The following is a 56763-nucleotide window of genomic DNA, read 5'->3' on the forward strand; positions in this document are numbered from 1 at the left end:
GGCGAAGCAGCTTTCCTCCCAAATGAGCCCGAGGGTAGGTTCGGGCACGGGGTTACTCGCTGGGATCACCTTGAGTAGGGGTACGGTCGGACCTATCTGCTGGCATTATATATGCTTTGTGTATCTTCTTGGTATAGATACACTCTTTTGGGCAATTCATTCAGTTTTGTCAACAAGAACGAGAATCAACTAACGGCTTGTTTTGTTACTTGTTGACAATCGAAAAAGAAAGCCGTCGACCGACTGATTTCGCAGCGTGTTATTCGGGCGATTCGAAGTCAGCTGGCAGAATCTCGACTTCGTGCCCGTCAGGGTCCTTCGTGAAGGCGAACATGTCGTCGCAGGACTCGGGGTCGCGGTAGTCTTCTGCTTCGCGTTCCATCAGGACTTCCCAGTAGTCGTGCAGGTCGTCGGCACGGACAGCGAGGTGGCCCCACGCGTCACCCATGTCGTAGGTTCGGCCGTCGTAGTTGTAGGTGAGTTCGACTGCCATCGCTTCTTCGGCGGCCCCTTCGGGCTTCATGAAGTAGTTCGCGAAGGTGTCGGACTCCCAGCGGCCCGTGTGCTCGTATTCGAACTTCCGCGTCCAGAAGCCGAGCGCCTCGTCGGCGTCCTCGACACGAATCATCGTGTGGTCGAGGCTCCACTTGGCACCGTGGTCGCGCTTGACGATTTCGACCTCGTGGCCATCTGGGTCCTTGACGAACGCGTAGCGGCCACCACAGGACTCGGGGTCGCGGTAGTCTTCGACGCCCTCGTCCATGAGCTGTTGGTACGATTCTTCGAGTTCGTCTTCGGGGACACGAACCGCGATGTGGCCCCACGCGTCACCCATCTCGTAGGAGTGGTCACCGTGGTTGTAGGTGAGTTCGAGCACGGCGCCGTCTTCGTGGAGGTCTTCCGGGCCGAGATAGACGTTGGTGAACGTGTCGGCCTCCCAGCGACCTTTCTCTTCGTAGTCGAGGTGAGTCGTGTACCAGTCGATCGACTCGTCGAGGTCTTCGACACGGATCATCACGTGGTCGAGGGTTCCAGACATAGACGTGAGATGTGTCGCACTGGCGAAAAACGTACCGGACGCGGAACCCCCCGTCGGTAGTTGGCACACGGCGTCTCTGTGGCGCTCGTGTCGTTACGTGCCGCATAAGTACTCGCCACCGTTACGACACAGTCGTGCCCTCGGTCCCCAATCCCATCCGCCTCCTCATCGTCGGAATCGGGCTTGCACTCTCCCGCGTCGGCCTCGTCGACCGTGAGCGTGCGGTCCGCACCGCCGACCTCGCGTGGCCACGCATCGTCACCGGCATCGCCCGAATGTCGAAGAACGCGGTGGACGTGGCGATGGTCGGCATCGCCTCGGGAACCGTTGCAATCACTGGTGTCGGATTCGCCGGGCCCTTTTGGGGACTGGCCTTCGCACTCGGCGGCGGAATCGCAGGTGGGACCATCGCACTCGTCTCACAACGGTTCGGTGCAGATGCACTCGAACAGTTAGGACTGGCAGTCCGGTCGAGTGCGCTCCTCACTGTCGTCGCAACACTCCCGGTCACGGCAGTCTTCTGGGCGTTCCCGACCGAACTCATCTCTCTGCTCAGCAACAACGCCGAGGCCATCGAACTCGGTGCCGACTACCTCCGAATCGTCGGTCTCGGTGTTCCTTTCGCCGGGCTGAACCTCATCGGAAGTCGAGTCCTCGTCGGGTCCGACGACGCGTACACCGCGATGGTCTTGCGTGCGAGCGGTGCCATCGTGAACATCGTCATCAACGCGGTACTCATCTTCGGCCTCGGAATGGGCGTCGAAGGAGCAGCACTCGGAACCGTCCTCTCGAACGTCGTCGTGACCAGTGCGTTCGTGATTGGGCTGTCACGCGGAGCACTTCCCGGCGTCGGCGCGTTCCCGGTCACAATCGACCCGTTTGGACCGTTCCTCGACTTCGCGACACTCAGTGACCTCGTCGAGATCGGGCTCCCCGTGATGGGCCGGAATCTCGTCTGGACCGTCGCAGAGTTCCCGATGCTCGCCATCCTCGACAGTTTCGGCCCCGACGTGGTCGCCGCGTTCGTCATCGCACGGCGTATCTGGGGACTGATGAACACGCCCGGATGGGGGTTCGGACTCGCCTCGTCGAGTCTCGTCGGCCAAGCACTCGGGAAGAACGACGAGACACTGGCAGAGGCGTACGGACACGAAGTCATCCGATTCGCCGTCGCGACCTACCTCGTGTCCGCCGTCCTCGTCGCCCTGTTCGCCCGTCCAATCGTCCTCGGATTCGTCAACAACCCGTCCGACCCAGCGGTTCCGATTGCAGTCGACCTCGTGTACGTCGCCTGTATCGCCGTCATCCTCCAAGGCGTCTCCGGCGGGGCAGCAGGACCGCTCGATGCCAGTGGCGACACGGGATGGACGTTCGGGAGCCAATTCGTCGGGATGTTCCTCGGGTCGATTCCGCTCGCGTACATCGGGTCGGTCACGTCGCTCGGCCTCGTCGGACTCTACCTCGCGTTCGTGGCCGAGACGTCGATTCCGGCGACGCTAAACTACTATCGGTTCCGTACGGGGCCGTGGAAAGCGGTGAGTCGAAGCTATCGTCCAGAGGCGACCGCAGACGACTGACGACGCGGTTTCGACGGTGACAACGCTGTTTCAGCGGTCTACGTCGCGCGGTGTGACCAGTAGAGATAGCCCGCGACTGCCCAGAGGAGAATCGTTCCCAGTGGCCACGCGGTACGGCCGGGTTGGACCGAGAACCCACGCGCGACTTCGAGTTGTGTCACACCGGCGAGAACGAGACCTGCCGCCGTTATTCGGACGTCCTCCCGTCCGAAGAGATACCCAGAGAGGGAACTCCCGAGTGCGACAACGTAACACGCGACGCCGACGGGCCACACGAGGATGTAGTCTGGGAGCCCCATCGTAAAGCGGAAGAAGAAGTCGGTGATGGTCGTGAGACTCCCCGAAGAGGGAGAGACGAGACCCCACGCGAAGAGAAACGTCGTGGACCCGGTGGTGAACGTCTGTACAGACCACGGAACGACACCGACAGCGAGGACGAGGAGTAGTCTCGCACGTTCCGGAGTCAGTCCACGAGCGTCGGGACGAATCCGGTGGTCAGACGTCACCGCTGTGCGATGATGCGGAGGACGTCTTCGTCTTTCAGTTCGTGGTCGCGGCCGACCTGTTGTTCGTCGTGTTTCGCACTCGGTCCGGAGACGCGAGCGAATCGGAACCGTTCGTCGAGTTTCGCACCGAGTTCGTGGATGGCGTCGTCGACGGTGTCACCCTCACGGAGGATGAGCGGTTCTTCGTAGTCGACGCCGCGCCCGGGCTTGTCCATGTAGATTCGGATGAGTCCGAGTGCGTCCCACATCTCCTCTTTCAGGGCATCGAGTCCCTTCTCCGCCTCGGCGCTGATGAACGTCACTTCGTCGGGGTCGAGGCCGACTTCGCGGAGGTCCGCCTCGACAGTCGGGAGATAGTCCTGGTCGATGAGGTCCGCCTTGTTGGCGGCGACGATAGACGGCAAGTAGACGCGGTTTTTCATGATGCCGTCGATGAGTTCGTCGATCGTCGTCTCACCCCGAAGCGTGACTTCGGCGTTGACGAACCCGTGTTCACGGAGGATTCCCTTTATGGTCTCCTCGTCGAGGTCGACGTTGTCGCTCTTCGTGACGTTGATGCCACCTTTCCCTTTCTTCGTGATAGAGAGACTCGGCGGCGACGTATCCAAGCGAATCTTGTTGGCGTACAGTTCCTCTTGGAGTCGCTCGTATCGGTCGATTTCGAACACCGAGAGCATGAAGACGACGAGGTCGGCCGTGCGGACGACAGAGAGCACCTCTTTGCCGCCACCACGACCTCCCGCAGCACCTTCGATGAGGCCAGGAACGTCGAGTATCTGGATGTTTGCACCCTTGTACTTCAGCATCCCCGGGTTGACGTTGAGCGTCGTGAACTCGTACTCGCCAGTCTCGCTCTCCGCGTTGGTGAGGGCGTTGATGAGCGTCGACTTTCCGACGCTGGGGAATCCAACCAGTGCGACGGTCGCGTCGCCCGTCTTCTCGACGGCGTATCCTTGACCGCCACCAGCCGAACTCTGGTTCTCGAGTTTCTCTTTCAGTTCCGCGAGTTTCGCCTTCAGTCGACCGATGTGCGCCTCTGTCGACTTGTTGTAGGGCGTATTAGATATCTCCTCGCGGATATCTTCGATGTCCTCCTCCAGTCCCATTGTCCAAACTTCCGCTGCGTCCGTCGAAAAACCCTTTCCTTCGAACTCGAAGAGTCGTGGGGGTGCTACTCGTCAGTGAACACATGGATTCTGTACAGGCGTCTCGTGGTTTCTGTGACCGACACCAGTGGTTAACCGTCGAAGGTAGACTGAACCTTCTTCGAACGGTGACAATTTCATTCACGTACGCGTATACGCGGGCGAACAGACTTCGTCACGATTATACACGGACAATTCAACACCCACAAACAACGACCGATGCCGAGCCCTGGGACGCTCCGTGATAGCACCCAAATCGTGCTTCAGTACGACCTTCTGGACGACGTTCGGGAGGAAATCGAAGCAGAATTCGTCGTCTCGTTCCACGAACACACGCCCGAGACGTGCCGAATCATCGGTAGTCCAGTAGAGATTCGGGCACTCAGCGATTATCTCGCACGGCAAGGTATCTCGCTTCCCTAACTCACGTCTCAGTGCTCACCCCTCAGTACCCACCCTCGTTCCGAAGGGCTTGTTACCACACAGTCTAACAGGCGGGTATGGACGAAGCGCCGGGACTCTCCGACCAGTACCGCACGGCCAGTCCGTGGCCAGTGTTCATTGCGCTCGGAATTCCCATCTCCGAACTTGGTCTCCTGTTCGACCTGTTTCCGCTCTCCGTCGGCGGCCTAGTTTTGTTCGGCGGGAGTATCGCAGGGATACTCCGTGAGTCGGGATACGTGAAATCCACCATGAAGTCGCTCGTCGTTCTCTCTGCCATCATGTTCGCCTTCGGTGGTTGGCTCGTGTTCACCGATGTGGCCCTCGCTACACGCGGATACGCAGTCATCGTCGCCGGATTCCTCCTCCTCGTCGGCGGCGGCGTCTTCGAACTGTTCGTCCGCGACCAGCGGCCAACGATATAGATTTCTGACGCTAACGGTCGTTTTTCGACGGACGTCGTTGGGATTTCTCGTGAGAACTGCACAGAGAGCACCGCCGCCGGGGCGAACGAGAAACCAACAATCTATTTGAACGGCGTCCCCGAGTGTCTCGATATGGCAAGCAAGACCTTCGACAAGGATACCATCCTCGACCTGACGGTCAACATGGTACCGTTGGTCATCATCCTGTTCTTCGTGGTGGGCTTCGCTCTCGTCAACCCCTTCGGATTCGACTCGCTCACGACGGGGCTTCAGTACGGCATCATGGTTGGGTCGTTCATCCTGCTCGCGGCCCTCACGTACCTCTCGGGGAAGGCTATCGCTGGCTCCGAACACACCAGCACCGTCTACCCCCCAGGACAGGCGACTGTCCCGGGCGTGAAACCACTCCACGAAGAACACGCAGAAGCCGAGGCAGAACTCGAAGAACCGAACGACGGTGACGCAGTAGAAGCGGCCGAAGGAACCGCTTAAAACCCCCCGAATCGCAGGGCGTTCCCGAATCTTTCATTACCCTGCACTCCTCACCCACTTCCATGGAGGTTAACGGACAGCTAGCACTGACGGTGTTGATGGGGATCTTCCTCATCGCCGTCGCCGCGTGGCTCGCGCGGGTCGAAGATTGGCGGTCGTACACCCCACTCGCGGGCGGTGGGGCCGTCGGAAGCACAGAGCAGTACGTCTCGGAGGAGAAACCGTCCGGGGTTATTCGCTGGTTGACGACTGTCGACCACAAGGACATTGGGATACTTTACGGCGCGTATGGCCTCGTCGCCTTCGCCGTGGGTGGCCTGATGGTCGTCGTGATGCGCCTCGAACTGGCCGACCCTGCGAGTACACTGATTTCGAACACGTTCTACAACTCGTTGCTCACCAGCCACGGGATTACCATGCTCTTCCTGTTCGGGACGCCCATCATCGCGGCGTTCTCGAACTACTTTATCCCGCTCCTCATCGGCGCGGACGACATGGCGTTCCCCCGAATCAACGCGATTGCGTTCTGGCTTCTGCCACCCGCAGCGCTGCTTATCTGGGCCGGGTTCTTCCCCATTCCGGACGTCATTCCGGCGCAGACGGCGTGGACGATGTACACCCCGCTCTCGGCCGGTGTCGGGTCGGGTAACCAGGCGAACGCTGGTGTCGACCTGATGCTCCTCGGCCTGCACCTCTCTGGTGTCTCGGCCACGATGGGTGCCATCAACTTCATCGCGACCATCTTCACCGAACGCAACGAGAAGGTCTCCTGGGCGAACCTCGACATCTTCTCGTGGACCATCCTCACCCAGTCGGGCCTCATCCTGTTCGCGTTCCCGCTCCTCGGCAGCGCCATCCTGATGCTGCTCCTCGACCGGAACTTCGGCACGATGTTCTTCGGTCTCGAAGGCGGCGCGATTCTCTGGCAGCACCTGTTTTGGTTCTTCGGCCACCCCGAAGTGTACATTCTCGTGCTCCCCCCGATGGGTATCGTGAGCCTCGTGCTCCCCCGCTTCGCGGGTCGTCGCCTCTTCGGGTTCAAGTTCGTCGTCTACTCCACGCTCGCGATTGGCGTGCTCTCGTTCGGTGTCTGGGCGCACCACATGTTCGCGACGGGTATCGACCCCCGTCTCCGCGCCTCGTTCATGGCCGTCTCGCTCGCGATTGCGATTCCGAGTGCAGTCAAGACGTTCAACTGGATTACGACGATGTGGAACGGAAAGATTCGACTCACGACGCCGATGCTCTTCTGTATCGGCTTCGTGTCGAACTTCATCATCGGCGGCGTGACGGGTGTCTTCCTCGCGTCGATTCCGGTGGACCTCGTGCTCCACGACACGTACTACGTCGTCGGTCACTTCCACTACATCGTCATGGGTGCCATCGCCTTCGCTGGCTTCGCTGGCCTCTACTACTGGTTCCCCATCTACACCGGCCGGATGTACCAGGTCACGCTCGGTAAGTGGCACTTCTGGCTGTCGATGGTTGGGACCAACCTGACGTTCTTCGTCATGGTCCTGCTCGGCTACGGTGGCATGCCTCGTCGCTACGCGACGTACCTGCCACAGTTCGCGACGCTCCACCAGATTGCGACCGTCGGCGCACTCATCCTGTTCGTCGGTCAGGTCATCTTCGTCTGGAACTTCGTCCAGTCGTGGCTCGAAGGGCGCAAGGTCGAAGACGGTGACCCGTGGAACCTCGCCGAAGACAACCTCGTCACGGCAGAGTGGCACTGGTTCGACCGCAAGCTTCAGACGGCCGTCGCGGACGGCGGCGAAGAAGACGCGGAACTCGCAACGGATGGGGGTGAGCGAATCAACGATTCGCGATCCTCGTCGGATGTCTCATCCGACGGCGGCGAGCCGGTCAACGAGACCGACGCTTCCGCCGACGAGTAATCAGGAACACAGTCTTTCTTTTTTAATCGCTGCAGTCGAGAGCGGACGCGCTCGACGCTGTGAACGCCGGACCCCCCGAAGACAGTGCTGTTGCTCAGTATCGGTCGTACCGAGAGAAGCGACACGAGTCCGTCGCGGATGTGAGAGGTGAGCCTAGCGCTCGCTCGCCGTGGACGACGACTGTTACGAAGAACAGACGCAGTTTAGACGACGAGGAGGATACCCACCACGAACATCAGTATCGCGACGGCCCCGAGGATGATTCCGAGGATATCCGTATCCGACATATCGAACCGTTGCGACTGTGCGGCAAAAGGTTAATCGGTGCGACGCGTGGGAACGAAAACTGCTATCCGGACGCGACGCAGACGGTGAACTGTGAGTTCGAACGTCCGCGGTCAACGCTTCGTCCTCGGGTTGTACGCCGCCCTCGTCACTGTCGCAGGAGTCGCAGGATTCCTCACGGGAACGTTCGTCTCGGGACTCTCGCCACCCCGATTCCTGTTTCTGATTCCGTTCCCAGCGACACCCCTCGGCTTCGCGGCGTACGGAGCGTTGACGATCGCGCTCGTCCTCGGCGTGCCACTCGTTCTCGTCGTCTTCGTCTCGGCACGAATCGACGACGATGCGGCGAGAGGTCAGTAGGAAAAATCAACGAACGTTCGACACAAATACTAAGGCGAGGCACCGGGACGTGGTAGTATGTATCACGTGGTAATCGGTATCGACGACGATGCAGACCACGCGCTCGCGTGTGTCGAAGAAGTGGCGAATCTTCCGGGCGACAACTCGGAGAAAGAAGTCACGCTCATCCACAGTTTCACAGACAATCCGAGTGGTGCGTCCGCGACGCAGATTCACTCGGTACGCGAGGCGAGTGAGTTCCTCGAAGAACACGGTATCGAATACGACGTCAACGAGTCGTCGGGCGACCCAGCGGAGGTCATCATCGAGTTCGCAGAGGAAGAAGACGCAGACCTCATCGTCACCGCTGGACGCAAGCGCTCACCCGCTGGGAAGGCGCTCTTCGGGAGTGTCACACAAACGGTGATTCTGAACTCCAACCGGCCCGTCATGGTGACGGGCACGACGAAGCGCTCGTAAAACTAGTAGACGCGGTCGAAGACGTTCGACAGTTCGACGGGCGACCGACGTCCGGACTCGTGTTCTTTCAGATCACCATCACGGAACCAGAGGAACGACGGCGCAGCGTCGACGCCGAAGGCGCGACAGAAGTCGCCGGTCGCCTCGCCATCGACACCCGCGACTGCGACACCCTCGGGCACCTGTTCGAGGATATCCCCGAGGTCTTCTTTCATCACATCACACGGCGTGCAGTTCCGCCGCCACACCGTGATGACGGCATCCGGGTTGGCTGCGAGGAACGACTCGTAGGAGTCGTCGTCCAGTTCGGTGAGTTCCGCTGGAACCGGTGACGAGGGCGTGATTTCGACGAGGAGATTCGCCATGAGGACGAGCATGTCCTGCCCCACCGGCACGTCGAGGAACGACTGTGCCGCGAGGTACGCGACGACGTCTGCCCTGCCCACGTCGTGTTCGGCGAGTTGTGCTTCGACGTCGTCTGGGTCGAGGCCGAACAGTTCGACGACGGTGTTGTTGAACTCCTCCTCGGAGACCGCACCGTAGATATCGTGGTAGATTGCCAGCGTCTTTTCGAACTCGTCGCTCGTCGTGAGCGTCCCGTCAGGTGCTTCGTCGACCGCACCGGCGGCGATGAGCGTGTCGAGCGCTGACTCGGGAGTGCTGTGTGTTGCTGCCATCGTTAGACACCGAGGTAGCGTTCGCGAGTCTCTTTGTCGTCGCGGAGTTCGTCTGCGGTACCGTCGAAGACGATTTGCCCCTGGTCGATGACGTACGCCCGGTCGGCGAGTTTGATCGCTGCCGCAGCGTTCTGTTCGACGAGGAGGATAGTCGTCCCCGCATCGCTGATGCGTTCGACCGCATCTTCGACGTCCTCGATGATTTTGGGTGCGAGCCCCTCGTACGGTTCGTCGAGGAGGAGCAGGTCGGTGTTCTGCTTCAGTGCGCGTGCGATGGCGAGCATCTGCTGTTCGCCACCGGAGAGCGTCCCTGCTCGCTGGTCTTTCCGTTCGTCCAGTCGCGGGAACTGGTCGTACACTTCCTCGGTCGACATCCCTTTGTGACCGAACGAGAGCGACCGACCCCACGTGTTGGATTTGTTGTTTACGACCTCTGCGAGGTGGAGGTTCTCCGCCACCGAGAGGTTCGGGAAGATACGGCGCTCTTCTGGGACGAGTGAGATGCCCTTCACAGAGACGTCCTCTGCCGGGACGCCGGTGATGTCTTCGCCCTTGAACCGGATGTGACCCTCTCGAACGTCCGGCGGCGTTGCACCGGAGATACAGCGGAGTGTCGTAGTCTTGCCGGCACCGTTGCGGCCGAGGAGTGCACAGATTTCGCCTTCCTCGACGTCCAGCGAGAGGCCACGGATGATGTGGCTCTCACCGTAGTAGGCATTTATCGCGTCGATTTCGAGCAGGCTCATATCTCGACACCTCCGAGGTAGGCCTCTTGAACGGCTTCGTTACCCCGAATCTCGTCGGGGGTCCCTTCGGCGATGATACCACCGCGACTGAGGACGACGATGCGGTCAGAGATGCTGAAGACGATTTCCATGTCGTGTTCGACGAGGACGAACGTGAGTCCGAGGTCACGCTTGACTTGCTCGATGAGTTCGACCGTCGACTTCGTCTCCTCGGGAGACATACCGGCGGTCGGTTCGTCCATGAGGAGCAAGTCAGGTTCACTGGCGAGTGCGATACCGATCTCCAGACGACGCTTGTCACCGTACGGAAGGTCCGTCGCGACGGTGTTCGCGCGGTCGAGCAACCCAACCGAGTCGAGAGTGTTTCGGGCGACGTCGTGGACGTCAGTGAGGGAGTCTCGGTGCTTCAAGAACTCGAAGCCGAAGGCACCGCGTTCGGCCGCGAGTGCGGCAATCTCAGCGTTTTCCCGGACCGTGAGGTCGGGGAAGATAGACGCGGTCTGGAACGATTTCGAGATACCGCGTTGGACCACTTCGTGTGGTTCGAGATTGACGATCGATTCGCCCTTGAACCGGATATCTCCGCTCGTCGGGTCGAGTCGACGCGTGATGAGGTTGATGAGTGTCGACTTCCCGGCGCCGTTCGGGCCGATGATAGAGACTCGCTCGTCCTTTTCGACGGTCAGGTTCACGTCGTCGGTGGCGACGAGACCACCGAACTCTTTGACGAGGTTCTCAGTTTCGAGGAGTGCCATCAGCGGTCACCTCCCATGCGGTCGGAGACGAACGTACGGACACGTCCGATGATACCCCACAGACCGTCTGGGACGACCCAGACGACTGCGACGAACACGATGCCGAGGAGGAGATGCCAGTAGTAACCAAAGTCTTGGATGAGTACGATGTCGGTGAATGGGATCGTCAGAACCTGGATGGTGCTGACGATGTTCTCGATGTAGAGGTACAATCCGACCCCGAGGACAGGACCGAACATCGACCCTGCGCCGCCGAGGACAGTCATCACGACGATGTCTCCGGACTCCGTCCAGAACAACGATTGGAGCGGAACGTAGGCGCCGTGGATGGTGAAGAGGCTTCCCGCGAGACCGGCGAAGGCACCGGAGATGATGAACGCCATGAGTTTGTACCGCCAGACGTTGAGTCCGACGAACTCGGCGCGCTGTTCGTTCTCACGGATGGCGCGGAACACCATGCCGTACGGCGAGTTGAGGATGCGGTACGCGACTGCCACAGCACCGACGAAGAACAGGCCCACGAAGGCGTAGAGCCACGTTCCGAGGAGCATCCCACCGATAGAGGGGATGTCCGCTTCGAGGTGGATGACACCGAAGAGGTTGCCAACGTCGACGCCGGTGAGTCCGTTTTCACCGTTGGTCAGGAACGCGAGTGGCGAGGCCGCCATGAAGTACATCATCTGTGCGAACGCGAGCGTCAGGATGGAGAAGTAGATTCCACCGCGACGAAGCGAGAGGAACCCAAGTCCCCACGCGAGGAGCACCGCGAAGAGCGTCCCCGACAGGACCATCACGATTGGGTCGCCGCTGACGTTCTTCGCAACGATACCTGCGGCGTAGGCCGCACCACCCCAGAAGGCGGCGTGACCGAACGAGAGCAAGCCAGTGTATCCGAGGAGCAAGTCGAATCCGATGGCGAAGATGCCCCAGATGAGGATGAGCGTGGCGAGACTCTGGTAGCCCTGGAGGAAACCGGAGACGAAGGGCGCACGAGCGAAGAGCCACGGGAAGATTGCGACGATGATGGCCGTGAGGCCGACGACAGTTCCTTCCCTGCCGCGAAGTTGTTCCCAGCGGCCAAACAGGTCGCCACCGATGAGCGTCTCGTTCGCGCTTGGGTTGGCGTCTTTCTCGCTCATGGTGCCACCTCCTCGTCACCGAGGAGACCCTGTGGCCGAGTCAGAAGCACGATTGCTGCAATCGCGTACAGACCGACCTGCGACCACGCAGGTGCGAGCGACACGAGTGCGGCCGTCGTGAGTCCGAAGACGATGCCACCGACGACTGCACCGGCGATACTCCCGACACCACCGATGACGACGGTGAGGAACGCCGGAACGAGGATGTTCGTCCCGATCGTCGGGTTGACGACGTTCAGCGGGCCGCCGACCACGCCCGCGACACCGGCGAGTGCCGCACCGATACCGAAGACGACGATGTACGGACGGGTAATCTTGATTCCGAGCAGCCGGACCATCTCCGCGTCGCGAGTCCCTGCGCGGACCACCAGACCGAAGTCGGTGTACTCGACGAGCAGGTAGACGAGCGCGACGAGGACGGCCGTGATTCCGATGACCCAGAGACGCCACTGCGGGAAGTTCCCGACGATTGGGAGGGCGACGGGTCCGGAGACAGGAATGCCTGCGAACGACCCGAACGAAAGGATTCGTTCTGGCTGATCGAACGGCAGACTGTTACTCCCGAACAGGATGCGGAACAGCTCCTGAACGACGATGGCGAGACCGAACGTCACGAGAATCTGGTCGGTGTCTGGCCGGTCGTAGAACGGACGAGCGACGAATCGCTCCATGAGCAGACCGACGACGAATACCAGAAGCGGGACCAACAGCAACGCTGCGAAGAAGCCCCAGTCTAAGCCGATGGACGAAAGGCCCCATTCGTACAGTTTCCCGTTCGACAGTGGGACGTTCAACGCGACGAACAGTCCGGCGTACGTGCCGATGAGATACAGCGCGCCGTGGGCGAAGTTGACGAACTTGAGCGTTCCCAAGATGATGGAAAGACCAACTGCCAACAAGACGTAGATGGCCCCCTGCTGAAGCCCGTTGAGCAGGATGACGAAGATGTCGGAGAGGATGCTCATGACCGACCACCGTCCCGTCTGCGATTTGAGTTAGATTCTAGCATGGGTATGTTACTCTTACTCATTTACGTGTGCGTGGTTGTCTGCGATTAACTTTCATTAATATAACGGTGTTGGCAGGGGGCCTTACTCGTAGGAGCCGAGTTCACACTCGGCGGCCGGGCCTGCGTCACATGCGTATCCGAGGTCGTCGCGACTGGTGATGTTGACAATCTCGTAGTACTTCCCGGCCTCCTGTTCGGAGCCTGGGAGTCCCTTCACGACGGGCACGTCGCGCTGAGCCTGGTGGTCACAGCCACGCATGGTCTCTGCGCCCATCCCGATGTTGTCGTATTCGTAGTCTTCCAGTTGCTTGATGACCTCTGGTGGGTAGAACGTCCCTGCACGCTCGACTGCGGCGGCGTACTGGAGCGTCTGTGCGTACGCGACCTGTGCCGGGCCGGACGGAATGCGGTCGTACTCGCTCTGGAACGCATCAGTGAACTCTTTCGACGGGGTGTTGTCGATTTGAGAGTCCCACGCGAGCGTTCCGTAGACGCCTTCGATTGCGCCGCCGGCGGCTTCGGCCATCGGACGGTTGTACAGCGGAACGATAATCTCCATGTCCTCGTTGATACCCGCGTCGACGGCCTGTTGGATGGAGTTCGCACCGTCGAGGCCGTAGTGGTTGAGGATGAGTACGTCCGCACCGGAGCTCTGTGCTTCGGAGAGGTACGTGGAGTAGTCCGTCGTCCCGAGCGGCGTCGCGACAGATTCGACTTGCTCCCAGCCCGCAACATCAGTCATGAACTGTTCCATCGACGCCTGTTGGGTCTGGCCCCAACTGTAGTCGGCGTAGAGCTGGTAGAAGCTCAGCCCTTCTCCGTAGGCCTCTTTCACGACCGGCGCCAGCGCCTGCCCGGTCATGTACGCGTTGAACATCTCACGGAAGGAGTAGCGGACGCAGTCCTTCCCGGTCGTGTCGTTCGAGTGCGTCAGACAGGCCATGAACATGACTTTCTCGTTCTGACACAGTCCTTGCACTGCGATTGCCACCGCAGAGGACGACCCACCGGAGATCATAATCGCGTTGTCACGCTGAATCATCCCCGACGCAGACTGTCGTGCCTGGTCTGCGTCCGTCGCGGTGTCGCCGTCGACGTGGTCGATCTCGTAGCCGAGGACGCCGTCGCCAGAGAGGTCGTCGAACTGCGTGTCCACCCAGCCGCCGCCCTCGTTCAGGTGCTTCACCGCAAGCTCGTACGCTCGCAGTTCGTCTTCACCCTCAGACGCGTATGGTCCCGACTGTGGAACGTTGAACCCGAATACTGCCGTGTTCCCTTCGATTGGGTAGTTCCCCAGTGCAGGATAGTCTTCGTCGCTGCCGCCGCCACCGCCGCCACCGCCGCCACCGCCGCCAGTACAACCAGCCAGCCCAGCCAAACCGGCTGCACCAGTTGCCTTCAGCACATCTCGTCGATTGAGTGGCTTGGTATCCCGTGCCATAGACCAAACGACCGGATAGATGGTTAATAATTGTTATGTATATATACCCTTTAATTTGTATTAGTTATCGACCTAGTTGGCCGAATATATTAATATGATATTCTTAAACATACGTTAGATGTTTGTCATAGGAGGGCAGTAGGGCTGAGGTTTGTCCTTCCTAACGTCCTTCGAGAGTCCACAGTCAACAGACGTGGTGGTGCCAATGGGTTGTTCGGATAGGTGACAGTGGGCCAGCTCACTCCGTCGTAGAGTCCGCAACGTGACTAGTTTCGAACCGATGAATGCGACGGTTTAGCGCCCGTCAAATCAATTCTGTTGACTGTCTTTTGCCGACGACTGTTGGTGGTCTAGTACTGTCAGTATAATAGATATATCTCACATAATTTTAGTGATTCAACTCGATTTCCTGAATTCGACGGCCGCATAACATTCTGATACCCGTGAATCTCAGATATATAACTAATCCCGCGAGTAGCGACTCTGTAAACGCCACTTCGGTGGTAGATAGCCATGAAAAAAGATACATTTTCGACCTCACGTCGCTCCGTCCTGAGACTCGGTGCTATGTCGGCACTGGGTATCGGGGTTGGCATTCCAGCGGTCTCTGGGAGTGCGCTAGCCCACGACTGTCCCAGAACACCCGGGTTCTGGGCGAACCATCCAGACCACCCGAACTGGCATACAGACAGTGCAAAAAAGGCCAGTGAAAAGTACGGTGTGACGCACGAGAACCTCCTGGCCCCCTCCAAAGGCGACAAGAAATTGATAATGGCCAAACACCTGATGGCCACGATTCTGAACTTCCAGGGCCGGGAAGACGATTACCAAGACGACGGCTGTGTCGATGCGGAAATCACGATGGACGGCCAGTACGACGGCTGGACCGTTCGGACGGTGAAGCAGGAAGCACAGCAGTGGTACAAGTACGCCAGCGATGGCCAGAAGAAGTGGGTCATCCAAATCAACGGCAACGAACTCGACGGCGAGGCGCTCAAGGACGTCCTCGATTACTGGAACAACGACCCAGCAAAGTTAGGCCTGTACGGTTGCGACTGCAAGTAGGACCTCCCCACTCGTTGCTCCACCATATTCTTCACACGTTTTTCTGATTCAGTTCGCTTCGACCACGAGAGAAAACCAACACCACCCGGAGAAATCCGCGGCCAGAGAACTATCCTTCTCCGACCATCCGGCCTTCGTCTTCCCACTCGCGCTCGCGGAGTTCGTACTTCTGAATCTTCCCGGTCGCCGTCTTCGGCAGTTCGGCGACGAACTCGATCTCTTTGGGAAGTTTGTACGTCGCGATTCGTTCTCGACAGAACTCGATGATGGCGTCTTCTGTCACACCCGGTGTGTCGGGGTCGCCACTGGTCGGGACGATGAACGCCTTCGGCGACTCACCCCACTCCTCGGATGGAACCGGGATGACTGCCACGTCGGCCACCTTGTCGTGGTCGAACAGCGTGTCCTCCAGTTCGATGCTGGAGATGTTCTCGCCACCGGAGATGATGATGTCCTTCTTGCGGTCCTGGATGCTGATGAAGCCATTTTCGTCCACGACGGCGAGGTCACCCATGTGGTAGTACCCCCCCAGTCGGTCGGAGAACGCTTCTGCTGTCTCTTCGGGTTTGTTCCAGTATTTGTCCATCACCTGATTGCCGGCGACGACGATCTCGCCGATGGACTGGTTGTCTCGGGGAACGTCGTTCCCGTCTTCGTCGACGACGCGCACGTCGGTGCCGAGATAGCCGATTCCCTGTTTCTTCTTGACGCTGAATCGGTCGCCGTCGCCCTCCAAGAAGCGTTCCGCGTCAGAGGTGGTGATGAGCGGCCCTGTCTCGGTCGCTCCGTAGACGTGCATGAGGTGCCATCCGAACTCGTCTTCGACGGTCCGAATCGTCGCTTCCGGCGGGGCCGCCCCCGCCGTCGCCGCGCGAACTGGGTTCGAGCCAGTGGTCTCGACACCGCCCTCGTCACGGTAGTGTTTCATCAAGATGTTCAGCACGGTCGGCGCGGCACAGAGGTACGACACGTTCTCGTCACGGATGGCGTCCAACACGGCCTCGGCCTCCACGCCCCGTGTGCAGATATGCTTCGCCCCGTGCCCGGTGATGGCGTAGATGTGTCCCCATCCGTTGACGTGGAACATCGGGAGCGTCCACAGGTAGACGTCGCTGTCCGAGATGTGCTGATGCATCGAGATGAGGTAGGCGTGAATCGTCTCCGCCCTGTGTGTCCGGCAGACACCTTTCGGGTCGCCCGTCGTCCCCGAGGTGTAGTTGATGGTGATGAGCTCGTCTTCGGCCATCTCCGGTCTGTCGTACTCGGTCGATTCGGCGATGATGTCGTCGAAGTCGAGCCAGTCGCCGTCGACCTCGTCGGGAGCGTTCGTGACGAAAATCTCCGTCGGAATGTCGTCTCGTATCGCCTCTATCTTCTCTGCGAACGCGTAGTCCGCGTAGATGGCTTTCACCTCGGCGTCGTTGAGCATGTACTCGAAGTCTGCCGGCACGAGGCGGTAGTTCAACGGCATGTGGACACCGCCGAGTTGCATCGTCCCGTAGGCCGCTTCGAGGTGGTAGTGCGTGTTCGGGTCGAGAACCGCGACCCGGTCGCCCTTCTCGACGCCTCGTGACTGTAACGCCGAACTGAACCCGTCTACCCGTTCGCCGAGTTCCGCATAGGAGAACCGTTCACCTGTCGTCGCGACGACCGCCTCCTCGTCTGCGTAGTACCTTCGCGCACGGTCGAGGAACTCGGTCACCAGGAGTGGTTTGTCCATACAGGCTGTCCTTCAGTAACGTTAGAGATAAATGTGCGGGGTGGTGACACGCACCGCGACACCGGAGCTGTCGGTCAGATTTCAACTGTATTCGGGAGGCACGTGAAACGACAGTTCGTCCACGTCGACCCGTCGCTATCCGCGTGAGTGAAAGAAAAACGAAGCCTGAGACGAGGCGAGTTTACTCGACTTGGACCTTTCGCTGAATCTCTTCGACGATTTCGGGGTTCCGAAGCGTCGTCGTGTCGCCGAGTTCTTCTTCGCCGTTCGCAATCTCTTCGAGGAGGCGGCGCATAATCTTGCCCGAGCGCGTCTTCGGCAGTTCCGGCGTGAAGACGACTGCTTCCGGCCGTGCGATGGGGCCGATCGCGTCTTCGACACCCTTGACGATGCGCTTGCGCATCTCGTCGTCTTCTGCTTGACCTTCCTCGGTGATGACGTAGGCGTACACGGCCTCGCCTTTCACCTCGTGGTTGCCGCCGACGACCGCCGCTTCGGCGACGCCCGTGACGCCGACGATTGCGGATTCGATTTCCATCGTTCCGAGGCGGTGACCAGAGACGTTGATGACGTCGTCGACCCGGCCGAGGATGGTGATGTAGTCGTCCGCGTCGATTTTCGCGCCGTCTTCGGGGAAGTACACCCAGTCTTCGGGGTCGTCGCTGTCGACGTCAGAGTACTCTCGCCAGTACTCTTCGATGAAGCGCTCGTCGTTCTTGTAGAGCGTCCGGAGCATGCCCGGCCACGGCTTGTTGACCGTGAGATAGCCCGCTCGACCTGCGTCGACCTGTTCTCCAGTCGTATCGACGATTTTCGCGTCGATACCTGGAAGCGGCGGGCCGGCAGAGCCGGGTTTCATCTTCTTGATTCCCGGGAGTGTCGTAATCATCATGCCGCCCGTCTCGGTCTGCCACCACGTGTCGACCACCGGGCACTCCTCGTAGCCGATGTGTTTGTAGTACCACTTCCACGCGCGCGGGTTGATTGGCTCGCCGACCGTGCCGAGGAGACGAAGACTCGACAGGTCGTGTTTCTCGGGGTGTTGGCTGCCCCACTTCATGAACGCTCGAATCGCCGTCGGTGCCGTGTAGAAGATGTCGACCGCGTACTTCTCGATGATGTCCCACAGACGGTCGCGGTTCGGGAAGTCCGGCGTCCCCTCGTACATGACCGTCGTCGTCCCGAGTGCCAGTGGGCCGTAGACGATGTAGGAGTGACCGGTAATCCAGCCGATGTCGGCCGAACACCAGTAGGTGTCTTCCTTCTCGATGTCGAGCACCGCGTGTGAGGTCCACGTCGCGTACGCGAGGTAGCCACCGGTGGTGTGTTTGACACCCTTCGGTTGTCCCGTCGTTCCCGACGTGTACATCAAAAAGAGCATGTCTTCGGCGTCGCGCTGGACGGGGTCGACGCGCTCGCCTGCGTGCTCGGCCAGCAACTCGTCCCAGTCGTACTGGTTGCCCTTGAGGTCGTGGCCGAAGCCGTCGTCACCCAGTCGGTCGACGACTACCGTCGCGTCGACACCGTGGTTCACGCCGTCGAGGCCTTCGTTAGCTTTGGCGAGGTGGTCGAGTGCGTCGCCACGGCGGTAGTAACCGTCACACGTGACGAGGAATCGGGAGTCTGCAGCGTTCATGCGCGTCGCGAGCGCGTCCGCAGAGAAGCCGCCGAAGACGACCGAGTGTGGTGCCCCGATACGGGCACACGCCAGCATGGCGATGGGGAGTTCGGGAACCATCGGCATGTAGAGCGTGACGATGTCGTCTTCTTCGACGCCGAGGTCTCTGAGCGCTGCTGCGAATTCGTTGACCTCTCGGTACAGGTCCTGATACGTATAGGTTCGTGTCTCTCCGTGTTCACCCTCCCACTTGATGGCGACGCGGTTCTTGTCGCCATTTTCGACGTGGCGGTCGACACAGTTGTACGAGACGTTCAGTTTCCCACCGGTGAACCACTTGTAGAACGGTGGGTTCGAATCGTCGAGCACCTCGTCGTAGTCGTCGTCCCAGTCCAGCATTTCGGCGGCCTGCTCCCAGCAGCCCGGCCAGTTCTCTTCGAACTCGTCGTAGACGGCTGGGTCAGAGACGTTCGCCTGTGCGACGAACTCCTCGGAGGGTTCGAACTCCTCCTGTTCAACCAGCCGTGCCTCGAGTTCACCGTCTCCGTCACCGTCTACCATAGTACGTGCTAACCAATAGAATCATCCATGATAAATCTATGTAGTTTTGCGACGGGGACGGCCGGTTTTGCCACTCAGAAAGGCTGCGGTATCGGGCGATTTTTGCGAATCTCCGACGGTGGGTCTGGCGGGTCTGAAAAGCCGAAAAAGTGAGTGAATTGGTGTTCGCAGAGAGTCTGCCGAGTTCCGAGATGGACGACAGAGAGGGGCGTCCACTCGGTGGCTTACATCACGCCGATGGTCTCGCGGTAGGTGCCGTACTCCTCGGCGAACACGTCCATAATCTCGCCCATCGTGACGTACGCTTTGACTGCGTCGACGAGCACCGGCATGACGTTCTCACCGTTTTTGACGGTCTCACGGAGTTCGTCGAGTGCCGCCTCGACTGCGTCGTCGTCGCGTTCGTCCTTGACCGAGTCGAGCCGTTCGAGCTGGCGGTCCTGCACCGCATCTTCGACGTGCAGGAGATCCAGGCGGGTGTCGTCGTCGGTGGCGTACTTGTTGACGCCGACGACGATTTCCTCGCCGTCTTCGACGCGCGATTGGTACTCGTAGGAAGCCTCGCCAATCTCCTTGTGGTAGTAGCCTTCGTCGATGCCGGCGAGCACACCGTCGCGGACGGAGCCATCGCCCATCTCGCGAATCTCTTCGATGTAGGCCATCGTCTCGGCTTCGATTTCGTCGGTGAGTTTCTCGATGAAGAAGCTGCCGCCGAGCGGGTCGATGACGTCGGCCGCACCCGACTCTTCGGCGATAATCTGCTGCGTTCGGAGGGCGACGGTGACTGCCTCTTCAGATGGGAGTGCCAGTGCTTCGTCGAAACTGTTCGTGTGGAGCGACTGCGTTCCACCGAGGACGCCCGCGAGCGCTTGAATCGTGACGCGGACGATGTTGTTGAGCGGTTGCTGGGCCGTCAGCGACTGCCCCGCAGTCTGCGTGTGGAACTTCAGTTGCTTCGAGCGCTCGTCTTCGGCATCGTACCACTCGGACATCACGTCGTGGTAGATGCGGCGGGCGGCACGGAACTTCGCCACCTCCTCGAAGATGGAGTTGTGCGAGTTGAAGAAGAAGGAGAGCTGAGGGGCGAACTCGTCCACGTCGAGGCCGCGGTCCATCGCGTCTTCGACGTAGGCGAACCCGTCTGCGAGGGTGAACGCGAGTTCCTGAATCGCCGTCGACCCCGCCTCGCGGATGTGGTAGCCCGAGACCGAGATGGGGCGGATTCGCGGCGTCTCCTCGGCGGCGAACTCGACGGTGTCGGTGACGAGTTTCAGCGAGGGTTCCGGCGGGATGACCCACTCTTTCTGTGCGATGAACTCTTTGAGCATGTCGTTCTGGAAGGTGCCGCCAATCTGGTCGCGGGGGACGCCACGGTTGTCCGCGAGCGCGACGTACATCGCGAAGACGACGGGGGCAGAGGGGTTGATGGTGAACGACGTGGTGACCTCGCCGATGTCGATGCCGTCGAAGAGAATCTCCATGTCGCGCAGGGTGTCGACGGCGACGCCTTCTTTCCCGACTTCTCCATCAGACAGCGGGTCGTCAGAGTCCTTGCCCATGAGCGACGGCATGTCGAACGCCGTCGACAGACCAGTCTGGCCGTTCTCGATGAGGTAGTGGAAGCGCTCGTTCGTCTCCTGTGCAGTCCCGAATCCAGCGAACTGGCGCATCGTCCACGTCCGACCGCGGAACATCGTCGGGTAGACCCCGCGCGTGTACGGTGCTTCGCCGGGGAACCCAAGGTCCTCCTCGTAGCCGAGTTCGGCGACGTCCTCGGGCGTGTAGATATCGTCGACTTCGTGGTTCGAGACGGTGGCAAACCGGTCTTTTCGTTCGCCACCCTTCTCGAGGAAGGGGTCACGGGTCTCAGACTCCCACTCGTCGCGCGCCTCGCGGATAGACGCTAAGTCCTCGTCGTCGTACATGCTCGGAAATCAGTATGGACGATGATTAATGATTCGGGTCACCTCGGATTGGTGAACGGTTCGAGTGAGAGACGGCCCACTGTCGTGAACCGTTCGACGAACAGACCATCGTACATATCACCTCTCGCGGACGTAGGCCCGCACATGTGTAGCGTGGAGAACGACACAGGCCTTGCATCGGGGGACAGTCGCCTGCGACCCACCAGTGGCCACGAGGCCAACGGGCGCTGACAGACGATGGCACTCGTAACCCCGACAGCGGCCAAGTGGGTCGCCGGTGTGGTGACCGTCGTGCTCGTCCTCGCAAGTGTCTCGTTCGTCATTCCTGCTTCGGGTGCAGTCTCACCCGTCCCCTTCGACGACACGGTCAAGACCGGCGGGACGGCCGTCGACAGTCGACTGTCGGAAGTCGAAGGTTTCGAGGTTCCTATCGCGCAGGTCCACTTCTCGCAGTACCGGTACGTCATCGGCTACTACGACGTGACGACCGCTGCGGCCGACGTGTCGTCTGCCGAGAGCGCGCGCCAGTTCGGCGACCCACTCGCGGTGTTCGTCTCCGACTACGCCAGCGTGACGCCACTCGTCGACGACGACGGATACCTCAGAACCAAACACAACCGCACCACCGGTTGGGTCGAGGCATCGGATGCGTCGTTCGTCGTCGACTCCGGTGCCCGTGTTCCCACTGGGCCAATCGTCGTGCCGTTTTCAGACCCGAGTGCGGCGACATCGTTCGCCGACGAGTACGGCGGCGACGTCGTCGACTGGCAGACGCTCCGCGAGCGCTCGGAGAGTCCACTCTCGACGCGACTCGACGCCTTCGACGCTTCTGTTTCCGACCACCAGAACTGGGTGAACCAGACCACTGCTGCGAGTGATTCACTCTTCGACCGGCCCGTCTCGACTGTCGTCGGCGAGGACGCGCCGACCATCGAGGCGGCCGTCGAATCCGCACCCGCGAACACGACCGTCTACGTTCCGGCGGGCACCTACTCGGTCGATACGATCTCCCTGAATCGCTCGATTACCCTCGTCGGCGACGGCCCCGACACCCGACTCGTCGGCGATGGCAACGGGACTGTCGTTCACGTCCGGGCTGACCGGGCGGCCGTCGGGTCGCTCGCTATCTCGGGTGTCGGCGACGTGGGAACGCGTCGCGTCCGGGCGACCAACGAATCCGTCGACTGGGACACTCGCGTCCAACTCGCCTACGGCCGCGGTGACGCCGGTATCGTCCTCGACGGCGCGAACGAATCCACCGTTCGTGATGTCACCATCGACACACCGTCGAGTGGTGTCATCGTCCGCGAGAGCGCCGACAGCGTGCTCGCAAACATGACCGTACAGGGCGCAGAAACGGCCTCAGAGGGGTTCATGGGTGTCGTCCTCATCGGTGAACGCTCGGTGGTCGAGAACTCGACGTTCCTCGACGGCCGCGACGGCGTCTACACCCATCGGGCCGACGGGAGCGTCGTCAGGAACAACCACATGGAAGACGGTCGCTACGGCGTCCACCAGATGTACACCTCGAACATGCTCGTCGCCGACAACGTCGTCCGCGAGAACAGAGTCGGGGTAATCATCATGACACGCCCCGTCGGGAACCTCGTGGTCGGAAACGACGTCCGCGACTCTGATTTCGGATTCATCCCCGCCGGGAGCGACACCTACGTCGCGGACAACGTCTTCGCCGACAACGAGTACGGCATGGACGTGAGCGGCGACCGGCAAGTGTACACGCGAAACGTCGTCGTCGGCAACGACGTGGGCGTCCGTGGGAGTTCGACGTTCCCGACGAACGTCGTCGTCGGCAACGACATCGTCGACAACGACGTGCAGGTCGAATCGACTCTCGGCCCCATGCGGACGTGGACACGAGAGGGAGACGGAAACTACTGGGGCGACCTTCCGCTCGAAGATACCGATGGGGACGGCGTGTACGACCGGGCGTTCCAACCATCCGGCCCGGTCGACGCCGAGCTCGGGAGAGACTCGGCAGCACTCACCCTCTCGCGGTCACCCATGATGGACGCACTTCGCCGCGCCCGAGACGACGTCGCCGGCCTCCGTGGGTCGGGTGTAGTCGACGCAGCACCGCGAACGAACCCAGTCCAACCAGACGTGGTTGCCGGGCTAAACACGACGGAGCGAGCAGATGTCTGAAGGAGACACCGAGGTACGAGAGACGAGCGTCGAATCGGGTGACGAACACCGTGGCCACGCAATCGAGGCGATTGGCCTCTCCCACGCGTACGGAGACATCCACGTTCTCGAAGACGTGTCGCTGTCGGTCGCGCCGGGCGAAATCGTCGCACTCGTCGGGCCGAACGGGTCAGGGAAGTCCACGCTCCTCCGGTTCCTCGCGAAGGTTCGCGCGCCCGACGACGGGACGATTCGGGTCGGCACCAACGGACACACTCGCGTGGGGTACTTGCCGCAACAACCGGGCTTCCGAACAGGGTTCACCGCCGTCGATACGCTCCGGTTCTACGCGCAGTTCGTCGACGACAACGTGGACGTGCACGATATCCTCGACCGCGTCGGACTCGCCCACGCGGCAAACCGGCGAGTCGAAGCACTCTCCGGTGGGATGACTCGCCTCCTCGGCCTCGGTCGAGCACTCATCGGCGACCCGGCCGTCCTCATCCTCGACGAACCCGCGAGCGGCCTCGACCCGGGAATGGTCGAGCGACTCTTCGGTATCGTCTCTGACCTCGCCACCGACGGGACGGCAATCATCCTCTCGTCGCACAACCTCGGCCCAGTCGAGCGAACCGCAGACCGTGTCCTCGTCCTCGACAACGGGACGTTCGTCGCCGATGGCGCACCACGAGATATACTCGAGTCAACCGGTGCAACGGACCTCCAGACAGCGTTCGGTGAACTCGTCACGACCGACGAGGTGGACGGCCGATGAGAGACGCCGATGCGCTCTTTTCTATCGCGGCACGCGAACTCCGAACTGTCGTCCGAACGCCTGCCGTCCTCGCCCTCTCGGTCGTGTTCGGACTCACGGTCGTCGCCGTCGCGGCCGCAGGGTCAGGGTCGCGCGGTGGATACGTCCCACTCGTCCTCGATTTGACCCCGTTCGTCGAAGCGCTCGTCCCACTCCTCGCCTTCGCACTCTGTTACCGCGCAGTGCTCTCGGACCGACAGACCGGCGAGTTAGACGTCCTCCGAACGTTCGACGTCTCTCGTCCCGCCTACGTCGGCGGCGTGTATCTCGGGCGAAGTCTCGCACTCGTCGCCGTCGTCTTCGGGTCGCTTCTCGTCGCGGCCGCGACCGTGCCGGTGTTGTCACCGCCCAAGCCGACCTTCCTCGCGGTGAATGCGGCGGCCGATTCACCCGTCGCGTTCCTTCGGTTTACTGTCCTCGCAGTGGTCTTCGCGCTGGCGACAGCGGCTGTCGCACTCGCAATCTCAGCTGCCGCGCGCACCACCAGACAGGCACTCGCCTTCGCCGTCGGATTGCTCGTCGTCTTCATCGTCGGCGTCGACGCCGCAGCAGTCGCTGGACTCGCCTCGGGAACCATCGGAATCGACGCTGTCCCGTTCGTCCTCGCAGCGAGTCCGAACGGTGCGTTCCGGTCGCTCGTCTTCGGTGTCGCCGTCGAGTCAGGAAGCGGGACCACGCCGCTCGTGGCACTCCTTGGACTCGGTGGGTGGGTCGTTGGGGCACTCGCCGTCGCCGTCGTGACGGCGTGGCGCCCCGTCGAGTGAGAACGAAGAGACCGGTTCGGCTACCTATCCGAAGTTTTCGACTTTTGCGGCGTCCGCGTCGCCGCCCGCTGCCTCGATCGCCTCGACGGCGGCGTCGACGAAGTCGGCGAATCCGTAGACGAACACCTGCTCGGCTTCGCTTCCGGTGAGTGCTGCTGCCACAGCGTCGGAGAGGTCAGCATCGTCGTCGGTGACGACGACGCTCGCGCCATCGTTTCCGAGGGCGTCGAGTCGGTCTTCATGCGCGGGCGCGTCATCAAGGTATACGACAGCGGCCTCGTTTCCGTCGGCGACGGCCGCCTCGGCGATACCGACTGCGGGGCCGATGCCCGGGCCGCCGGCGAGGACGACGACGCGGTCTTCGCCGTCGTAGTAGCTCTGTCCGAACGGACCGGAGAGGTCGATGGTATCGCCCGCGCTGAGCGATTCGAGGTGTCGGCTGAACGGACCTCCTTCCTCGGGGTCGATACCGACGGTGACTTCGAACGTGTCGGTCACGCCGGGCGAAGAGAGCGTGTAGAAGCGGGCGTACGACTCGCCGTCGACGTCCGCAGAGAGTTTGACGAACTGGCCGGGGTTGGCCTCGAACTCTGCTGGCGTCTCGAACTCGATGGCGACCGTTCCGGGCCCAACGTCGTGGGCCGCGGCGACGGTGACGGTTGCGTCCATGGACTCGCTTCGGTGTAGGCTCACAAGGGCCTTGCCTTCCGTACCGCGTCACCGCACACTGACACGTGAAGATGCGGAGATGATTGCCGCGAGAAGGCCAAATTCAGGATAATTGGACAATTGTCCACCGTGCGGCGAGAGAGTACAGAATCGATACGGATAGCCCGTCGAAAAACACACTCTCGGCGTCTGGAACACCGGTTTCCATATATCGACTCCACTGATGTATTACACAAATTTTCAGAAGGCTTTTGACCCGGCTATGGGTAGATTTCACTCAGCATGCCTGCGGACTTCAATTGGGCCATCGGCGGCGAGGCTGGCGATGGTATCGACTCCACGGGGAAGATTTTCGCTCAGGCACTCTCCCGGGCTGGACGTCACGTGTTCACCTCTAAGGATTTCGCATCGCGAATCCGTGGTGGCTACACGGCGTACAAGGTTCGGACTGCCATCGACCCCGTACAGAGCGTCGTCGACAGACTCGACGTGCTCATCGCACTTACACAACGAACAATCGACGAGAACCTCGACGAACTCCACGAGGGCTCCGTCATCATCTACGACGGTGACCGCTCGACTATGGCTGACGTCGAGATTCCGGAGGGGATGATTGGGCTGGACGTTCCCCTCAAAGCACTCGCCGAGGAAGCGGGTGGCGCCATCATGCGCAACGTCGTCGCACTGGGTGCGGCGTGCGCCGTCGCCGACTTCCCCATCGAGAACCTCGACAGCGCACTCAAGAAGCGCTTCGGCGGGAAGGGCGAGGCCATCGTCGAGAACAACAAGAAAGCAGCTCGCGCCGGACTCGAATACGTTCACGAAGAGTTCGACTACGAGTTCGACTACGACCTCGAAACGACGGACAACGACTACGTCCTCATCAACGGCGACCAGGCAATCGGTATGGGTGCCATCGCCGCTGGCTGTCGCTTCTACGCCGGCTACCCCATCACTCCCGCGACCGACGTGATGGAGTACCTGACCGGCCGAATCGAGCGCTACGGTGGCCACGTCGTGCAGGCGGAAGACGAACTCGCCGCCATCAACCTCGCACTCGGTGCGGCACGCGCCGGTGCACGCTCGATGACGGCGACCTCCGGTCCGGGTATCGACCTGATGGCCGAGACGTTCGGTCTCGTCGCCACCTCGGAGACGCCACTCGTCATCGTCGACGTCATGCGCTCCGGTCCCTCGACGGGGATGCCGACGAAGCAAGAACAGGGCGACCTGAACATGATGCTCTACGGCGGCCACGGCGAGATTCCGCGGTTCGTCGTCGCTCCGACCAGTATCTCTGAGTGTTTCTGGAAGACGGTCGAAGCGTTCAACATGGCCGAGAAGTACCAGGTTCCGGTCTACGTCGCGGCCGACCTCGCGATGGCCGTCACGGAACAGACCTTCGCACCGGAAGTCTTCGACATGGACAAAGTCGAAATCGACCGCGGCAAGGTCGTCGACGAAGACTCCATCGACGAATGGCTCGACGAGAAGGGCCGGTTCCAACCGCACGCCCTCACCGACGACGGCATCAGTCCGCGCGCGTTCCCCGGAACGGAACAGGGTGCCCACATGTCGACGGGTCTCGAACACGACGAACTCGGTCGCCGGACCGAAGACAGAGAGATGCGTGTCGAGCAGGTCGACAAGCGCGAACGCAAGGTCGAGACGGCGAAATCGTCCGAAGACCTCTCGCCGCGTGAGTTCGGTGACGCCGACTCCGACACCCTCATCCTCTCGTGGGGTTCGAACGAGGGTGCGCTCGTCGAAGCACTCGACTTCCTCGAAGAGGATGGCATCGACGTTCGCTTCCTGTCCGTGCCGTACATGTTCCCGCGTCCCGACCTGACCGAGGACATCGAGGCGGCCGACGAAGTCATCGTCGTCGAATGTAACGCGACGGGACAGTTCGCGAACGTCGTCGAACACGACACACTGACCCGCGTCAAGCGCATAAACAAGTACGACGGCGTCCGCTTCAAGGCGGACGAACTCGCAGAGCAGATTAAGGCAACCCTCGACGCAGAGGAGGTTTCAGCATGAGCTCAGACGTCCGCTTCACCGACTTCAAATCAGACAAGCAACCGACCTGGTGTCCCGGCTGTGGGGACTTCGGGACGATGAACGGCATCATGAAGGCGCTGGCCAACTCCGGCACCGACCCCGACAACACGTTCGTGGTCGCCGGTATCGGCTGTTCCGGCAAGATTGGAACGTACATGCACTCGTACGCCATCCACGGCGTCCACGGGCGCTCGCTTCCCGTCGCCGCCGGCGTCAAACTGGCCAACCCCAACCTGACCGTCGTCGCCGCCGGTGGTGACGGTGACGGGTACTCGATTGGTGCAGGCCACTTCATCCACGCTGTCCGCCGCAACGTCGACATGGCGTACACCGTCATGGACAACCGCATCTACGGCCTGACGAAGGGGCAGGCGTCGCCGACCTCGCGTGAGGACTTCGAGACGTCCACGACGCCCGACGGCCCACAACAGCCGCCGGTCAATCCGCACGCACTCGCACTGGCCGCCGGTGGGACGTTCATCGCGCAGTCGTTCGCGACCGACCACAAGCGCCACGCCGAAATCGTGCAGGCAGCCATCGAACACGACGGCTTCGGCTTCGTGAACGTGTTCAGTCCGTGTGTCACGTTCAACGACGTGGACACCTACGACTACTTCCGCGACAACCTCGTGGACCTCGCAGACACCGACCACGACCCGACCGACTACGACGCGGCCAAAGAGAAGATTCTCGACTCCTCGAAGGAGTACGAGGGAATCATCTACCAAGACGAGAGCTCCGTCTCCTACGAAGAGAAGTTCGGCGTCACGGAGAACATGTCCGACATCCCATCGGGCGCACCCGACGACGCGATGGACCTCGTTCGCGAGTTCTACTAACTCGCCGGCGACCCACTTACGCTCCCGTTTTTTCGACCGTTCCCGGATGTTCGACAGCGCCTGCTAACGCTGCAATCGCGTCTGACTCGTCGACCTCCGCGCCGTGGACCGCGAGAACGACGATGACGTCTCCTTCGTGTTCGACCGTCGCGAGATGGACTCGAACCTCGGCGCTGCCACCGTCGTAGGCGACCGACTCCCCGTCGACGGTGGTCTCACCGGGTTCGACCACAACCGTGCCAGCGTAGGTGACGAGTTCCGTCTCTTCACCGAGTATCGTCACGGGTCGCGCTTCGATTTCTCGAAGCCCGTTGACTTCTGGAACGTTTCCGAGTGCCTGTGCATCCGAGAGCAGTTCGAGTCCAGCCCCGACGAGTTCGCGATTGCCGAGGTTCGCCAGCGGGTTCGCCGACTGACCGGCGACTTCTCTGTTCGGCGAAGAGAGAACGAGCAGTCCAGTGATGTCGGCGATGTCGTCGTCAGCGGTCGTCTTCGAGTAGCCGGACGCCCACATCTCGACGCCCACTGTTCTCGACGCCGGGCCAACACCGACGTTGTACGAGAGTGGAATCACGGTGCTGTTTCCGTGGACGTAGCCGTGTGTCTCGTACGCCGACGACGGAATCGTCGCGGGTTCGGCAGAGATGGTAGTCGTCCCACCGAGGCACCCGGCGAGGATGACGACGAACGCGAGCGCGAAGGCTGGACGGAGTAGTCGCATGACGCCCCTAGAGGCGCTCTATCGACAAGACAGTCTCGCTTGCCCTACAATCGAGTCACGAGACATGTCTCTCACCACGAGGAAGTCTCACGGGGTGACGCCGATGTTGCCCGTGTCTTCTCACTCGACGACTTCGACGCAGAGTCGGTACGTCGTCCCGCAATCGAGACACCGAGCGTCGTCCGCTTCGATGAGTTCGGTCACGAGCACCTCTCCGAACTCGCAGTTCGGACACTCGTAGACGAGCGAGTCACCCGCGATTCGATGGGCGAAGGCGTTCGTGTTCTCTTCGGTCAGTTGGTCTGATGTGGACGACATGTCGGTTCACCGCTAGTGGGGTGCTATCACACAGCACATAAAGCTGTGCGTCGCATCCACCGGGCCAGAACACTCACGTCTCGATAGATGCGGAAATTCACCCCCCTTCCGGAACGCCTTTTCAACTCGCAGCCTTCGACTCGGCTATGTCAGAGCTGCCCGCTGCAGACGACGCGCCGACAGCGAACGGAATGCCGATGCTCGGCCTCGGAACCTGGGAGAACACGAACCCCGACGAGTGTGAAAACGCCGTCAAGACGGCGCTGGAGATGGGCTACCGCCACATCGACACGGCACAGATTTACGGGAACGAAGCAGAGGTCGGTGCCGGTATCGCCGCCGCCGACGTCGACCGAGAGGACATCTTCCTCGCGACCAAGGTGTGGATCAACGAACTCTCGCACGACGACGTCATCGAGAGCACCGAAGAGAGCCTCGAAAAGCTCGGCGTCGACTACGTCGACCTGCTGTACGTCCACTGGCCGGCCCGCGAGTACGACGCCGAAGAGTCGCTCGCCGCGTTCGACGAACTCGTCGAGCGGGGGCTGACGAAGCGTGTGGGTATCTCCAACTTCGAACCCGAACAGGTCCGCAACGCCGTCGAACTCTCCGACTCGGGTATCTTCGCGAACCAAATCGAACTCCACCCGCTCCTCCAGCAGGACGAACTCCGTGAGGTGTGCGCCGAGGAAGGCGTCGAAATCGTCGCGTACTCCCCACTCGCTCGCGGGAAAGTGTTCGACGTGGACGTGCTCTCGGACATCGCCGAGAAACACGACGTGAGCGAGCCACAGGTGTCGCTCGCGTGGCTCCGTGAGAAGGGCGTCACGGCCATCCCGAAGGCGACGAGCGAAGCACACATCCGCGACAACTGGGAGTCGCTCGACCTCGAACTCGACGACGAAGATATCGAGGCAATCGACGCCATCGAGTCAGTCGACCGTCGCGTCGACCCCGACTTCGCACCCTGGTAAGCGACCGACACACCGCTTTTTTCCCGTTTCCCGAGTCGAAGCCACAACCAATTTGTTGCGTCAGTCCCGACGAAATTGTATGGAGTTCGACCTCCCCAAGACAGTCGCACTGCTCGTCGGTCTGGTCGCAGTTGGAACCGCGGCGCTCGTCGGGATGGGTGTCATGGCGACGAGTACCGTGTTGATGATGGTGACGCCTGCGATGCTCGTCTTCGGTGCAGTCTGTCTCGCAATCGGTGTCAAACACGGCGAGTACCGCGCGCTCGACTGACGCTAACTCTTGTTTTTCGCCCCGGTCTCGGTCACGTCGTCGAGCGTCTCGTCTGAGACGGTCGCCGAGATACGGACACCGACGAGACTGATGACGATGCCCGCGACGATGAACACGACCAGTCGTTGCACCGGCGTCAGTTCGAGTTGGCCGAACAGGACGAGGTGTGGGAGTTCGCCCTGTCGTTCGAGGAGAAACCCTGCGAACCCTCTGAGGACCAACCCGATCGCGATGACGCCGAACGGGAGGTTCAGGTACGACGTCGAGACGACTTCGTTACCGATGAGTTCGTCCAAGAGACGCCCGGCACTGGCGGTGAGTGCGGCGAGTGCCAACCACGGAACGCTGTGGTAGATGAACAGGAGCGACGGGACCAACAGTTCCTCACCACTGTTCGCGGGTGACCGAACCGCGAGCGCGCCGAGGAACAGGCCGACGATTGCGAGGCCCGCCGCGACGGCGTAGGTGACGATGGACACCTGTCCAGAGTAGAGCGCGTCGCGAACCTGGTCGGGCGCGTTCGCGAGGAACTCGTCGATGGCGAGACCCTTGTAGAGGAGGACTGCCCCGAGGAGCGCGGCGAGTCCCGCCAGCGCGACTGCGGGTGTGAACTGGACGAGGAGCAGCGGTAACAGGAGCAAGGCGACACCGACTGGGACCAGAATCGTCGACCGAAGCTCTTCGTCGGCGAGGAACTGCTTGAGGAGATAGTACGTCGACTCGATGTCGTGGGCCTGTCGGACGACCACCCGGTCGACTGCGTCGACGCGGAGGCGACTCTCGACGACCGGGACGAGTCGCTCGTCTTCTGCACTGTCGATGACGACCACTGCGGAGTCGACGTCGAACCTCGCGACCAACTCGTCGAGTTGGAGCGCGACTGCTCTGTCTGCGCCGACTGCGTTCTCACTCGTCCCGGAGATGACGGCGACTTCCGCGTCTTCGCGTTCGTCGCGGAGTTCTCGGGTGACGCGTAACGCTTCGAGGAGGCAGTTGACGCTCGAATCCTCGGGGTCTGCGAGACCGACGTCGGTGACGAGCGAACGAATCGCTTCCCAACCGACGACGGGTGTCGAGAGCCCTGACTTGCGGCCGATGTCGTTCGCCCGGTCGACACAGAGGACGAGCGTGGTCACGTGAAAAATGAATGCAGTCGTGGGCTAAAAAGCCTCCCAGTGGTCAGAACCGAAACGAAAAGCCATCGTCGACGTCGAACGACGAGGCGACACCCGCGCCAAAGGCGTACGCGACGCCTTCAGCACTGCCCCGGAGACGCTCTGCGAGGCCGACGCGTGGCGTGAACTCCTGAACCGTAACCTCGTCACGGTCGAGGAGTTCTGCGAGTCTGTCTTCGACGTCGTCGCGGGTACCGAGCGAATCCACGAGTCCGAGTTCGTGCGCTTCGTCGCCGAGGTAGACACGTGCTTCCGTCTCGCGGATGGTCTCGGGGTCCATGTCGCGCCCCTCCGCGACGCGTTCGACGAAGTCGTCGTAGTAGTCGTCGATGAGGCCCTGCAGGTACGCACGTTCGTCTTCCGAGGGTTCTTTCAGGGCGTTGCCCGCGTCTTTGTACTTCCCTGCTGCGAATCGCTCGTAGGAGATTCCGACCTTCTCGGCGAGTTCCGAGGCGTTGACCGACGACCCGATGACGCCGATGGAACCGACGACACTCGCGTCGTGCGACCACAACTCGTCACAGCCGCTGGCTATCCAGTAGCCGCCGGAGGCACAGACGTCGGTCGCGTACGCGACTGTCGGGCCATCGAACTCCGCTGCAGCGCGGCGGATGTCGTCACTCGGCAGTACCTCGCCACCGGGCGTGTTGAGTTTGAGGAGAAGCGCCTCGGCGTTCTCGTCGTCTGCAGCGGCGTCGATTTGCTCGACGATGTCGTCGGCCGGCATCCCAGATCCACGGCCCGGAATCCGTCCCGAACCGCCGTCGCGCGTGATTGGCCCCTCGACGGCGACTTCGGCGACATCGTACGACGGGAACGCCGATGCCGCGAGCCGGCCGCCGACGCGGAGCGCCACGGCGACGGTTCCGACGACCAAGAGAACGCCGAGCAGTTCGGCGAGGTCGTCCGGAACGCTGAGAAAGAGCACCCAGCCGACGAGCGCCGCAATCACTGTGACGACGAGCACGACGGCGGCTTTGAAGAGACGTGTGAGTTGGTCAGTCACGGAGAGTCACCCATACCTGTGGCTCGGGGCTCGGGCGCTATAAAAATGACACGTCGCGTGAGCGACGAAGAGAGAATATGAACCGGTTTAGAGAAGTCCGGCCTTCTGCAGCTTCATGAGGTCCTCGGTCTCGAGGGTCTCGCCTTCCTTGAACTTCTGGTAGATCTCCTCGGCCTCGGCCTTTGCGGCCTCGCGCTCTTCGGCACGGGAGTCCTTGCGCTGGCGCTCTTCCTTCTTGTCGAGTTCGCGGAGGCGCTTCTGGACGCGGACGAAGTCCTCGTGGTGACGGTCGGCCGCTTCCTGGGCTTCGACAAAGAGCTCGTGCATCTCGTCGGCCTTGTCACGGATGTCGTCGGCCTCGCGGTAGGCCTCGATCATCTGGTTGTGGTGCTCCTGTGCGTCGTCAGCGAGTTCGGTCACCTTCTGGTGGTGCTGGGACGCTTCGGAGCGGACCTCTTCGGCCTCGGCGATGAGTTCTTCGAGGTCACCGCTCTCTTCGACCTTGTCCTTCTTCTGACGAAGTTCTTCGCGCTTGTTCTCGATCTTCTCGATGAGTTCGCGCTCGTCTTCTGTCGAGAGAACCTCGGTCTGCTGGCGGAATTCGAGTTGCTCGATCTCCTCTTTGAGCTCGTCGATATCCTTGCCGTCGTCGAGTTCGAGGTCGCTCTTCATCTTGTCGACCTCGTCGAACAGCTCGTTGGCCTGCGCGTTGAGTTCGTTGCGCTTGTTCTTGTGCTCCTGAACCTGCGAGTTCATCTCGTCGCGCTGTTCGCGGTGCTTCTGCGCCTCGTCGACCTTCTCGCGAGTCATCGCGTTGAGGTCGTCGCGCTTGGAGGCGCGTTCAGAAGCCATCTGGTTCAGTTCGTTGCGGCGGTCACGGAGTTGACCGGCAAGTTTGATGAGTTCGCCTTTCGAGCCGCTCTCGAGCTTTTCTTCTGGGAGATCGATGTTTCGTGACCCGTCGAGTTCCTGTACATCGAACTCGTCGAGCACTTCCTGCTTCGTTACCATGCGTAATCAATCCTCGATACCATCACCGCTCCGTGCGTGGCGGCTGCTCTTTGGAGTGCAATCGACCGTGGATAAGAATTCCCGATCATTCTGCGTGCTATGCCGCCGGAACGCCGGAGGCGCTCAGGTACATGTTCATACAAGCGTCCGACTAATAAATACTTCGGTGGATAATCGGGTGAAAACAGTTACCACACCGCCCATACCCCTCGTATATGGCATGTTAGCGATTACCAAGGTGGTATATAAATGGCCGTACAAATCGTGCACGATAAATCTCCCCACTCCCCACGACACGCCATGAAAGAGACCATTCGCGCCCGCGGCCACGAGCACGTGAGCGCCGAGCACGCGAGTACGTTCGAAGTGACGAGCGACGATTGGCTCACCCCGGCCGGAGACTGCATTCTCGCTATCGAGGCGGACCGAACACCCGCGGATTTCGACGACGAGTTCGTCGAGGCGTGCCAGTCACACGACGCGACGATTACCGTAACGGTGAGCGTGGACACGGGCGAGCGCACGTTCGAACAATCTGTTCGGGGACGTGGCCATCCCGACCTCACCTTCGACGGCGACCGGAGCATCGTCTTCCGAACGAGTGACTACGTTGACGACCGAACCGGGATGGTCGGTGCTGAACACGCTGCCGACGGCTTCGACGACAAACTCGTCTCCGCGCTGGCTGTGGGCGCACCCGCCACGGTGACCATCGACGTCGAGTAGCCGGAGAGAGTGCTTTTTGCTGCCGGGTCGTAACTGCCGACTATGCCCGAAGAACCGTCTGAGAACATCAGCGGTGGCCCCGGCGGCGGTGGTCGAGACGTCGTGTTCGACGCTGCGACACCCGAGACTGCGACCCGTGCAGAGGTCGTCGTCGACCGACTCGGCGACTTGTACTGGCGGAAAGCCTACGGTGGGCAAGGTGGATTCGAGTGTCTCGTCCGAACGATTCTGAGCCAGAACACGAGCGACAAGGCCAGTCAACCCGCACACGACGAGTTGATGAACCAGTATGGCGGGTCGAACCTCGCCGAGTCACTCGCCTCGGCCGACCGAGCGGAACTCGTCGAGGCCATCCGCTCGGCCGGCCTCTACAACCAAAAGTCGAAACTCATCATCGGCGTCGCCGAGGAGGTTCTGGCTGACTTCGGGAGCGAGGCCAACTTCGACCGCTACGTCCGCGAGGCTGACCCATCGACGGTTCGTGGCCGACTGCTAGAGATGAAGGGCGTCGGCCCAAAGACTGCCGACTGTGTCTTACTCTTCGCGGGCGGGCGCGGTGGTGTGTTCCCCGTCGATACGCACGTCCACCGCATCTCTCGCCGCATTGGCCTCGCTCCCGCCGATGCCGACCACGAAGGAGTCCGTGCAGCACTCGAACGCGACGTTCCGGCCGACAAGTGCGGCTTCGGGCACACGGCGATGATTCAGTTCGGCCGCGAGTACTGTACCGCGAGAAAGCCGGCGTGTTTGGAGGGGCCGGAGGCGTGTCCGATGGACGACGTGTGCGAGCGCGTGGGAGTGAATCCGGAGACGCGAGACGTGGTCGACCCCGCTGAGACTGTCGCCGACGACTAAGCACCGTGGTGGACGAGTCCACGCCCACAGGCGATTAACACTGCTTCGTCTCGATTCCACTCACCGGCGACCCGTCGTCTCTGTACGACGACTCGACACCGGAACCTGCGAACATCGGGAGGTTCATCGAGTAGTCGTAGACGACGCTGAACCGCGAGAACGGATTCGAGAGGAACTCCGTCGCGGGGCCGACACCGTCGAACGCGACACCGGCGCGGAGTTGGATAATCGGTTCGTCGCCGATTCCACCCGTAGCCTCCATGCCGAACCCACCCGCCTCACCGAGATTCTCGAAGATGGAGAGAAAGACGACGAGGTCGATGCCGGCGGCGTCGCCCCCGATATCGAACTGGTGGCCCTCACCGGGGAAACACGGCGAGGTCGGACCACTCGCGGCAGCGACGGGCGCGGTGGCGACGATGAGGACGACGAACACCGTCAGCGCCACACGAATCCCTGCGTGCATACGGATGCTACTTCGTTCTGGTAATTAAGGCTACGCGACTGTTTTCAGAATTGATACGCAACCGGCGAGTCCGTCGCGGGTCACGTTCGAGCTACTGCTGCCACTTCGTTCAGCCGTCCGAAGAAAAGTATCAGGTGTGAGTTCGCGGGAGGCTGCCGTTACTCCTCGCCGGACAACTGGTCGACGAGTTCGTCGAGGACGGCGTCTGCACTGGCGAGGTTGGTCGCCAGCGGTGTCTGGTGAACGTCACAGATTCGCAAGAGGGCGGTGATGTCGGGCTCGTGAGGCTGGGCAGTCAGTGGGTCACGAAGGAAGATGACGCCGTCACAGGTATCGTCGGCAATCTCCGCGCCGATTTGCATGTCGCCGCCGAGTGGACCGGACTGCTTGCGCTCGATATCGAGGCCCGTCGCGTCGATGAGACGCTGGCCGGTCGTCCCCGTCGCCATGAGTTCGAACTGTTCGAGGTCACCTTTGCGTTCGTTCGCGAACTCGATGAGGTCGTCCTTCTTCTCGTCGTGGGCGATAAGCGCGAGTCGCATGGGTGTCACTCGTTCGAGAGGAGGGATTAATGTTCGCCCGCAAGCGAGCGGGGGAAACTAGTCGCCGACAGTGAACGCCGGGACAGCCGAGAGACCGTCGTTACTTGAAGCGGAACGTTTCGAGGTTCTTCGGCGCGAACGTCCGCATGTTGTAGTTGTGGTAGAGCGCGGACGAGAGGTCCTGAACGGAGCGTTCGTCACCGTGGACACACAGCACCTTCTCCGGACGGGGGTTCATCGTCTTGATGAAGTTCTCGAGGCCCTGTCGGTCGGCGTGACCGGAGAACCCGTCGACCGTCTCGACGTCCATCTTGAGTTTCAGGGTGTTCGACCGACCGCTGTTGTCGCGGTCGTTGACCGGAATCTCGTCCCAGCCGTTCTGGATACGACGACCGAGGGTACCCTGTGCCTGGTAGCCGACGAACACCAGTCGGGATTTCGGGTCTGGGCCGATGTGGCGAAGCCACGACATGATTGGCCCGCCAGTGACCATCCCTGACGTAGAGAGGATGATGGCCTGGTCGCCGTCGGCGACGTCCTGTCGCTCTTCTTCGCCGCCGTCGATGTGGTTGAACTCGTCGGCGAGGAACGGGTTTTCGTCCTCGTGGAAGATACGGTCGCGGAGTTCGTCACGGAGATACTCTGGGTAGGTCGTGTGGATGGCCGTCGCCTCCCAGATCATCCCGTCGAGGTGGACGGGCATCTCCGGAATCTTGCCGTCGCGCATCGCCTGTTCGAGGACGAGCATAATCTCCTGTGACCGACCGACTGCGAACGCCGGAATGACGACTTTTCCGCCGCGGTCGTACGTCTCGTTGATGACCTCGATGAGTCGCTTCTCGGAGTCTTCCTGGTCGGTCTGGTAGTCGTTGCGACCACCGTAGGTCGATTCGAGGACGAGCGTCTCGACACGCGGGAAGTCGTTGACTGCACCGTTGAACAGACGCGTGTCGTCGTAGTGAATGTCACCGGAGAACGCGACGTTGTAGAGGCCGTCGCCGATGTGGAAGTGCGAGACCGAGGAACCGAGAATGTGACCCGCGTTGTGGAACGTGAGTTTCACGTCGGGGGCGATGTCGGTCACGTCGCCGTATTCGAGTGGGATGGTGTGCTTGATTGCCTCACGAACCATCTCGGACTCGTACGGCGGCGTGCGGCCTTCCTTCGACGCGACGTCGAGGTAGTCGAGCGTTAGGAGGCCCATGAGGTCACGCGTGGGTTCCGTCGTGTAGATGGGGCCGTCGTACCCGTACTTGAACAAGAGCGGAATCAGTGCGGAGTGGTCGAGGTGAGCGTGAGTGAGGACGACGGCGTCGAGCGAGTTCGCACCCGACCCGAGTGCCTCGGGGACCTGTAGATACGGCACGTCGTCGGACCCCGGCTTGTCCCCACAGTCGATGAGGATGCGCGTCTCGGGCGTCGAGAGGATGAACGAGGCGCGACCGACTTCACGGCAGCAGCCGAGCGTCGTGATACGAACCCACTCGTCGTTCGAGAGCTGTTCGCGGTGAATCTGGCGCCCGGTTCGTTCGAGGATACGGCGTCGGTCCTCGCGTTCTTGTTTCAAGAAGTTACGGACGTTCGAGACGGTAGAAGATTCGATAGGTGGTGTTCGGACGACTTCAGGTGTCCAACCAACTTCTTGGGTAATCTCTCTCAGGGTCGACCCGTGCCGGCCGATGACCATGCCCGGTTTCTGCGCCTCGATGACGACTTCGCCCGTGTCGACGTGGAAGTCGAGGTCGGTGACGCCGGCTTCCTCGGGGATGACTTCCAATATTTGCGGTTCGGCCTCGCGTGGGTCAGACAACACGTCGGGGTCGGGGCGAACCGTGATTCGCTTTCGAAGTTTGCTCGCGAGTTTCCGAATGAGGTCGCCGTTCTTGGCGAACTTTTTGGGGTCGCGAGTGTAGACGACGAGTTCGGGACCCTCGTACTTGACGTCGGAAACCGAGATGTCGCGCGGAAGTTCGTTCGTAATCTCTGCCTTCAGATTCTCGAGTTGTTTATCTACGGAGCTCATAGTTACGAGCGACCCACCCGGTCCAGCGCCGGTAGGTCTCGGGAACCGCTGCCTCAGGAGTGGTAACGCGAGACGGTCCACACGTGGTGGTTCCGGTCTCGTGCGACTGCGAAGAGAGCATAGTGAACTGAATACGGTGGTATCTCGACCGCGGGAAGAGGCAGGGAAAACCCGCTTATCCGGATGTACCGTGTCGTCACTATAAAACCCTTCGCAAAACCGAAGCATATCGCCGCCTTTCGAGGGGACATGGAACTCACACCAGCGGCCGTGACCGAGGAACATCGATGGGTTCGAAACCGAGCAGACACCATCGTCCCGCTCATCAACGAAACTCGCGGACGACTCGGCGTGTTGTTCGAGACGCACGTCGACGAAGTGGACGAGGAGAGCTATCTCGCGGCCGTCGACGAGGTGTTCGCACAGGGCGACGTCGGAGTCAACGTCGCGGCCTACGTCCGCATCCTTCGGGAGTTAGACGTCAAAAACGACTATCCGGGCTTTATCGTCGACGAGGTACTCGGCCGAAAACTCGCGTCGACCATCGCCGGCGGCGACCCACTGGGTCTCCTCGCAGAGGCGACGTTCCACTTCGCAGATGTCGCAGTTCACACGGACGGCCCCGCCGGACTCGACGACTTAGACGCCGCCCTCGCAGCAGGGTTCCAAACGATTCTCCCGGGCTGGTCGTGGCGCGAGCGAGACAGTCCGTTCGACAGTACGCTCTAAGGGCGACTGCAGTCAGGCGAGTACTCCGCGTTCGAAAAAGTGAGATGAACGTTCTACTGAGGAGCCGACTACCACTCGACCGTTATCGGACCGTTCGACCAGTCTGGTTCGGTATGTGAGTCGAGGTCGTCCAAGCGCAACTGGAGCGCACCTACACACTCCTCGCACGCGGTGACGTGCGAGAGGATACCCTCTTCGTACTCCGCCATCACGGCGCGTGGGACACGCCGCGTCAGGCATTCTGGACCCATCCTGCCGATACCTCTCGTGATGGGGTCGCCTAACCCCGAAAGCTGTCTGCCTCGGTTCGCGCTCCACCGCGCGTACGAGGAGAGTTTGTCGCGGACGTGACGTTCTCTGGAATTCAATCGCCCCGAAAGGTCGACGAACCGGTCCCACGTCTCGACCGTGTAGTCGTCGACGACACCGTGTTCGACCGCATCGTCCAGTCGCGCGACCACCGCTTCGAACTCGTCTCGTTTGCCAGAAGGCACCCAGAGTTCGACCCGGACCGGCCGACTCGGTTGCGTCGGACGCTCACCGCCCTTGGTACTGTCTATTGCTAACACACCAACCACCAGTTCTGGGGTACGAGAGCGCTCGATATGTATCTATGCGTCCGCCTGAACGGACGACACTCGGAAACGACTGGTGATAGGTAAGACACGTCCGCACCCACGTCTCAGAGCCGTGTTCGAAAGATACACGCTGGACTCGACGGCGCACCCCCTTCGGGGCGTTTAAGGGTTCGCTACGGCTACCGATGGACAATGAGCGACGAGCAGGAACTCGGTATCACCGAGTCGAAGCAGTACAACACGGGTGAGTGGTACGCAGAGGTCGTCCAGAAGGCGGGCCTCGCGAACTACGGACCCGAGGGAATGAGTGGATTCATCGTCACACGTCCGCGTGCCTACGCCCTGTGGGAGCGAGTTCAGGGGTTCCTCGACGGTCTGTTCAAAGACACCGGCGTCCAGAACGCCTACTTCCCGCTTTTCATCCCCGAGAGCTATCTCGAACGCGAGAAGGAAATCGTCGAAGGCTTCGACCCCGAAGTCGCGTGGGTCACCCAGGCGGGCCAAGAGGAACTCGAAGAACGCCTCGCCGTTCGACCGACGTCTGAGTCAATCATCGCCCCCTACATGTCTCAGTGGGTTCGTAGCCACCGTGATCTGCCCCTGCGCGTGAACCAGTGGGCCTCCGTCGTTCGGTGGGAGGCAACCGAGACGAAACCGTTCTTCCGAACGAAGGAGTTCCTCTGGCAGGAGGGTCACACCGCACACGCGACCCACGAAGACGCGTGGGACGAGACGATGCTCCGCCTCGACCAGTACGAGTCCGTCTACGAGGACTTGCTCGCGATTCCAGTCCTGCGGGGCGCGAAGCCAGACCACGACAAGTTCCCCGGCGCACACACGACGACGACGGTGGAAGCGCTCATGCCCGACGGCAAGTCGGTGCAGGCGGGGACCTCCCACCACCTCGGGACCGGATTTGCAGAGGCGTTCGACCTGACCTACACGGACGAAGACGAGAACACGCAAGTCGCACACACCACCTCGTGGGGTCTCTCGTGGCGCTCGCTCGGAGCGCTCATCATGACCCACTCGGACGACCAGGGGCTCGTCTTGCCCCCGACGGTCGCTCCCGAACAGGTCGTCATCGTCCCCATCTGGCAGGCAGATACACAAGAGAAGGTCCTCGACTACGCCGAGGAAATCGCGGAGGAACTCGAAGACGCTGGCGTCCGTGTCGAACTCGACGACCGCGACGAGCGCAACCCCGGGTTCAAATTCAACGAGTGGGAGCTCAAGGGCGTCCCCGTCCGGTTCGAAATCGGCCCCAACGAGGTCGACGACGAAGTCGTCACCGCGGTCCACCGACCCGACGGCGAGTCTGTCGAACTCGACCGCGAGAACATCGCCGAGGCCGTCTTCGACCAATTCGACGAGGTCTACGCGAAACTCTACGCCGCCGCCGAAGAGAACCTCGAATCCAACATCCGCGAGGCGTCCTCGCGCAACGAGATTCTCGGCACCATCGGCCAGCACGGTGGCTACGTGAAAGCACCGTGGTGTAGCAAGGAGTCCTGTGAAGAAGAGATTAAAGAGCAAATCGCCGCGGAGATCGTCATGGTACCCCTCGACGACGAAGAGAGTGAGATCCACCACGGCGAAGAGTGCGCCGTCTGTGGCGAGGCCGCAGAAGAAACCGCGTACTTCGCGAAATCCTACTGAACCGACAGTAGCGTAGTTCTACACGGTCTTTTATATTCTTCGTCACACGTCGAAGGGTGTCTAGTGCATGTACCAATACTCGATATCCCCTTATATGATATTGTAACACCCTTATGGTTTCAGGAAAAGTTGCTTATGGGGGTAGTGAATCTACGTAGGTATGACCAAGCCACACATAGACGCACCCCCTGCTCGTCGTGGGTTAGCCGACCCAAGTGACGAGCGCTCGAACTGCGGCGTTGGGGCCGTCGTAGACCTCAAGAACGGCTCTTCGCACCGAGTCGTTGCAGACAGTCTCGAACTTCTCGAAAACCTCGAACACCGCGGCACCACCGGGGCCGAAGAGAACACTGGCGACGGCGCGGGCATCCTGTTCCAGCGCCCAGACGCGTTCTTCGAAGCAATCGTCGAAGGCGACCTGCCCGACCTGTACGCGGTCGGGTCGGTGTTCATGCCAACCGACAGTGACGTTCGAGAACGAGTCTCGGCGGTTGTCGAAGACGCACTCGAAGACCACGGACTCTCTGTTTTCCACTGGCGCGACGTTCCCACCGACAACTCGGGGCTTGGCGCTACCGCACTGGAGTCCGAACCCGATGTCTGGCAGATGCTCGTCGAACCCGAAGACGAGATGGACGAAGACGCGTTCGACCGCGCACTCTACCTCGGCCGCCGTGCTGCAGAGAAGGCAGTCGAAACGCTCGCTCTCGAAGGCGCAGGCCGATTCTACGTCTGCTCGCTCGACCGCAAGACCCTCGTCTACAAGGGTCTCCTCACGGCCGAGCAACTCCCGAACTACTACCCCGACCTCCAAGACGAGCGGTTCGAGACGGAACTGGCGCTCGTCCACGCTCGCTTCTCGACCAACACGCTGGGCGCGTGGCACCTCGCGCACCCGTACCGGCAGGTCATCCACAATGGCGAGATAAACACCATCCGTGGGAACGTCAACTGGATGCGCGCCCGCGAGACGGACCTCCAGCACGAAGCGTTCGGTGAGGACATCGAGACGCTCAAGCCGATTACCAAGGCCGACCAGTCCGACACCGCGAGCGTCGACAACGTGGTCGAACTGCTCCTCAAGAGCGGCCGTGAACTCCCACACGTCCTTCGGATGCTCATCCCCGAAGCGTACCGCAACGACGACGCGATGGACCAGTCGCGCCGTGACTGGTACGACTTCCACGCCTCGCTTGTCGAACCGTGGGACGGCCCCGCCCTCGTCGCCGCAACTGATGGTGACCGAATCGCGGCCGTCCTCGACCGCAACGGCCTGCGCCCGTGCCGGTACGAAGTGACGACCGACGGCCAGCTCATCGTCGCCAGTGAAGTCGGCGCACTCGACACCGACCCCGCCGAACTCGAATCGCGTGGTCGTCTCCGCCCGGGTGAAATCTTCATGGCCGACCCCGACGAGGGGCGCGTCATCCCCGACGCCGAAGTGTTCGAGTCGCTCACCGACGACAAGTACGGCGAGTGGGTACGTGACCAACAGCGCCACCTCGACTCCATCGCCGACCACACCGACACGAACGCTCGCGGCAACATCGAAGCACTCCGCGCCACGCAGGCGGCGTTCGGCTACACCCACGACCAACTCAACCACATGATCGAGCCAATGGCTCGCGACGGGAAGGACCCCGTCGGGTCGATGGGTGACGACACGCCACTGTCTGTCCTCTCGGAGTTCAACCGCCCACTGTTCACCTACTTCAAACAGCTGTTCGCGCAGGTTTCGAACCCGCCAATCGACTACATCCGCGAGAAGTTGGTGACGAGCATGGAGTCGCGACTCGGCTTCCAGCGCAACCTGCTCGATGAGTCCGAGGACCACGCACGGCAACTCGTCCTCGACTCACCGATTCTCACGGACGCACAGACGGCCGCCATCAAAGACCTCGACGGCGACATGAACAGCACCGTCGTCGACATCACCTACGAACGCGGTGAAGACCTCCGCGACGCAATCGAAGCAGTTCGCGAAGAGGCAGCAGAGGCGATTGAGGCCGGCGCAGACATCGTCGTGCTGTCCGACCGGAACGTCGGCCCGGACCGCGTCGCTATCCCGAGTCTCCTCGCGACGGGCGCGGTCCACCACAGCCTCGTCCGCAACGGCCTGCGGAACCGGGCCGGCCTCGTCGTCGAATCCGGAGACCCACGCGAGGTCCACCACCTCGCGACGCTCGTTGGCTACGGCGCGGGCGCGGTGAACCCGTACCTCGCGTACCAGAGTATCGGCGACATCGTCGCCGGCCCCGACGGCGCCGACGAAGCGGCCGCAATCGAGGCGTACATCCACGCCCTCGAAGACGGTCTCCTCAAGACGATGGCCAAGATGGGCATCTCGACGGTCGAAAGCTACCGTGGTGCCCAAATCTTCGAAGCAGTCGGCCTCAGTTCGGACTTCGTCGCCGAGTACTTCGAAGGCACCGAGATTCGCACGGAAGGTATCGGCCTCGACGTCATCGAGGAGGACCTCCTCACCCGCCACACCGCCGCGTTCGGCGGGGACCCACAACTCGAACGGCAGGGCGAGTACGAAAACCGCTCTAGCGGCATCCACCACGGGTGGAACCCACAGACCGTCGGCACGCTCCAACAGGCCGTTCGGTCGGGTGACTACGACCGCTACAAGGAGTTCGCCGAGTTGGTCAACGACCAGTCTGAGAACCTGTTGACCCTCCGCGGCCTCCTCGAATTCGACCCCGACCGCGAGCCGGTCGACATCGACGAGGTCGAATCCGTCGAGTCCATCGTCAAACGCTTCTCGACGGCTGCGATGTCGCTCGGAAGCCTCTCGCCCGAAGCACACGAGAACAACTCCATCGCCATGAACCGCATCGGTGGCAAGTCCAACTCCGGTGAGGGTGGCGAACCGCCGGAGCGCTTCGGCACCGAAAAGGAGTGTAACGTCAAGCAGGTCGCGTCCGGCCGCTTCGGCGTCACCTCGCACTACCTCTCGTCGGCCGACGAGATTCAAATCAAGATGGCGCAGGGGTCGAAGCCCGGTGAGGGCGGACACCTCCCCGGCAAGAAGGTCAACGAGATGATTGCGCACGTCCGCTACGCGACGCCGGGCGTCGGCCTCATCTCTCCGCCACCACTGCACGACATCTACTCCATCGAGGACCTGAAACAGCTCATCTTCGACCTGAAGTCGGCGAATCCCGACGCCGACATCAACGTGAAGCTCGTCTCCGAGGCCGGCATCGGCACCATCGCCGCCGGTGTCTCGAAGGCGAAAGCAGACGTCGTCCACATCTCTGGTCACGACGGCGGAACCGGTGCGTCGCCGAAGACCTCCATCAAGAACGCGGGCCTCCCGTGGGAACTCGGCCTCGCTGAGGCGAACCAGATGCTCCGCGCGACGGGACTTCGCTCGCGCATCCGCGTCTCGGCAGACGGCGGGATGAAGACCGGCCGCGACGTGGCTATCGCCGCGCTCCTCGGCGCAGAAGAGTACGTCTTCGGGACGGCCCCGCTCGTCACCTCCGGCTGTGTGATGGCCCGGCAGTGCCACGAGAACACCTGTCCGGTCGGCGTCGCCACGCAAGACGAGAACCTTCGAAAGCGGTTCCCCGGCCAACCCGACCACGTCATCAACTACATGACGTTCATCGCGCAGGAACTCCGCGAGATTATGGCCGAACTCGGCTTCACCTCGCTCGACGAGATGATTGGCCGGCCGTCGCTCCTCCGGCAAATCGAGACCGACCACGAGAAAGCGAAGCACCTCGACCTCTCGGCAATCCTCGCCGAACCCGCATCGGGCGCCCGGCGGAAGACCGAAGACCAAGTCCACGCGGACGTGGACACACACGTCGACCACAAGCTCATCGACGAAGCGAGCGGCGCTATCGACGACGGCGAACCGGTCGTCATCCGCCGCCAACTCTCGAACGTTGACCGTGCAGTCGGCGCGATGCTCTCGAACCGTATCTCGAACGCCCACGGCGGCGCAGGACTGCCGGACGACACCATCCGCTGTGAGTTCTCCGGCATCGCCGGCCAGACCTTCGGTGGGTTCCTCGCGCGTGGCGTCACGATGCGCCTCACCGGCGCCGCGAACGACTACGTCGGCAAAGGGCTCTCGGGTGGCCGCGTCATCGTCCAGACGCCCGCCGAGGCCAACTACGCCGCAGAAGAGAACATCCTCATCGGCAACGTCGCACTCTACGGCGCGACGCAGGGAGAGGCCTACATCAACGGCCTCGCAGGCGAGCGCTTCGGCGTCCGCAACTCCGGCGTGAAGGCCGTCGTCGAAGGCGTCGGCGACCACGGGTGTGAGTACATGACCGGTGGCGTCGTCGCCGTCCTCGGCGAGACGGGGCGCAACTTCGCCGCAGGGATGTCCGGCGGCGTCGCCTACGTCTACGACCCCGACGACGAGTTTGCCGCGAAGACCAACACCGAGATGGTGACCATCGAAGACGCTCTCGGCGACGCCGACGAGAAGATGCTCACCCGGCTGGTCGAGAACCACCTCGCGTACACCGACTCCAACCGCGCCGCCGAACTCCTCGACGACTGGCAGAGCGCACTCGGTGACTTCGTGAAGGTGATGCCCGACGCCTATGCCGAGGTCATCGCCGAAGACGCCGATCAGGACGTTCGCTCTGAACTGCCCGCGCAGGCAGGCGCCATCGTGGACCCAGCGACCGACAAGGTCAACGCCGCGACGAGCGACGACTGAGCGATAGCCGCGAACTGCGACTCATTTTTGTGGCCCTGCCGTGGTGACGAGTTCGACCGCCAGTACCCACCGGCCACCGACGCCGGTTCTCACACGTTTTTCACCGCGCACCCCTTCGACCGAGACATGGACAACGCGCTCGTCATCGGCGGCACCCGTTTCATCGGCCGCCACCTCGTCTCGGACCTCCTTGACAACGACTACGACGTGACCATCTTCAACCGCGGGAACCACGACAACCCCTTCAGCGACGACCCGCGCGTTCAACACATCCAGGGCGACCGAACCGACGACGAAGCGCTTCGCACGGCGAAACTGACCGTCGAACCCGACGCAGTCTTCGACTGCGTGGCGTACAAACCGGGGGAAGTCGCGACCGCAGTGGACATCTTCGCCGACGTGGACGCCTACGTCTACATCTCCAGCGGGGCAGCCTACGGTGTCGAAGAGGTTCCGAAGCGCGAGGGCGTCACCACCCTCTGCGAGTGCACCGACGAGCAGGCAACCGACGACTCACACGACAGCTACGGCCCGCGAAAGGCCGAAGGTGACCGCGTCGTCTTCGAAGCGGCATCTCGCGGCATCAACGCGATGTCCGTCCGCCCGTGCATCGTCTACGGCCCCCACGACTACACCGAGCGACTCGACTACTGGATAGACCGCGTGCTGAACTACGACCGCATCGTCGTCCCCGGCGACGGGACGAACATCTGGCACCGCGCCTACGTCGAAGACGTGGCCAGCGCGATGCGCGTCGTCGCCGAAGAAGGCGAGGCGGGCGAGGCGTACAACGTCGGTGACCGCAGACTCGTGACGCTCGAAGAGATGGTCGACGTCATCGCCGATGCCGTGGGAACCGACGTGGAAGTCGTCCACGCAGGCGAACGCGAACTCGCCGCCTCTGGCCTCAGTCCGGACGACTTCATCCTCTACCGCGACTACCCACACGTCCTCTCGACGGAGAAACTCGCTCGCCTCGGTTGGGAGTCGACTCCCGTCGACGAGGCGATGCGACGGTCAGTCGAATCTCACCGCGAAAGCGACCGAGATGGCTCCGAACACGACCCGGGCCGGGACGCCGAAGAACGCGTCCTCTCGATTCTCGACACGCTCTGAGACAGTCGAGGAACGCGCTTCGAGCGCGTGTGGCGTCGCTCTCGAACAGGAAAGACAGTTGTCGACGGCGAGATGCCACCGATGCAGTTGTTGGCGAACGAGGCAGTTACTGTCGAAGTTCGCCGTGTTCCATCTCTGGAACCTCGTCTTCTAACCACTCACGGAACCACTTGACGCGCTTGAGGCGCTGGTGGGCGAGGCTCTGTGCCCTGTCCGATTCGAGTCGCCGAGAGGCGTCACGGCCACGTTCGAAGACGCGTTCGACCATCTCCGCAGCGTCCATGTGTGTCCGCGCCTCGTAGCCCATCCGCAGGAGCATCAACGAGGTACCGTTCGCACCAATCTTGTCGAGGATGTCCGCTTCGATGAGACACTGGGTCTCCATCGAGACGTCTGTGAGAGTGCCTTGATACGAGTGGTCGGCGACGACCTGACACACCTGTTCGATGAACGACTCGGGGTAGTCTCCGTGCGTCTTGAGGAACTCACGAGCGACGCGAGCGCCCTCTTCGGCGTGAATCTCCTGTTCTGCTTCGAGTTTGGAGATGTCGTGGAAGAGCGAGGCAACGCGAACCACGTCCACGTCCGCACCTTCCCGTTCGGCGATGTCGGTCGCGAGCGAGACGACGTTGAGAATGTGGTTGAAGCGGTACTCCGCGGAGTGCCACGGGTACCAGCGCATCCGACCACCGTCGTCTTCGTTCTCGACGCTCGCGGAGAGATAGTCCGAGACGAATCGCTTCATGTCCTCGAACTCCGCGTCAGAGACCGAACCCTCCTTGATTTCAACGCCCACAGTACCACCCCTGTGGGAGTTGGCGATTACGTATTCTCATTACACAGAATGAGGACCGTTCCACTCTTAGGCGTTACGACACCCAAAGTCACCGAAACGCCGGTGTCCCCCGAACTCGGCACGTCTGGCGGCGGCCATTGACAGTGAATGGCATCCCCTAGTGAGGCGCATCACGCGAGGACCACAGCTAAATTCACACCCCACCTCGCACACCACATGACCGAAGCGCGCTACCTCGACGACGCCACCTGCCTCACGTTCGAGGCGACAGTCGAAGCAGTCCGCGGCACCGACCGGGTCGTCCTCGACCAGACGTACTTCTACCCAGCCGGTGGGGGACAACCGAACGATACTGGGTCGCTCTCGACTGCCGACGCCGAGTGGGCCGTCACAGACGTCGTGAAACGCGACCAAATCGAACACGTCGTCGACGACGAGGCCCCAGAACCGGGGACGACGGTGACGGGACGAATCGACGCCGACCGACGCCGTGCGCACATGCGCTATCACACCGCCCAGCACCTCCTCTCTGCAGTCCTTCTCACCGAATTCGACGCGGAGACGACCGGGAACCAACTCTACGCCGACCACGCGCACCTCGACTGCGCGTACGACCGATTCGACGACGACGACCTCCAGACCATCGAATCTCGATTGAACGAACTCGTCGCATCCGACCAGTCGGTTCGGTGGTACACCCTCGATAGAGACGAGGCAGAAGCGACACTCGACCCCGAGCGAACCCGACTCCATCTCCTTCCAGACTCGATTCGGGAGGTCCGAATCGTCGAAATCGGCGACGAAGACGACCCGTTCGATAGAACTGCGTGTGCAGGGACACACGTCGCATCGACGGGTGAAATCGGAACGGTGGTGCTCACGGGGCGAACGACACAGGGTTCTTCACACGAACGCATCGACTTCGTACTCGAATGAACGTCCGTCAGGTCATTCCGAGAGATGCGATTCCGAGCGTCGACGACCCGTCGTTCACGGACACGTACGACGGTCCCGACGACGACGAAGTCATCTCGCTCACCGTCGGTGACGAGACGCGGGCGTACCCGATTCGGTATCTCCACTACCACGAAATCGTCAACGACAGCGTCGCTGGCGTCCCCGTGGCCGTCACGTGGTGTCCCCTCTGTGGGAGTGCCGTCGTCTACGACCGGCGAGTCGACGGGCAGGCCCTCGAATTCGGCGTGTCGGGCAAACTCGCAGACGACGACCTCGTGATGTACGACCGCGAGACCGAATCAGAGTGGAAGCAGTCACTCGGAGAGTGCATCGCGGGCGAACTCGAAGGGAACTCGCTGTCGGTCCTCCCTGCGGCCATGACGACGTGGCACGCGTTCTCCGACGCAACGCCCGACGGACTCGTCATGAGACCACCCGGTGGCGCGAGTGAGGCAGCAGGCGACGGTGACGACCCGGAACCAATCGACTACGACCTCGAACCCTACGAACAGTACTTCGAGATGGACGGGTTCGGCCTCGGTGCACACCGCGGGACCGGCGGCCGCGATTGGGACGGCGCACTCGACGGTATCGAACCGAAATCTGTCGTCCTCGGCCTCGAATTCGACGGCGAATCGGTAGGCGTCCCCCTCACAGTGGTCGACGATGCTGGGGGTGTCGTCACCCTCGACGTCGGTGAGGAGTCGGTCGTCGTCTTCGCTACCGACGCGGGTATCCACGCCTTCTCGAATCCGGCGCTGGAGTTCGACCCAGTCGGTGATAGACGAACGTTCCACGCAGATGGGACCGACTGGAACGGTGCAACAGGAACAGCAGCAGACGGTCGCTCACTCCAGCGAGTGCCAGCACGCCGTCTCTTCGCCTTCGCGTGGCGCGACGACCACGGAACGGACGCTTTCTACCTCGGCTAATATCGTTTGTCAGTCCGTGGGCTCGCAGACCCAGCCATCTTTCACTGGGACGAGATCGTACCCGAGCCGTTGCAGCAGTTCTTTCGCCGCCGATTCGTCGTGGCCACCGCGTGCCTCGTGGACTTCGAAATAGACCGTCGGTCGGTACTCGTCGAGAACGGACGTTGCACCCTGAAGCACGTTCAATCCGTACCCTTCGACGTCGATTTTTAGATGGTCCGGCGGTGGGACCGTACCCTCCTCGACGAGTGAGTCGAGTCGGCGCATCGGGACCGCTTCGGTGTCGACGACTCGTGCTTCCCACGCGCTCGCGTGCGCAGGTGAGAACGAACCTAATTCGTCGTAACTCGACACGTGGAACTGACTCGTCTCGTCCGTCGCACCCAGTCCGTATTCGAGGACGCCGACGCGGTCGCCGAAGCCGTTGATTTCGACGTTCGCCCGCAACTGCGCGGCGACCTGTGTGTTCGGTTCGACGGCGATGACTTCGGCTTCCGGGGCTTTCGCCGCCGCCGCGAGGGTGTAGGTTCCCGTGTTCGCACCCACGTCGACGACGACGTCGCCATCGCGGAGATACAACAAGAGGGCTTCCAGGAGGACGTCGCCGCCGTGGCGGTTGTACAGTTCGTAACTTCGGAACGACGCTTGCCCGACCCTCTTTTTGGTCGCGAAGACTCTCCCCTTGTAGTTGGCACGGACGAGTGCGTAGTGGAGCAGGAAGCCGATGTGGCGAATCGCGGAGCGAGGGTGGCGGAGCGACACCTTACTCGTCTGTCATTGTGGGGCGATAAAAATCGCTCGGGGTGTGACGGTGTGGCGTCCACCCTGCTGGGTGTTCCACATCTCGAACACCGGTCGGATGTGGTCGGCAAACGTCAGAGTCGACCGTTCGGTACCGATAGGTCTGCATTCGTGCTCAGTTATGCGAATTTCTAGCACGAGTGGATGTGTGACTACCCCTCTGGAATTGCAGGAGGACTGTCAAATTAGGCCGGGGTGGTCGCTGAACGTCCGAGACTCACTCGTTCAGATTCGCCGCAGAAATGGTTGCATCGGGCGGATTCGAACCTCGGTCGCTCACTGTGTTCGCTCCCTGCGTCGAATCTAGTTGTGACTAGTTACTCACTGTCGTTCGTAAAACAGTCCCAGGCGGATTCGAACCGCGACGACTCGAATCCTCTCGTCGTCTGGGCTCGAATCGCCTTCCGTTACGAATTCGTGGCTCACCGTTCGGTTCGCCACAGAATTAGTAGTCCCAGGCGGATTCGAACCGCCGTCAACGGCTCCAAAGGCCGCTATGATTGGCCACTACACCATGGGACTTCGTCCACTCGTCCCATGTACCTCGCAACCTCTTCGAGGCTGCTCAACACCACGGGACTTCGCATATGGAGGTAGCGCGACGCCGACACAATAACCTTACTTTTCGCATCGCAGTCCCCCGCTCACAGATTCGGCTGACGGAGTCGGTGCTGACGGGTCGCCGAGCCCGCTCTCCTCGAAGGTATCTTAATTCGTAGACACTTTCCCACAATCTTGGAATGTCTATGCAATATTATCCCCTCACGCGCCCTACACTCATCTGTGAATCACCTATGACTGGATACGCAATTGTACTCGAATCCGCACGTCTCGAACGCCTACAGGCCGTTGGCAACATCGCAGCAGTCGCTGCTGCATCTGAAGTCCCTGTAGACATCTTCGCAACCATGGGCGGTCTTGAAGCGTTCGATAAAGAGCGCATCGCGTCGATGGACTACGAAGTCGGCGAAGTCGGCCGCGCGATGATGGAAAACGAGGACGCGAACATGGCGATGTTCTACGAGAACATCGCACAGGCGAAAGAGCTCGGCCCGCTCAACGTCTACGCCTGTGAACTCTCCATGGACATGCTCGGCAAGACCCTCGACGACTACCACGAAGTCTTCGACGACGTCCTCGGTGTCTCGGGCTTCCTGACCCACGCTGAAGACAAGCAGGTAATCTTCGTCTGAGCACATCAGTGTTGGACGAATTTCCCCATCTGAACGCCATCTAACCACCCCACAACAACACAATACACGACAATGAGCAAATCATTCCAACCCGACGTAACCGTCGACTCCCGCGGTGCAACGTGCCCAGGTCCCCTGATGGACCTCATCGGCAAAGTGAAGAAACTCGACGCTGGCACCGTCATCGAACTCAAGACGACCGACAGTTCGTCCAGCCACGACGTCCCCGAGTGGGTCGCCAAGGCCGGCCACGAAACCCTCGACGTCGTCGAGCACGAAGACGAGGGCTACTGGTCCGTCTTCATCGAGACCACGAAGTAACGCCCGCGTTGCCCGGCCACACGGCCGAACTACCCAACATTATCCAAACACAGTATGACAGAACGAATCGTAATCGTCGGTGGCGGCACGGGTGGGACCGTACTCACCAACCGGCTCACCGACGAACTCGCCACCGAAATCGAAGCTGGCGACGTCGAAGTGACGTTGGTCAACGACACGCCAGAACAGACGTACAAACCGGCGTTCCTCTACGTCGCCTTCGGAAAGAAGACGATGCACGAGGCACGCCGCCCGCTCGCCGACCTCGTCGACCTCCGGCACGCGACCCTCGTCGTCGACCGCGTCACCGGAATCGACACCGAAAACAAACACCTGACGCTGGCGAAGGACGACGGTGGACTCGACTACGACCACCTCGTGCTCGCGATGGGTGCCAACCTCGCGCCGGACGAAGTGCCCGGCCTCAAAGAGGGCGGACACCACTTCTACGGACCGAACGGGGCCGAGAAACTCCGTGACGCTCTCGCAGGGTTCACCGAGGGACACATCGTCCTCTCTGTCATCGGCGTCCCACACATGTGTCCGGCAGCACCCGTCGAGTTCGTGCTGATGGCCGACGCGTGGTTCCGCGAGCGCGGCCTCCGCGACCAGGTCGAGATAACCTACACGTACCCCATCATGCGGGCACACGGCATCAAGTCGATTGCCGAGTGGGCGACCGAACTCTTCGAAGAACGCGACATCAACTTGGAGACGTTCTTCAACGCCGAAGAAGTCGACCCCGACGCGAAGGTCATCACGACGATGGAAGGCACCGAACTCGACTACGACCTCCTCGTCGCCATCCCGCCACACACGGGGAGTGACCTCGTGACCGACGCTGGCCTCGGCGACGATGGCTGGGTCGAAGTCGACAAGAACACGCTCGAAGCGAAGAACGCCGACGACGTGTACGCAATCGGCGACGTGGCCGAACTGCCAACCTCGAAAGCGGGCAGTGTCGCACACTACGCGGCAGGGACGGTCGCCGACCGCCTCGCGAGTCGCGTCCGTGGCCTCGTCCCAACGGAGACCTTCGACGGCAAGACCATCTGCTTCATCGAGAGCGGGATGGACGAAGCGACCTTCGTCGAGTTCTCCTACGGCGACGAACCGGTGGTCCGCGAACCATCGCAACTGCTCCACTGGAGCAAACTCGCGTACAACGAGTCCTACTGGCTCACCGCCAGAGGGCTCATCTGAGGTGAGACGATGAGTGATTCAACCACCGAGACGACAGAGAAAGAGCGCGAAGAGACGACCGCGACAGACGAAGAGACAGCGACCGAATCGGAGACGACCGCGACAGACGAAGAGACAGCCGCCGAATCGGAGACGACCACCGAAGCACGCGAGGCTCTCGAAGCAGCCATCGCCGAGCATCCCGACGAAGTCGTCGCGTTCGTCGAGCGACTCGGGCTCCTGAACGAACTCTTCGACACGACCCAACTGGCAACGTCCGCGCTGGACGACGAGATGGTCGTCCGTCTGTCCGGGACTTCCTCGCTCCTCTTGGAGTCGGCAGACGGTCTCGCCACCCGTGAGACTGCCTCACTGGCGGCTTCGGTCGGCGAGAACGCCGAGGACCTCGAAGGAGCCCTCAAGACGCTCGTCCGACTTGAGCAGACGGGAACCCTCGACGAACTCGCGCAGGTCGCAGACGCCGCAACGCTCCTCACGTCCGCGATGGACGACGAGATGGTGATGAAACTCGCCAAGACCGGCAGTTCGCTGGGTGAGGTAGTCGACACCGCCAGCGACCCCGATACCGTCCGTGCCCTCCAGACGCTGATGCGAGGCATGGGTGAGGCGGGTAGCGAACCGCCGAAGCGGACTGGAACCATCGGTATGGTCCGTCAACTCCGTGACCCGGAGGTCCAACGTGGGATGAACTTCCTCTTGGCCCTCGCCCGCGGCATCGGCAGCGATCTCGACAGACTCGACGAACCGCGTGACTAGCCGGACGAACCACCTCGGGAACTGCTCCCGAGACAACCGCATCTAATTTCTCTAGAATCAGTCCACCGTCGGATTCTGAAACCCGAAGGTGTGTCGTGTTTTCGTCCTCAGTCTGCGGCTTCTGTCTCTGTTTCCGTCTCTGCACCACACACGTCGAGATACCGGCACGCATCGGTCTCAGGGTCGAAACAGTCGGGACACTCCGAGTTCCGGTCGATAATCGTGTCGAGTCGGTCGGCGATCATACCATCGATGACGGGTTCGAGTTCGCGTGCCTCGGCGCGGAACTCTTCGACGTCGAGGACGTTCGAGAGGAATCGCTCGATGATGCAGTACGTCTGGAGCGCATCACGAGCGCGGATAATCCCCTCGTCAGTCAGCGTGACGCCTTTGTACTTCTCGTGTTCGGCGAGGCCGCGGGATTCGAGTTTCCCAATCATCTCGTTCGCACTCGCCGGACTCACGTCCATCATGTCGGCGAGCGCCCCGGTGGCCGCCGGACCGTTCTTCATCTCCTGCAGCAGGTAAATCGCTTTGACGTATTGGTCTGCCGTGTTCATCGTCTCACTCGCGCTCTTCCATGATCTGCGTCACTTTTTCCACGCCCTGCGCTTCCTCCTCTCGAATTTCGGTGAGTGTGGCGACCAGTTCCTCGCGGTCGATGGTGAACTGTGCGTCACTCGCCTCGATGGCCTTGAGAACGTCGTCGTAGAACTTGTACGCCGTCTCTTCGTTACAGAGCTGGTCGTAGAGGACGCCGTCGAAGTCTTCGGGCTTGGTCTGGCCGTACTGCGCTTCGACGAGTGCTTCTATCTCTTCGAACGGCACACTCTCGACATCTAATCGGTCGATGATTCCTTCCAGTCTGCCCCGGTGTTCGGCCGACTCTTCGGCGGCGTGCGAGAGCAAGGCTCGAATCTCTTCGTCGAGTTCGTCTGCGTCGAGTTCTTCGTGGTGGTGATACGCGCGTGCCTCCACTACTTCTTCGAGCACGATACCGATTTGGAGCAACCGGGCGAGTTGGTGGTCCGAGGTGACCTGATAGCCCACGCTCACCGGTGAAGCCCTCCGTTCGCGTGCGATACCAACTGAGTCATACTCAGAGGTGAGTCTGTAACGAACTTAAGCGGTTCCCCTTTCGGGTTCCAACTCAGTCGTCGGCACCAGCCTCTTCGGCTGCAGACATCTCTTTCCGGGCCAGTTCGACTTCCTCTTTCGGAGTCGTGCGGCGGCCCATCCAGTGGTAGGTTCCGATGGTGGAGTAGCCGTGCTCGTCGACGATTTCCTCGATTACCTTTCGGTCTTCCTCGTCGATGGAGACGACGTGGGCGATTATTTGCCCCGGGACAGTTATCGGGCTTGCAGCCATCCCGACGACGAGCCCTGTAAAGGGCGCTTCGACGACGTGCTGTTCGCGTTTGAAGTGGTCCGAGATGGTACAGACGGATTTCCCCTCTTCGACGATTGGGTACGGACCCCAGTCCATATCTATCCACCCGCCGGCGGTCGACCGAATCCACTTCTTCTCTTTCGACCCGACGATTCGTTGGTAGACTGGTTCGGACTCGAACTCGTCGTCTATGATGCCGAAGTAGGCAAAGAGGTTGTGCAACCGTTCGAGCGCGACGTCGACCAACACTGGTTGGTAGCGGTGGGCCTCGCCCATCTCGACCGTGATGGTGGGAATCCCGTTTTCGGACGCGACGCGGCGCATCATCCCGTCAGCACCCGCACCGTCCAGAACGACACTCGAGAGGAAGGCGTTCGCCACCTCGGCCACTGCGGGGTCGCTCATGTCCGCGCGGGTGTGGAAGATGGTCACTTTGTTCCGCGTCGACGTGTGGAAGTCCACACCGATGTCGCACTTAGAGATGAAGCGGTCGTAGATGACCTTGGCAATCCGCCTTCCCTCGTTTCCGTTCTCCGACCCGGGGAACGACCGGTTCAGGTCGCGGTCGTAGATGGGGAGATACCGCATGTGTGCGCGGTAGCCGGGCACGTTGAGGACGTGCAGACAGACGATGGTTCCAGCGAGTTCCTGTGGGTCGTATCGGTCTGCAACTTCTTGGACGACCTTCACACCGTTTACTTCGTCACCGTGCATCGCCGCACTGACGAACACCTTTGGACCCGAGCGGGTACCGTTGATGATAGTTACCGGAATTTCTATCGGGTCTCCGAGGAAGGACTCTCCGACCTCGTACATGATGTGTCGTTTCTCACCGGGTCGGACCTCGGCGTCGTATCGGAATGCCTCTCCGTTGTTGGTGTTGGACATCGAACTTCTCCAATTGGAAAGAGTACGTCCGCCACTGGCAAAAATACTAGTAGATAGACACTTTCCTGACTAACCAGACTGTGAGAAT

Annotated in this window: 54 protein-coding genes and 1 tRNA gene; 27 read left to right on the forward strand and 28 right to left on the reverse strand. The window is 61.3% G+C overall.

The genetic code is table 11. The features are described 5' to 3' along the window. Positions 1 to 259 precede the first annotated feature (259 nt). The gene (locus tag GJR98_RS13590; protein ID WP_151139184.1) at positions 260 to 1039 is read right to left on the reverse strand and encodes a VOC family protein; all 780 of its coding nucleotides are present in this window, start codon (positions 1037 to 1039) and stop codon (positions 260 to 262) included. Between the two features lie 134 nt (positions 1040 to 1173). Between GJR98_RS13590 and GJR98_RS13595 the strand changes: the two genes are divergently transcribed. Continuing rightward, positions 1174 to 2616: an MATE family efflux transporter gene (locus GJR98_RS13595; protein WP_151139185.1), complete on the forward strand. Its 1443-nt coding sequence runs from the start codon at positions 1174 to 1176 to the stop codon at positions 2614 to 2616. A gap of 38 nt (positions 2617 to 2654) precedes the next feature. Here GJR98_RS13595 and GJR98_RS13600 read toward each other — a convergent pair whose 3' ends face one another. Next, complete coding sequence (locus GJR98_RS13600) at positions 2655 to 3122, reverse strand: TIGR04206 family protein (RefSeq protein WP_191965471.1); 468 nt, start codon at positions 3120 to 3122, stop codon at positions 2655 to 2657. Then, positions 3119 to 4228 (reverse strand): OBG GTPase family GTP-binding protein, encoded by a 1110-nt coding sequence (locus GJR98_RS13605; protein WP_151139186.1) that lies wholly within the window; start codon positions 4226 to 4228, stop codon positions 3119 to 3121. Before GJR98_RS13605 ends, GJR98_RS13600 begins: the two co-directional genes overlap by 4 nt. Before the next feature lie 258 nt (positions 4229 to 4486). Between GJR98_RS13605 and GJR98_RS13610 the strand changes: the two genes are divergently transcribed. The 6 genes from GJR98_RS13610 to GJR98_RS13635 all read left to right on the forward strand — a co-directional run bounded on the left by GJR98_RS13610 (position 4487) and on the right by GJR98_RS13635 (position 8627). Continuing rightward, complete coding sequence (locus tag GJR98_RS13610) at positions 4487 to 4690, forward strand: VNG_1110C family protein (RefSeq protein ID WP_151139187.1); 204 nt, start codon at positions 4487 to 4489, stop codon at positions 4688 to 4690. Positions 4691 to 4767: 77 nt separating this feature from the next. Continuing rightward, a complete protein-coding gene (locus GJR98_RS13615) occupies positions 4768 to 5133 on the forward strand; it encodes a DUF7541 family protein (protein WP_151139188.1) in 366 nt (121 codons plus the stop codon). Positions 5134 to 5265: 132 nt separating this feature from the next. Then, positions 5266 to 5625, forward strand: a complete 360-nt coding sequence (locus GJR98_RS13620; RefSeq protein WP_151139189.1) for a DUF6684 family protein — start codon at positions 5266 to 5268, stop codon at positions 5623 to 5625. A gap of 98 nt (positions 5626 to 5723) precedes the next feature. Further along, entirely contained in the window at positions 5724 to 7523 is a 1800-nt protein-coding gene (locus GJR98_RS13625; protein WP_151139460.1) for a cbb3-type cytochrome c oxidase subunit I, read from the forward strand. 378 nt (positions 7524 to 7901) lie between these two features. Further along, the gene (locus GJR98_RS13630) at positions 7902 to 8168 is read left to right on the forward strand and encodes a DUF7520 family protein (protein ID WP_151139190.1); all 267 of its coding nucleotides are present in this window, start codon (positions 7902 to 7904) and stop codon (positions 8166 to 8168) included. 57 nt (positions 8169 to 8225) lie between these two features. After that, positions 8226 to 8627 carry a universal stress protein gene (locus tag GJR98_RS13635; protein ID WP_151139191.1) on the forward strand — a complete coding sequence of 134 codons (402 nt, stop codon included), beginning with the start codon at positions 8226 to 8228 and terminating at the stop codon, positions 8625 to 8627. A 2-nt stretch (positions 8628 to 8629) separates the two neighbouring features. On the opposite strand, the gene GJR98_RS13640 is transcribed toward GJR98_RS13635, so the two are convergent. The 6 genes from GJR98_RS13640 to GJR98_RS13665 form a co-directional block, all read right to left on the reverse strand. Then, positions 8630 to 9304, reverse strand: a complete 675-nt coding sequence (locus tag GJR98_RS13640) for a thioredoxin family protein (RefSeq protein WP_151139192.1) — start codon at positions 9302 to 9304, stop codon at positions 8630 to 8632. A gap of 2 nt (positions 9305 to 9306) precedes the next feature. Continuing rightward, positions 9307 to 10050: an ABC transporter ATP-binding protein gene (locus GJR98_RS13645; protein ID WP_151139193.1), complete on the reverse strand. Its 744-nt coding sequence runs from the start codon at positions 10048 to 10050 to the stop codon at positions 9307 to 9309. Continuing rightward, positions 10047 to 10805 carry an ABC transporter ATP-binding protein gene (locus tag GJR98_RS13650; RefSeq protein WP_151139194.1) on the reverse strand — a complete coding sequence of 253 codons (759 nt, stop codon included), beginning with the start codon at positions 10803 to 10805 and terminating at the stop codon, positions 10047 to 10049. The genes GJR98_RS13645 and GJR98_RS13650 overlap by 4 nt, the downstream gene beginning before the upstream one ends. Next, positions 10805 to 11944 carry a branched-chain amino acid ABC transporter permease gene (locus GJR98_RS13655; RefSeq protein ID WP_151139195.1) on the reverse strand — a complete coding sequence of 380 codons (1140 nt, stop codon included), beginning with the start codon at positions 11942 to 11944 and terminating at the stop codon, positions 10805 to 10807. Before GJR98_RS13655 ends, GJR98_RS13650 begins: the two co-directional genes overlap by 1 nt. Next, entirely contained in the window at positions 11941 to 12909 is a 969-nt protein-coding gene (locus tag GJR98_RS13660) for a branched-chain amino acid ABC transporter permease (RefSeq protein ID WP_151139196.1), read from the reverse strand. Before GJR98_RS13660 ends, GJR98_RS13655 begins: the two co-directional genes overlap by 4 nt. A 126-nt stretch (positions 12910 to 13035) precedes the next feature. Beyond that, on the reverse strand, positions 13036 to 14331 hold the full coding sequence (locus GJR98_RS13665) for a substrate-binding protein (RefSeq protein WP_225316422.1): 1296 nt from the start codon (positions 14329 to 14331) through the stop codon (positions 13036 to 13038). A gap of 834 nt (positions 14332 to 15165) precedes the next feature. Here GJR98_RS13665 and GJR98_RS18000 point away from each other — a divergent pair. Beyond that, positions 15166 to 15459 (forward strand): hypothetical protein, encoded by a 294-nt coding sequence (locus tag GJR98_RS18000; RefSeq protein WP_323849379.1) that lies wholly within the window; start codon positions 15166 to 15168, stop codon positions 15457 to 15459. A gap of 109 nt (positions 15460 to 15568) precedes the next feature. Here GJR98_RS18000 and GJR98_RS13675 read toward each other — a convergent pair whose 3' ends face one another. From GJR98_RS13675 to GJR98_RS13685, 3 genes are all read right to left on the reverse strand, one after another. Then, positions 15569 to 17179 (reverse strand): long-chain-fatty-acid--CoA ligase, encoded by a 1611-nt coding sequence (locus tag GJR98_RS13675; RefSeq protein WP_151139198.1) that lies wholly within the window; start codon positions 17177 to 17179, stop codon positions 15569 to 15571. Positions 17180 to 17360: 181 nt separating this feature from the next. Continuing rightward, positions 17361 to 19358 (reverse strand): acetate--CoA ligase, encoded by a 1998-nt coding sequence (gene acs, locus GJR98_RS13680; protein WP_151139199.1) that lies wholly within the window; start codon positions 19356 to 19358, stop codon positions 17361 to 17363. Between the two features lie 224 nt (positions 19359 to 19582). Next, entirely contained in the window at positions 19583 to 21283 is a 1701-nt protein-coding gene (locus tag GJR98_RS13685; protein WP_151139200.1) for an acyl-CoA mutase large subunit family protein, read from the reverse strand. 237 nt (positions 21284 to 21520) lie between these two features. Here GJR98_RS13685 and GJR98_RS13690 point away from each other — a divergent pair, with 237 nt between their 5' ends. The 3 genes from GJR98_RS13690 to GJR98_RS13700 are packed head-to-tail and all read left to right on the forward strand — an operon-like array spanning position 21521 to position 25003. Continuing rightward, entirely contained in the window at positions 21521 to 23446 is a 1926-nt protein-coding gene (locus GJR98_RS13690) for a NosD domain-containing protein (protein ID WP_151139201.1), read from the forward strand. Then, positions 23439 to 24200, forward strand: coding sequence for an ABC transporter ATP-binding protein (locus GJR98_RS13695; RefSeq protein WP_151139202.1), 762 nt, complete (start codon positions 23439 to 23441; stop codon positions 24198 to 24200). Before GJR98_RS13690 ends, GJR98_RS13695 begins: the two co-directional genes overlap by 8 nt. Continuing rightward, positions 24197 to 25003 carry an ABC transporter permease gene (locus GJR98_RS13700; RefSeq protein ID WP_151139203.1) on the forward strand — a complete coding sequence of 269 codons (807 nt, stop codon included), beginning with the start codon at positions 24197 to 24199 and terminating at the stop codon, positions 25001 to 25003. The genes GJR98_RS13695 and GJR98_RS13700 overlap by 4 nt, the downstream gene beginning before the upstream one ends. A gap of 24 nt (positions 25004 to 25027) precedes the next feature. On the opposite strand, the gene GJR98_RS13705 is transcribed toward GJR98_RS13700, so the two are convergent. Continuing rightward, on the reverse strand, positions 25028 to 25672 hold the full coding sequence (locus tag GJR98_RS13705; protein WP_151139204.1) for an FAD-dependent oxidoreductase: 645 nt from the start codon (positions 25670 to 25672) through the stop codon (positions 25028 to 25030). A gap of 282 nt (positions 25673 to 25954) precedes the next feature. On the opposite strand from GJR98_RS13705, the gene GJR98_RS13710 reads away from it, so the two are divergent. Together GJR98_RS13710 and GJR98_RS13715 are read left to right on the forward strand one after the other, a co-directional pair. Further along, positions 25955 to 27715: a 2-oxoacid:acceptor oxidoreductase subunit alpha gene (locus GJR98_RS13710; RefSeq protein WP_151139205.1), complete on the forward strand. Its 1761-nt coding sequence runs from the start codon at positions 25955 to 25957 to the stop codon at positions 27713 to 27715. Then, positions 27712 to 28575, forward strand: coding sequence for a 2-oxoacid:ferredoxin oxidoreductase subunit beta (locus GJR98_RS13715; protein WP_151139206.1), 864 nt, complete (start codon positions 27712 to 27714; stop codon positions 28573 to 28575). Before GJR98_RS13710 ends, GJR98_RS13715 begins: the two co-directional genes overlap by 4 nt. A gap of 16 nt (positions 28576 to 28591) precedes the next feature. Here the strand turns inward: GJR98_RS13715 and GJR98_RS13720 are convergent, their stop codons facing one another. Further along, positions 28592 to 29296, reverse strand: a complete 705-nt coding sequence (locus GJR98_RS13720; RefSeq protein WP_151139207.1) for a DUF6517 family protein — start codon at positions 29294 to 29296, stop codon at positions 28592 to 28594. A gap of 120 nt (positions 29297 to 29416) precedes the next feature. After that, entirely contained in the window at positions 29417 to 29614 is a 198-nt protein-coding gene (locus GJR98_RS13725; RefSeq protein WP_151139208.1) for a hypothetical protein, read from the reverse strand. A 191-nt stretch (positions 29615 to 29805) separates the two neighbouring features. Here GJR98_RS13725 and GJR98_RS13730 point away from each other — a divergent pair, with 191 nt between their 5' ends. After that, positions 29806 to 30588 (forward strand): aldo/keto reductase, encoded by a 783-nt coding sequence (locus GJR98_RS13730; protein ID WP_151139462.1) that lies wholly within the window; start codon positions 29806 to 29808, stop codon positions 30586 to 30588. A 79-nt stretch (positions 30589 to 30667) separates the two neighbouring features. Beyond that, positions 30668 to 30859, forward strand: a complete 192-nt coding sequence (locus GJR98_RS13735; protein ID WP_151139209.1) for a DUF7333 family protein — start codon at positions 30668 to 30670, stop codon at positions 30857 to 30859. 2 nt (positions 30860 to 30861) lie between these two features. On the opposite strand, the gene GJR98_RS13740 is transcribed toward GJR98_RS13735, so the two are convergent. From GJR98_RS13740 to GJR98_RS13750, 3 genes are all read right to left on the reverse strand, one after another. Then, entirely contained in the window at positions 30862 to 31995 is a 1134-nt protein-coding gene (locus tag GJR98_RS13740) for a DUF373 family protein (protein ID WP_151139210.1), read from the reverse strand. Between the two features lie 43 nt (positions 31996 to 32038). Continuing rightward, the gene (sppA, locus tag GJR98_RS13745) at positions 32039 to 33040 is read right to left on the reverse strand and encodes a signal peptide peptidase SppA (RefSeq protein ID WP_151139211.1); all 1002 of its coding nucleotides are present in this window, start codon (positions 33038 to 33040) and stop codon (positions 32039 to 32041) included. Between the two features lie 87 nt (positions 33041 to 33127). Beyond that, a complete protein-coding gene (locus GJR98_RS13750) occupies positions 33128 to 34051 on the reverse strand; it encodes a coiled-coil protein (RefSeq protein WP_151139212.1) in 924 nt (307 codons plus the stop codon). Positions 34052 to 34351: 300 nt separating this feature from the next. On the opposite strand from GJR98_RS13750, the gene GJR98_RS13755 reads away from it, so the two are divergent. Both GJR98_RS13755 and GJR98_RS13760 read left to right on the forward strand, forming a co-directional pair. Further along, complete coding sequence (locus GJR98_RS13755) at positions 34352 to 34777, forward strand: DUF371 domain-containing protein (protein ID WP_151139213.1); 426 nt, start codon at positions 34352 to 34354, stop codon at positions 34775 to 34777. A 42-nt stretch (positions 34778 to 34819) separates the two neighbouring features. Continuing rightward, the gene (locus GJR98_RS13760; protein ID WP_151139214.1) at positions 34820 to 35632 is read left to right on the forward strand and encodes an endonuclease III domain-containing protein; all 813 of its coding nucleotides are present in this window, start codon (positions 34820 to 34822) and stop codon (positions 35630 to 35632) included. Positions 35633 to 35666: 34 nt separating this feature from the next. Here the strand turns inward: GJR98_RS13760 and GJR98_RS13765 are convergent, their stop codons facing one another. From GJR98_RS13765 to GJR98_RS13775, 3 genes are all read right to left on the reverse strand, one after another. Continuing rightward, a complete protein-coding gene (locus GJR98_RS13765) occupies positions 35667 to 36098 on the reverse strand; it encodes a DUF7332 family protein (RefSeq protein WP_151139215.1) in 432 nt (143 codons plus the stop codon). Between the two features lie 158 nt (positions 36099 to 36256). Further along, positions 36257 to 36640, reverse strand: a complete 384-nt coding sequence (locus GJR98_RS13770; RefSeq protein ID WP_151139216.1) for a methylglyoxal synthase — start codon at positions 36638 to 36640, stop codon at positions 36257 to 36259. 100 nt (positions 36641 to 36740) lie between these two features. Beyond that, positions 36741 to 38663 (reverse strand): beta-CASP ribonuclease aCPSF1, encoded by a 1923-nt coding sequence (locus GJR98_RS13775; RefSeq protein ID WP_151139217.1) that lies wholly within the window; start codon positions 38661 to 38663, stop codon positions 36741 to 36743. Positions 38664 to 38912: 249 nt separating this feature from the next. On the opposite strand from GJR98_RS13775, the gene GJR98_RS13780 reads away from it, so the two are divergent. Next, positions 38913 to 39392: a hypothetical protein gene (locus tag GJR98_RS13780; RefSeq protein ID WP_151139218.1), complete on the forward strand. Its 480-nt coding sequence runs from the start codon at positions 38913 to 38915 to the stop codon at positions 39390 to 39392. Positions 39393 to 39460: 68 nt separating this feature from the next. Here the strand turns inward: GJR98_RS13780 and GJR98_RS13785 are convergent, their stop codons facing one another. After that, the gene (locus GJR98_RS13785; protein ID WP_151139463.1) at positions 39461 to 39952 is read right to left on the reverse strand and encodes an HTH domain-containing protein; all 492 of its coding nucleotides are present in this window, start codon (positions 39950 to 39952) and stop codon (positions 39461 to 39463) included. 210 nt (positions 39953 to 40162) lie between these two features. Here GJR98_RS13785 and proS point away from each other — a divergent pair, with 210 nt between their 5' ends. From proS to GJR98_RS13800, 3 genes are all read left to right on the forward strand, one after another. Further along, positions 40163 to 41629, forward strand: coding sequence for a proline--tRNA ligase (proS, locus tag GJR98_RS13790; RefSeq protein ID WP_151139219.1), 1467 nt, complete (start codon positions 40163 to 40165; stop codon positions 41627 to 41629). A gap of 160 nt (positions 41630 to 41789) precedes the next feature. Further along, positions 41790 to 46322: a glutamate synthase large subunit gene (gltB, locus tag GJR98_RS13795; protein WP_151139220.1), complete on the forward strand. Its 4533-nt coding sequence runs from the start codon at positions 41790 to 41792 to the stop codon at positions 46320 to 46322. Positions 46323 to 46448: 126 nt separating this feature from the next. Then, the gene (locus GJR98_RS13800) at positions 46449 to 47438 is read left to right on the forward strand and encodes an NAD-dependent epimerase/dehydratase family protein (protein WP_151139221.1); all 990 of its coding nucleotides are present in this window, start codon (positions 46449 to 46451) and stop codon (positions 47436 to 47438) included. A gap of 106 nt (positions 47439 to 47544) precedes the next feature. On the opposite strand, the gene GJR98_RS13805 is transcribed toward GJR98_RS13800, so the two are convergent. After that, on the reverse strand, positions 47545 to 48234 hold the full coding sequence (locus tag GJR98_RS13805) for an HD domain-containing protein (protein WP_151139222.1): 690 nt from the start codon (positions 48232 to 48234) through the stop codon (positions 47545 to 47547). A gap of 216 nt (positions 48235 to 48450) precedes the next feature. On the opposite strand from GJR98_RS13805, the gene GJR98_RS13810 reads away from it, so the two are divergent. Continuing rightward, positions 48451 to 49170, forward strand: a complete 720-nt coding sequence (locus GJR98_RS13810) for an alanyl-tRNA editing protein (protein ID WP_151139223.1) — start codon at positions 48451 to 48453, stop codon at positions 49168 to 49170. Beyond that, on the forward strand, positions 49167 to 50123 hold the full coding sequence (locus GJR98_RS13815; protein ID WP_151139224.1) for a DUF3179 domain-containing protein: 957 nt from the start codon (positions 49167 to 49169) through the stop codon (positions 50121 to 50123). The genes GJR98_RS13810 and GJR98_RS13815 overlap by 4 nt, the downstream gene beginning before the upstream one ends. Positions 50124 to 50132: 9 nt before the next feature. On the opposite strand, the gene GJR98_RS13820 is transcribed toward GJR98_RS13815, so the two are convergent. Beyond that, the gene (locus GJR98_RS13820; protein WP_151139225.1) at positions 50133 to 50885 is read right to left on the reverse strand and encodes an FkbM family methyltransferase; all 753 of its coding nucleotides are present in this window, start codon (positions 50883 to 50885) and stop codon (positions 50133 to 50135) included. Between the two features lie 488 nt (positions 50886 to 51373). Further along, positions 51374 to 51446 (reverse strand) — tRNA-Gln (locus tag GJR98_RS13825). A 272-nt stretch (positions 51447 to 51718) separates the two neighbouring features. On the opposite strand from GJR98_RS13825, the gene GJR98_RS13830 reads away from it, so the two are divergent. The 4 genes from GJR98_RS13830 (at position 51719) to GJR98_RS13845 (ending at position 54397) form a co-directional block, all read left to right on the forward strand. After that, complete coding sequence (locus tag GJR98_RS13830) at positions 51719 to 52117, forward strand: hypothetical protein (protein WP_151139226.1); 399 nt, start codon at positions 51719 to 51721, stop codon at positions 52115 to 52117. A gap of 72 nt (positions 52118 to 52189) precedes the next feature. Next, positions 52190 to 52438, forward strand: coding sequence for a sulfurtransferase TusA family protein (locus GJR98_RS13835; RefSeq protein WP_151139227.1), 249 nt, complete (start codon positions 52190 to 52192; stop codon positions 52436 to 52438). Positions 52439 to 52492: 54 nt separating this feature from the next. Beyond that, positions 52493 to 53641: an NAD(P)/FAD-dependent oxidoreductase gene (locus GJR98_RS13840; protein ID WP_151139228.1), complete on the forward strand. Its 1149-nt coding sequence runs from the start codon at positions 52493 to 52495 to the stop codon at positions 53639 to 53641. Between the two features lie 9 nt (positions 53642 to 53650). Then, on the forward strand, positions 53651 to 54397 hold the full coding sequence (locus tag GJR98_RS13845; protein WP_151139229.1) for a DUF1641 domain-containing protein: 747 nt from the start codon (positions 53651 to 53653) through the stop codon (positions 54395 to 54397). Positions 54398 to 54504: 107 nt separating this feature from the next. Here the strand turns inward: GJR98_RS13845 and GJR98_RS13850 are convergent, their stop codons facing one another. The 3 genes from GJR98_RS13850 to GJR98_RS13860 form a co-directional block, all read right to left on the reverse strand. Continuing rightward, positions 54505 to 54957 (reverse strand): metal-dependent transcriptional regulator, encoded by a 453-nt coding sequence (locus tag GJR98_RS13850; protein WP_151139230.1) that lies wholly within the window; start codon positions 54955 to 54957, stop codon positions 54505 to 54507. Between the two features lie 4 nt (positions 54958 to 54961). Beyond that, positions 54962 to 55453 carry a ferritin-like domain-containing protein gene (locus tag GJR98_RS13855; RefSeq protein ID WP_151139231.1) on the reverse strand — a complete coding sequence of 164 codons (492 nt, stop codon included), beginning with the start codon at positions 55451 to 55453 and terminating at the stop codon, positions 54962 to 54964. Positions 55454 to 55547: 94 nt separating this feature from the next. Then, positions 55548 to 56675 (reverse strand): succinylglutamate desuccinylase/aspartoacylase family protein, encoded by a 1128-nt coding sequence (locus GJR98_RS13860; RefSeq protein WP_151139232.1) that lies wholly within the window; start codon positions 56673 to 56675, stop codon positions 55548 to 55550. Between the last annotated feature and the right edge of the window lie 88 nt (positions 56676 to 56763).

This window comes from Haloferax marinisediminis, from assembly GCF_009674585.1.
Taxonomy (GTDB): domain Archaea; phylum Halobacteriota; class Halobacteria; order Halobacteriales; family Haloferacaceae; genus Haloferax; species Haloferax marinisediminis.

What these genes read in the sequence shown, in the direction of transcription:
- GJR98_RS13590 (WP_151139184.1), bottom strand. Translation starts at nt 1,039, where the DNA reads ATGTCTGGAACCCTCGACCACGTGATGATCCGTGTCGAAGACCTCGAC.
- GJR98_RS13605 (WP_151139186.1), bottom strand. Translation starts at nt 4,228, where the DNA reads ATGGGACTGGAGGAGGACATCGAAGATATCCGCGAGGAGATATCTAAT.
- GJR98_RS13610 (WP_151139187.1), top strand. Translation starts at nt 4,487, where the DNA reads ATGCCGAGCCCTGGGACGCTCCGTGATAGCACCCAAATCGTGCTTCAG.
- GJR98_RS13615 (WP_151139188.1), top strand. Translation starts at nt 4,768, where the DNA reads ATGGACGAAGCGCCGGGACTCTCCGACCAGTACCGCACGGCCAGTCCG.
- GJR98_RS13620 (WP_151139189.1), top strand. Translation starts at nt 5,266, where the DNA reads ATGGCAAGCAAGACCTTCGACAAGGATACCATCCTCGACCTGACGGTC.
- GJR98_RS13625 (WP_151139460.1), top strand. Translation starts at nt 5,724, where the DNA reads ATGGGGATCTTCCTCATCGCCGTCGCCGCGTGGCTCGCGCGGGTCGAA.
- GJR98_RS13635 (WP_151139191.1), top strand. Translation starts at nt 8,226, where the DNA reads ATGTATCACGTGGTAATCGGTATCGACGACGATGCAGACCACGCGCTC.
- GJR98_RS13640 (WP_151139192.1), bottom strand. Translation starts at nt 9,304, where the DNA reads ATGGCAGCAACACACAGCACTCCCGAGTCAGCGCTCGACACGCTCATC.
- GJR98_RS13645 (WP_151139193.1), bottom strand. Translation starts at nt 10,050, where the DNA reads ATGAGCCTGCTCGAAATCGACGCGATAAATGCCTACTACGGTGAGAGC.
- GJR98_RS13650 (WP_151139194.1), bottom strand. Translation starts at nt 10,805, where the DNA reads ATGGCACTCCTCGAAACTGAGAACCTCGTCAAAGAGTTCGGTGGTCTC.
- GJR98_RS13655 (WP_151139195.1), bottom strand. Translation starts at nt 11,944, where the DNA reads ATGAGCGAGAAAGACGCCAACCCAAGCGCGAACGAGACGCTCATCGGT.
- GJR98_RS13660 (WP_151139196.1), bottom strand. Translation starts at nt 12,909, where the DNA reads ATGAGCATCCTCTCCGACATCTTCGTCATCCTGCTCAACGGGCTTCAG.
- GJR98_RS18000 (WP_323849379.1), top strand. Translation starts at nt 15,166, where the DNA reads ATGGCCAAACACCTGATGGCCACGATTCTGAACTTCCAGGGCCGGGAA.
- GJR98_RS13675 (WP_151139198.1), bottom strand. Translation starts at nt 17,179, where the DNA reads ATGGACAAACCACTCCTGGTGACCGAGTTCCTCGACCGTGCGCGAAGG.
- acs (WP_151139199.1), bottom strand. Translation starts at nt 19,358, where the DNA reads ATGGTAGACGGTGACGGAGACGGTGAACTCGAGGCACGGCTGGTTGAA.
- GJR98_RS13685 (WP_151139200.1), bottom strand. Translation starts at nt 21,283, where the DNA reads ATGTACGACGACGAGGACTTAGCGTCTATCCGCGAGGCGCGCGACGAG.
- GJR98_RS13690 (WP_151139201.1), top strand. Translation starts at nt 21,521, where the DNA reads ATGGCACTCGTAACCCCGACAGCGGCCAAGTGGGTCGCCGGTGTGGTG.
- GJR98_RS13695 (WP_151139202.1), top strand. Translation starts at nt 23,439, where the DNA reads ATGTCTGAAGGAGACACCGAGGTACGAGAGACGAGCGTCGAATCGGGT.
- GJR98_RS13700 (WP_151139203.1), top strand. Translation starts at nt 24,197, where the DNA reads ATGAGAGACGCCGATGCGCTCTTTTCTATCGCGGCACGCGAACTCCGA.
- GJR98_RS13705 (WP_151139204.1), bottom strand. Translation starts at nt 25,672, where the DNA reads ATGGACGCAACCGTCACCGTCGCCGCGGCCCACGACGTTGGGCCCGGA.
- GJR98_RS13710 (WP_151139205.1), top strand. Translation starts at nt 25,955, where the DNA reads ATGCCTGCGGACTTCAATTGGGCCATCGGCGGCGAGGCTGGCGATGGT.
- GJR98_RS13715 (WP_151139206.1), top strand. Translation starts at nt 27,712, where the DNA reads ATGAGCTCAGACGTCCGCTTCACCGACTTCAAATCAGACAAGCAACCG.
- GJR98_RS13720 (WP_151139207.1), bottom strand. Translation starts at nt 29,296, where the DNA reads ATGCGACTACTCCGTCCAGCCTTCGCGCTCGCGTTCGTCGTCATCCTC.
- GJR98_RS13725 (WP_151139208.1), bottom strand. Translation starts at nt 29,614, where the DNA reads ATGTCGTCCACATCAGACCAACTGACCGAAGAGAACACGAACGCCTTC.
- GJR98_RS13730 (WP_151139462.1), top strand. Translation starts at nt 29,806, where the DNA reads ATGCCGATGCTCGGCCTCGGAACCTGGGAGAACACGAACCCCGACGAG.
- GJR98_RS13735 (WP_151139209.1), top strand. Translation starts at nt 30,668, where the DNA reads ATGGAGTTCGACCTCCCCAAGACAGTCGCACTGCTCGTCGGTCTGGTC.
- GJR98_RS13750 (WP_151139212.1), bottom strand. Translation starts at nt 34,051, where the DNA reads ATGGTAACGAAGCAGGAAGTGCTCGACGAGTTCGATGTACAGGAACTC.
- GJR98_RS13755 (WP_151139213.1), top strand. Translation starts at nt 34,352, where the DNA reads ATGAAAGAGACCATTCGCGCCCGCGGCCACGAGCACGTGAGCGCCGAG.
- GJR98_RS13760 (WP_151139214.1), top strand. Translation starts at nt 34,820, where the DNA reads ATGCCCGAAGAACCGTCTGAGAACATCAGCGGTGGCCCCGGCGGCGGT.
- GJR98_RS13765 (WP_151139215.1), bottom strand. Translation starts at nt 36,098, where the DNA reads ATGCACGCAGGGATTCGTGTGGCGCTGACGGTGTTCGTCGTCCTCATC.
- GJR98_RS13770 (WP_151139216.1), bottom strand. Translation starts at nt 36,640, where the DNA reads ATGCGACTCGCGCTTATCGCCCACGACGAGAAGAAGGACGACCTCATC.
- GJR98_RS13775 (WP_151139217.1), bottom strand. Translation starts at nt 38,663, where the DNA reads ATGAGCTCCGTAGATAAACAACTCGAGAATCTGAAGGCAGAGATTACG.
- GJR98_RS13780 (WP_151139218.1), top strand. Translation starts at nt 38,913, where the DNA reads ATGGAACTCACACCAGCGGCCGTGACCGAGGAACATCGATGGGTTCGA.
- proS (WP_151139219.1), top strand. Translation starts at nt 40,163, where the DNA reads ATGAGCGACGAGCAGGAACTCGGTATCACCGAGTCGAAGCAGTACAAC.
- gltB (WP_151139220.1), top strand. Translation starts at nt 41,790, where the DNA reads ATGACCAAGCCACACATAGACGCACCCCCTGCTCGTCGTGGGTTAGCC.
- GJR98_RS13800 (WP_151139221.1), top strand. Translation starts at nt 46,449, where the DNA reads ATGGACAACGCGCTCGTCATCGGCGGCACCCGTTTCATCGGCCGCCAC.
- GJR98_RS13810 (WP_151139223.1), top strand. Translation starts at nt 48,451, where the DNA reads ATGACCGAAGCGCGCTACCTCGACGACGCCACCTGCCTCACGTTCGAG.
- GJR98_RS13815 (WP_151139224.1), top strand. Translation starts at nt 49,167, where the DNA reads ATGAACGTCCGTCAGGTCATTCCGAGAGATGCGATTCCGAGCGTCGAC.
- GJR98_RS13830 (WP_151139226.1), top strand. Translation starts at nt 51,719, where the DNA reads ATGACTGGATACGCAATTGTACTCGAATCCGCACGTCTCGAACGCCTA.
- GJR98_RS13835 (WP_151139227.1), top strand. Translation starts at nt 52,190, where the DNA reads ATGAGCAAATCATTCCAACCCGACGTAACCGTCGACTCCCGCGGTGCA.
- GJR98_RS13840 (WP_151139228.1), top strand. Translation starts at nt 52,493, where the DNA reads ATGACAGAACGAATCGTAATCGTCGGTGGCGGCACGGGTGGGACCGTA.
- GJR98_RS13845 (WP_151139229.1), top strand. Translation starts at nt 53,651, where the DNA reads ATGAGTGATTCAACCACCGAGACGACAGAGAAAGAGCGCGAAGAGACG.
- GJR98_RS13850 (WP_151139230.1), bottom strand. Translation starts at nt 54,957, where the DNA reads ATGAACACGGCAGACCAATACGTCAAAGCGATTTACCTGCTGCAGGAG.
- GJR98_RS13860 (WP_151139232.1), bottom strand. Translation starts at nt 56,675, where the DNA reads ATGTCCAACACCAACAACGGAGAGGCATTCCGATACGACGCCGAGGTC.